The 56057-nt window shown below is 66.1% G+C and carries 50 protein-coding genes and 1 riboswitch (1 of these 51 running past the window's edge); of the genes, 25 read left to right on the top strand and 25 right to left on the bottom strand.

Annotated features, from left to right (window positions below):
- Both N5D45_RS16270 and bioA read right to left on the bottom strand, forming a co-directional pair.
- Positions 1–701: the 5' portion of a 16S rRNA (uracil(1498)-N(3))-methyltransferase gene (locus N5D45_RS16270; RefSeq protein WP_057503470.1), read on the bottom strand. Its footprint begins 37 nt before the window's first position; 701 of the gene's 738 nt are visible here — the first part of the coding sequence; its start codon is at positions 699–701; the stop codon falls past the left edge of the window.
- A complete protein-coding gene (bioA, locus tag N5D45_RS16265) occupies positions 692–2083 on the bottom strand; it encodes an adenosylmethionine--8-amino-7-oxononanoate transaminase (protein WP_049481818.1) in 1392 nt (463 codons plus the stop codon). Before bioA ends, N5D45_RS16270 begins: the two co-directional genes overlap by 10 nt.
- Positions 2084–2160: 77 nt before the next feature.
- On the opposite strand from bioA, the gene nudE reads away from it, so the two are divergent.
- The 9 genes from nudE (at position 2161) to gcvH (ending at position 8383) form a co-directional block, all read left to right on the top strand.
- Positions 2161–2724 carry an ADP compounds hydrolase NudE gene (gene nudE, locus N5D45_RS16260; protein WP_010482713.1) on the top strand — a complete coding sequence of 188 codons (564 nt, stop codon included), beginning with the start codon at positions 2161–2163 and terminating at the stop codon, positions 2722–2724.
- Positions 2721–3524, top strand: a complete 804-nt coding sequence (cysQ, locus tag N5D45_RS16255) for a 3'(2'),5'-bisphosphate nucleotidase CysQ (protein ID WP_057503472.1) — start codon at positions 2721–2723, stop codon at positions 3522–3524. The genes nudE and cysQ overlap by 4 nt, the downstream gene beginning before the upstream one ends.
- A 13-nt stretch (positions 3525–3537) precedes the next feature.
- Positions 3538–4377 (top strand): nucleoside triphosphate pyrophosphohydrolase, encoded by an 840-nt coding sequence (mazG, locus tag N5D45_RS16250; protein ID WP_049410658.1) that lies wholly within the window; start codon positions 3538–3540, stop codon positions 4375–4377.
- Positions 4374–4703 (top strand): YnfA family protein, encoded by a 330-nt coding sequence (locus tag N5D45_RS16245; protein ID WP_010482716.1) that lies wholly within the window; start codon positions 4374–4376, stop codon positions 4701–4703. The genes mazG and N5D45_RS16245 overlap by 4 nt, the downstream gene beginning before the upstream one ends.
- A gap of 160 nt (positions 4704–4863) precedes the next feature.
- The gene (locus tag N5D45_RS16240; protein WP_010482717.1) at positions 4864–5166 is read left to right on the top strand and encodes a DUF962 domain-containing protein; all 303 of its coding nucleotides are present in this window, start codon (positions 4864–4866) and stop codon (positions 5164–5166) included.
- A 66-nt stretch (positions 5167–5232) separates the two neighbouring features.
- Positions 5233–6192, top strand: coding sequence for an SPFH domain-containing protein (locus N5D45_RS16235; protein WP_005410704.1), 960 nt, complete (start codon positions 5233–5235; stop codon positions 6190–6192).
- Between the two features lies 1 nt (position 6193).
- Complete coding sequence (locus N5D45_RS16230) at positions 6194–6637, top strand: NfeD family protein (RefSeq protein ID WP_010482721.1); 444 nt, start codon at positions 6194–6196, stop codon at positions 6635–6637.
- Between the two features lie 144 nt (positions 6638–6781).
- Entirely contained in the window at positions 6782–7894 is a 1113-nt protein-coding gene (gcvT, locus tag N5D45_RS16225; RefSeq protein WP_010482722.1) for a glycine cleavage system aminomethyltransferase GcvT, read from the top strand.
- Between the two features lie 93 nt (positions 7895–7987).
- On the top strand, positions 7988–8383 hold the full coding sequence (gene gcvH / locus N5D45_RS16220; RefSeq protein WP_010482723.1) for a glycine cleavage system protein GcvH: 396 nt from the start codon (positions 7988–7990) through the stop codon (positions 8381–8383).
- A gap of 292 nt (positions 8384–8675) precedes the next feature.
- Here gcvH and N5D45_RS16215 read toward each other — a convergent pair whose 3' ends face one another.
- Entirely contained in the window at positions 8676–8975 is a 300-nt protein-coding gene (locus N5D45_RS16215) for a hypothetical protein (protein WP_125438507.1), read from the bottom strand.
- A gap of 183 nt (positions 8976–9158) precedes the next feature.
- Here N5D45_RS16215 and N5D45_RS16210 point away from each other — a divergent pair, with 183 nt between their 5' ends.
- Positions 9159–9665 carry a hypothetical protein gene (locus tag N5D45_RS16210; RefSeq protein WP_279939279.1) on the top strand — a complete coding sequence of 169 codons (507 nt, stop codon included), beginning with the start codon at positions 9159–9161 and terminating at the stop codon, positions 9663–9665.
- 120 nt (positions 9666–9785) lie between these two features.
- Here the strand turns inward: N5D45_RS16210 and N5D45_RS16205 are convergent, their stop codons facing one another.
- The gene (locus N5D45_RS16205; RefSeq protein WP_057503474.1) at positions 9786–10679 is read right to left on the bottom strand and encodes a LysR family transcriptional regulator; all 894 of its coding nucleotides are present in this window, start codon (positions 10677–10679) and stop codon (positions 9786–9788) included.
- A gap of 114 nt (positions 10680–10793) precedes the next feature.
- Here N5D45_RS16205 and N5D45_RS16200 point away from each other — a divergent pair, with 114 nt between their 5' ends.
- Entirely contained in the window at positions 10794–11552 is a 759-nt protein-coding gene (locus N5D45_RS16200; protein ID WP_057503475.1) for an SDR family oxidoreductase, read from the top strand.
- Positions 11553–11693: 141 nt separating this feature from the next.
- Here the strand turns inward: N5D45_RS16200 and N5D45_RS16195 are convergent, their stop codons facing one another.
- The gene (locus N5D45_RS16195) at positions 11694–13091 is read right to left on the bottom strand and encodes a serine hydrolase domain-containing protein (protein WP_057503476.1); all 1398 of its coding nucleotides are present in this window, start codon (positions 13089–13091) and stop codon (positions 11694–11696) included.
- 286 nt (positions 13092–13377) lie between these two features.
- Between N5D45_RS16195 and N5D45_RS16190 the strand changes: the two genes are divergently transcribed.
- Positions 13378–14706 (top strand): MFS transporter, encoded by a 1329-nt coding sequence (locus tag N5D45_RS16190; protein WP_057503477.1) that lies wholly within the window; start codon positions 13378–13380, stop codon positions 14704–14706.
- 30 nt (positions 14707–14736) lie between these two features.
- Positions 14737–15084: a DUF1304 domain-containing protein gene (locus tag N5D45_RS16185; RefSeq protein WP_057503478.1), complete on the top strand. Its 348-nt coding sequence runs from the start codon at positions 14737–14739 to the stop codon at positions 15082–15084.
- A gap of 29 nt (positions 15085–15113) precedes the next feature.
- Here the strand turns inward: N5D45_RS16185 and N5D45_RS16180 are convergent, their stop codons facing one another.
- The 4 genes from N5D45_RS16180 to N5D45_RS16165 form a co-directional block, all read right to left on the bottom strand.
- A complete protein-coding gene (locus tag N5D45_RS16180) occupies positions 15114–15488 on the bottom strand; it encodes a hypothetical protein (RefSeq protein WP_279939278.1) in 375 nt (124 codons plus the stop codon).
- Between the two features lie 27 nt (positions 15489–15515).
- The gene (locus N5D45_RS16175) at positions 15516–15995 is read right to left on the bottom strand and encodes a hotdog fold domain-containing protein (RefSeq protein WP_057503480.1); all 480 of its coding nucleotides are present in this window, start codon (positions 15993–15995) and stop codon (positions 15516–15518) included.
- A 75-nt stretch (positions 15996–16070) separates the two neighbouring features.
- Entirely contained in the window at positions 16071–18548 is a 2478-nt protein-coding gene (locus tag N5D45_RS16170) for an acyl-CoA dehydrogenase (protein ID WP_043399155.1), read from the bottom strand.
- Complete coding sequence (locus tag N5D45_RS16165; RefSeq protein ID WP_043399152.1) at positions 18545–19462, bottom strand: alpha/beta hydrolase; 918 nt, start codon at positions 19460–19462, stop codon at positions 18545–18547. The genes N5D45_RS16170 and N5D45_RS16165 overlap by 4 nt, the downstream gene beginning before the upstream one ends.
- 141 nt (positions 19463–19603) lie before the next feature.
- On the opposite strand from N5D45_RS16165, the gene N5D45_RS16160 reads away from it, so the two are divergent.
- The 3 genes from N5D45_RS16160 to N5D45_RS16150 all read left to right on the top strand — a co-directional run bounded on the left by N5D45_RS16160 (position 19604) and on the right by N5D45_RS16150 (position 22302).
- Positions 19604–20206, top strand: coding sequence for a TetR/AcrR family transcriptional regulator (locus tag N5D45_RS16160; RefSeq protein ID WP_006464233.1), 603 nt, complete (start codon positions 19604–19606; stop codon positions 20204–20206).
- A gap of 103 nt (positions 20207–20309) precedes the next feature.
- Positions 20310–21629 (top strand): hypothetical protein, encoded by a 1320-nt coding sequence (locus tag N5D45_RS16155; RefSeq protein ID WP_057503482.1) that lies wholly within the window; start codon positions 20310–20312, stop codon positions 21627–21629.
- 34 nt (positions 21630–21663) lie between these two features.
- Positions 21664–22302: a 2OG-Fe(II) oxygenase gene (locus N5D45_RS16150; protein ID WP_049481843.1), complete on the top strand. Its 639-nt coding sequence runs from the start codon at positions 21664–21666 to the stop codon at positions 22300–22302.
- A gap of 37 nt (positions 22303–22339) precedes the next feature.
- Here N5D45_RS16150 and N5D45_RS16145 read toward each other — a convergent pair whose 3' ends face one another.
- From N5D45_RS16145 to N5D45_RS16115, 7 genes are all read right to left on the bottom strand, one after another.
- The gene (locus N5D45_RS16145; protein ID WP_053092030.1) at positions 22340–22879 is read right to left on the bottom strand and encodes a GNAT family N-acetyltransferase; all 540 of its coding nucleotides are present in this window, start codon (positions 22877–22879) and stop codon (positions 22340–22342) included.
- Positions 22880–22911: 32 nt separating this feature from the next.
- Positions 22912–24201, bottom strand: a complete 1290-nt coding sequence (locus tag N5D45_RS16140) for a putative 2OG-Fe(II) oxygenase (RefSeq protein ID WP_082587868.1) — start codon at positions 24199–24201, stop codon at positions 22912–22914.
- Between the two features lie 6 nt (positions 24202–24207).
- Positions 24208–26109 (bottom strand): glycosyltransferase family 41 protein, encoded by a 1902-nt coding sequence (locus N5D45_RS16135; protein WP_279939276.1) that lies wholly within the window; start codon positions 26107–26109, stop codon positions 24208–24210.
- Entirely contained in the window at positions 26102–27076 is a 975-nt protein-coding gene (locus N5D45_RS16130; RefSeq protein ID WP_057503485.1) for a class I SAM-dependent methyltransferase, read from the bottom strand. The genes N5D45_RS16135 and N5D45_RS16130 overlap by 8 nt, the downstream gene beginning before the upstream one ends.
- 139 nt (positions 27077–27215) lie before the next feature.
- Positions 27216–29867, bottom strand: coding sequence for a TonB-dependent receptor (locus N5D45_RS16125; RefSeq protein WP_049481850.1), 2652 nt, complete (start codon positions 29865–29867; stop codon positions 27216–27218).
- A 282-nt stretch (positions 29868–30149) separates the two neighbouring features.
- Positions 30150–30998: a hypothetical protein gene (locus N5D45_RS16120; RefSeq protein ID WP_010482736.1), complete on the bottom strand. Its 849-nt coding sequence runs from the start codon at positions 30996–30998 to the stop codon at positions 30150–30152.
- Between the two features lie 116 nt (positions 30999–31114).
- The gene (locus N5D45_RS16115; protein WP_049410630.1) at positions 31115–32008 is read right to left on the bottom strand and encodes an Hsp33 family molecular chaperone HslO; all 894 of its coding nucleotides are present in this window, start codon (positions 32006–32008) and stop codon (positions 31115–31117) included.
- Between the two features lie 77 nt (positions 32009–32085).
- Between N5D45_RS16115 and mtgA the strand changes: the two genes are divergently transcribed.
- From mtgA to N5D45_RS16100, 3 genes are all read left to right on the top strand, one after another.
- Positions 32086–32835 (top strand): monofunctional biosynthetic peptidoglycan transglycosylase, encoded by a 750-nt coding sequence (gene mtgA, locus N5D45_RS16110; RefSeq protein WP_043399149.1) that lies wholly within the window; start codon positions 32086–32088, stop codon positions 32833–32835.
- 64 nt (positions 32836–32899) lie between these two features.
- Positions 32900–33919 carry a glycosyltransferase family 2 protein gene (locus N5D45_RS16105; RefSeq protein ID WP_010482740.1) on the top strand — a complete coding sequence of 340 codons (1020 nt, stop codon included), beginning with the start codon at positions 32900–32902 and terminating at the stop codon, positions 33917–33919.
- Positions 33879–34310 carry a CBS domain-containing protein gene (locus tag N5D45_RS16100; RefSeq protein WP_019336409.1) on the top strand — a complete coding sequence of 144 codons (432 nt, stop codon included), beginning with the start codon at positions 33879–33881 and terminating at the stop codon, positions 34308–34310. The genes N5D45_RS16105 and N5D45_RS16100 overlap by 41 nt, the downstream gene beginning before the upstream one ends.
- 380 nt (positions 34311–34690) lie before the next feature.
- On the opposite strand, the gene N5D45_RS16095 is transcribed toward N5D45_RS16100, so the two are convergent.
- The 4 genes from N5D45_RS16095 to N5D45_RS16080 form a co-directional block, all read right to left on the bottom strand.
- The gene (locus tag N5D45_RS16095) at positions 34691–36664 is read right to left on the bottom strand and encodes an AsmA family protein (protein ID WP_197657415.1); all 1974 of its coding nucleotides are present in this window, start codon (positions 36662–36664) and stop codon (positions 34691–34693) included.
- 73 nt (positions 36665–36737) lie between these two features.
- Positions 36738–37376: a hemolysin III family protein gene (locus N5D45_RS16090; RefSeq protein ID WP_010482744.1), complete on the bottom strand. Its 639-nt coding sequence runs from the start codon at positions 37374–37376 to the stop codon at positions 36738–36740.
- Positions 37377–37580: 204 nt separating this feature from the next.
- Positions 37581–39185 (bottom strand): peptide chain release factor 3, encoded by a 1605-nt coding sequence (locus N5D45_RS16085; RefSeq protein ID WP_014038155.1) that lies wholly within the window; start codon positions 39183–39185, stop codon positions 37581–37583.
- A 66-nt stretch (positions 39186–39251) separates the two neighbouring features.
- Positions 39252–40136 (bottom strand): M23 family metallopeptidase, encoded by an 885-nt coding sequence (locus N5D45_RS16080; RefSeq protein ID WP_019338788.1) that lies wholly within the window; start codon positions 40134–40136, stop codon positions 39252–39254.
- A gap of 149 nt (positions 40137–40285) precedes the next feature.
- Positions 40286–40404, top strand: a riboswitch (SAM riboswitch).
- A gap of 77 nt (positions 40405–40481) precedes the next feature.
- Here N5D45_RS16080 and N5D45_RS16075 point away from each other — a divergent pair.
- From N5D45_RS16075 to N5D45_RS16065, 3 genes are read left to right on the top strand one after another with little or no spacing between them, the layout of a single operon-like run.
- A complete protein-coding gene (locus N5D45_RS16075; protein WP_164194284.1) occupies positions 40482–41513 on the top strand; it encodes a homoserine O-succinyltransferase in 1032 nt (343 codons plus the stop codon).
- On the top strand, positions 41510–42745 hold the full coding sequence (locus N5D45_RS16070; protein ID WP_010482748.1) for an O-succinylhomoserine (thiol)-lyase: 1236 nt from the start codon (positions 41510–41512) through the stop codon (positions 42743–42745). The genes N5D45_RS16075 and N5D45_RS16070 overlap by 4 nt, the downstream gene beginning before the upstream one ends.
- Complete coding sequence (locus N5D45_RS16065; protein WP_279939274.1) at positions 42742–43809, top strand: homoserine dehydrogenase; 1068 nt, start codon at positions 42742–42744, stop codon at positions 43807–43809. Before N5D45_RS16070 ends, N5D45_RS16065 begins: the two co-directional genes overlap by 4 nt.
- 58 nt (positions 43810–43867) lie before the next feature.
- On the opposite strand, the gene N5D45_RS16060 is transcribed toward N5D45_RS16065, so the two are convergent.
- Positions 43868–44863: an alpha/beta hydrolase gene (locus N5D45_RS16060; RefSeq protein WP_279939273.1), complete on the bottom strand. Its 996-nt coding sequence runs from the start codon at positions 44861–44863 to the stop codon at positions 43868–43870.
- 70 nt (positions 44864–44933) lie between these two features.
- Positions 44934–46316 carry an L-serine ammonia-lyase gene (locus tag N5D45_RS16055; protein ID WP_019338791.1) on the bottom strand — a complete coding sequence of 461 codons (1383 nt, stop codon included), beginning with the start codon at positions 46314–46316 and terminating at the stop codon, positions 44934–44936.
- A gap of 100 nt (positions 46317–46416) precedes the next feature.
- Here N5D45_RS16055 and N5D45_RS16050 point away from each other — a divergent pair, with 100 nt between their 5' ends.
- The gene (locus N5D45_RS16050) at positions 46417–46650 is read left to right on the top strand and encodes a glutaredoxin family protein (RefSeq protein WP_019338792.1); all 234 of its coding nucleotides are present in this window, start codon (positions 46417–46419) and stop codon (positions 46648–46650) included.
- A gap of 102 nt (positions 46651–46752) precedes the next feature.
- On the opposite strand, the gene N5D45_RS16045 is transcribed toward N5D45_RS16050, so the two are convergent.
- The 3 genes from N5D45_RS16045 to N5D45_RS16035 are packed head-to-tail and all read right to left on the bottom strand — an operon-like array spanning position 46753 to position 48544.
- Positions 46753–47325 (bottom strand): YceI family protein, encoded by a 573-nt coding sequence (locus tag N5D45_RS16045; protein ID WP_279939272.1) that lies wholly within the window; start codon positions 47323–47325, stop codon positions 46753–46755.
- A gap of 3 nt (positions 47326–47328) precedes the next feature.
- The gene (locus N5D45_RS16040; protein ID WP_010482755.1) at positions 47329–47901 is read right to left on the bottom strand and encodes a cytochrome b; all 573 of its coding nucleotides are present in this window, start codon (positions 47899–47901) and stop codon (positions 47329–47331) included.
- A gap of 10 nt (positions 47902–47911) precedes the next feature.
- Entirely contained in the window at positions 47912–48544 is a 633-nt protein-coding gene (locus tag N5D45_RS16035) for a YceI family protein (RefSeq protein WP_010482756.1), read from the bottom strand.
- Positions 48545–48710: 166 nt separating this feature from the next.
- On the opposite strand from N5D45_RS16035, the gene N5D45_RS16030 reads away from it, so the two are divergent.
- Both N5D45_RS16030 and N5D45_RS16025 read left to right on the top strand, forming a co-directional pair.
- Positions 48711–52256, top strand: a complete 3546-nt coding sequence (locus N5D45_RS16030) for an ATP-binding protein (protein ID WP_029379839.1) — start codon at positions 48711–48713, stop codon at positions 52254–52256.
- A 96-nt stretch (positions 52257–52352) separates the two neighbouring features.
- Positions 52353–55880 carry a hybrid sensor histidine kinase/response regulator gene (locus tag N5D45_RS16025; RefSeq protein ID WP_057503490.1) on the top strand — a complete coding sequence of 1176 codons (3528 nt, stop codon included), beginning with the start codon at positions 52353–52355 and terminating at the stop codon, positions 55878–55880.
- Positions 55881–56057 lie beyond the last annotated feature (177 nt).

Below are 56057 nucleotides of genomic sequence, written 5' to 3'. Positions count from 1 at the left end.
ATCGCGGCCAGCCCCGCGGTTTCCGTGCGCAGGATGCGCGGGCCCAGCTGCAGCCCCTGGAAGCCTGCCGCCGCCAGTTGATCGCGGTCGCGCGGCGACCAGCCGCCTTCCGGGCCGATCGCGATCACGATGCCGCCTGCCGGAGCGGCCGCCAGCGTCGACAGGCGATGGGCACCCAGCGGGTCCAGCGTCAGCCGCAGCGTATCGGCCGGCAGCGTTGCCGCAGCCTGCGCCAGTGACAGTGGCGAGCCCACCTGCGGAATGCGCGCGCGCCCGGATTGGCCGCAGGCCGAGGTCACCACGTTGTTCCAGTGCGCCACGCGCTTCTCCGCTCGAGCTGCATCAAGCTTCACCTCAGTGCGCTCGGCGTTGACCGGAATGATCGCCGCCACGCCCAGTTCGGTGGCCTTCTGCAGGATCAGGTCCATCTTCTCGCCGCGCGCGATGCCCTGCAGCAGGGTGATCGCCAGTGGCGATTCATTCTTGATGGCCTGCACGGCGTCGATGCGTACCTGCACCTCGCGTTTGCCGGCCACCGTCAGCGTCGCGCTGTAGTCGTGGCCATCGCCGTTGAACAGGACGCAGGTATCGCCTTCGCGCAGGCGCATCACCCGCACCAGGTGGTTGGCCGTCTCTTCCGGCAGGGTCACGGTCTGGCCGCTGTGCAGCGCCAGGTCGATGGGGCAGCGGGTCACGCGCATGCAATCGCCTCGTCAATCGCCGCCAGTGTGGTATGTGCCAGCAGCTCCAGTTGTTCGTCGTCCACGCAGTAGGGTGGCATCCAGTACAGCACGTCGCCTAGCGGGCGCAGCACCACGCCGCGCTTCAAGGCGGCCTTGTAGGCGTGCAGGCCCAGCCGCATGGCCGGGTCGAACGGCGTGCGCTTGTTACCGTCGCGCGACAGCTCGAAGGCCACCACCATGCCGGCCTGGCGCACGTCGGCCACGTGCGGATGGTCGTTGAACGGTGCCGCCAGCGTACCCATCACGGAAGCGATGCTGCGGTTGCGGGCGATCACATCGTCGTCGCGGAAGATGTCCAGCGTCGCCAGCGCGGCCGCGCAGGCCAGCGGGTTGCCGGTGTAGCTGTGCGAGTGCAGGAACGCGCGCTCGCGCGAGTCGTCAAGGAAGGCGTCGTACAGCGCCTGCGTGGCCAGCACCGCGGCCAGCGGCAGGAAGCCGCCGGTCAGGCCCTTGGACAGGCACATCAGGTCCGGCATCACCCCGGCCTGTTCGCAGGCGAACAGGGTGCCGGTGCGGCCGAAGCCGGTGGCGATCTCGTCGGCGATCATGAACGCGCCATGCGCATCACACAGTTCGCGCACGCGCTGCAGGTACACCGGATCGTGCATGCGCATGCCGCCGGCACACTGCAGGCGCGGTTCCAGGATCACCGCGCAGATCTCGCCCGGATGCTGGTCGAACAGGGTGGCCAGGCCGTCGGCAGCCTGCCGCGCGCGGTCGGCCGCGCTCTGGCCGGGTTCGGCCAGGTAGGCATCGGGCGACGGCGCGAACAGCGCTTCGGCCAGCAGCGGCGCATAGACGCGGCGATACAGCGGGATGTCACCCAGCGCCAGCGCGCCCAGGGTCTCGCCGTGGTAGCCGTTCTCCAGTGCGATGAAACGCGTACGCCGCGATTCCCCACGGTTCTGGAAATACTGGAAGGCCATCTTCAGGGCCACTTCCACGCCGGCCGAGCCGTTGTCGGCGTAGAACACCTTGGCCAACGGCTCGCGGCCGGGCTGGCGTGGCGCCAGCGCCAGCAGGCGTTCGGCCAGGGTAATGGCCGGCTCATGGCCGAAGCCGGCCAGCATCACCTGTTCCAGCTGCGTCGCCTGGGCGGCGATGGCGCCACCGATGCGCGGTTCGGCATGGCCGAACAGGTTGGTCCACCAGCTGCTGACCGCATCCAGATAGCGGTTGCCATCGTGGTCGATCAGCCAGGCACCTTCGCCACGGGCGATCGGCACCAGCGGCAGGGTGTCCGGATGCTCGCGCATCTGCGTGCAGGGGTGCCACAGTACCTGCAGGTCGCGCTGCCGCCAATGGTGGGCCAGCGGGGAGGGGGTTGGGTCTGCTAGCATTTCGGGCTCATGAACATGTTGCTGCCTGCACATTCTATCGGCCCCGGCGCAGGCGCCGGCCGCCGCGGAGATTCCGCATGAACGATGACCGCGCCGGCCGTCGCTTGCCGATCATCCATCGGATCACCGATGAGGAGAACGGTCCCTTCCAGCGCCAGCACCTGGACCTGGAGTTCTCCAACGGCGAACGCCGCCGCTTCGAGCGCCTGGTCAGCCGTGGCCATGGTGCGGTGGTGGTGGTGCCGATGCTCGACGACGAGACCGTGCTGCTGGTACGTGAATACGCCGCAGGCATGCACCGCTACGAACTGGGCCTGGTCAAGGGCCGGATCGATGCCGGCGAGACTCCCGAGCAGGCTGCGGACCGCGAACTGAAGGAAGAGGCCGGTTACGGTGCGCGCCGGGTCGACGTGCTGCGCGCAATGACCCTTGCCCCGACCTATATGAGCCACCAGTCGTGGCTGGTGGTGGCGCGCGACCTGTACCCGGAAAAGCTGGCCGGCGACGAGCCGGAAGAACTGGAAGTTGTCCCGTGGAAGCTGGCCGAGCTGGACCAGCTGATGCTGCGTGAGGACTTCTCCGAGGGACGCTCGCTGGCGGCGCTGTTCATCGCCCGCCAGTGGCTGCAGGGATTGCGATGATCAAACTGACCACGGACCTGCGCGAGACCGCCATCGCCATCGCCCAGGAAGCCGGACAGGCCATCATGCAGGTCTATGCCGATGGCTTCGAGGTGCAGATCAAGGACGACAACAGCCCGGTCACCAGTGCCGACCTGGCGGCCAACCAGGTCATTGAACAGGGCCTGCAGCAGCTGACCCCGGACCTGCCGATCCTGTCCGAGGAATCGGCGCAGGTGGGCTGGGAGCAGCGCCGCCACTGGGGGGCCTACTGGCTGGTCGACCCGCTCGACGGCACCCGCGAGTTCGTCAAGCGCAACGGCGAGTTCAGCGTCAACATCGCGTTGATCTACCAGGGCGCACCGGCTTTCGGCGTGGTGCTGGCCCCGGTCACCGGCATCGTCTGGCATGCCATGCGCGGCGAGTTGGCCTATCGCCGGCAGGGCCTGCACGACACCGTGCTGCGCACCCGTACACCGGCCACCGCACCGTTGCGGGTTGCCGCCAGCCGTTCGCACCGCTCACCGGAGACCGAGGCGCTGCTGGCGAGGATGGGCCGCATCGAGACCATCGCGCAGGGCTCGTCGCTGAAATTCTGCCGGATCGCCGAAGGTGGCCTGGATGTCTATCCGCGGCTGGGTTCGACCTCCGAATGGGATACCGCTGCCGGCCAGTGCGTGCTGCACGCCGCCGGTGGTGCGGTACTGTCGGCCGCGACCGGCAAGCCGTTCCGCTACAACCGCCGCGAGACCCTGTTGAACGGCGATTTCATTGCCCTTGGTGATACCAGCCTGCCATGGCGTGACTGGTTGTCCGATTGACCCTGGAGGCCGCATGAGCGCGCACGACACCCCCACCACCGGCAGCGCCGCAAGCAACGAACTGGAGCGCCTGCTGGCGATCATGGCGCGCCTGCGCGATCCGCAGGGCGGCTGCCCGTGGGACCTGGAGCAGAACTTCGCGACCATCGCGCCGTACACCATCGAGGAAGCCTACGAGGTGGCCGATGCGATCGACCGCGGCGACCTCGACGACCTGTGCGACGAGCTGGGCGACCTGTTGCTGCAGGTGGTGTTCCATGCGCGCATGGCCGAAGAGCAGGGCAGCTTCGCCTTCGCAGACGTGGCCCGCGCGATCAGCGACAAGATGCAGCGCCGCCACCCGCACGTGTTCGCCGAGGTCAGTGTCGATGATGCCGACGGGGTAATGCGTAACTGGGAGGCGATCAAACGGGCCGAGCGCGCCGCCAAGGGCGAGCAGGACACCTCCGCGCTGGCCGGCATCTCGCGCGGCCTGCCGGAATGGCAGCGGGCAGTGAAGCTGCAGTCGCGCGCGGCCAAGGTCGGCTTCGACTGGCCGGGCCCGATGCCGGTGCTGGACAAGGCGGCCGAGGAACTGCAGGAGCTGCGCGAGGAGTTCGAGCGCGGCGATATCGCCGGCAACAAGGCGCGCCTGCAGGAAGAACTGGGCGACCTGCTGTTCGTCTGCGCCAACCTGGCGCGCCACGCCGATATCGATCTGGGTGCAGCGCTGCGCGGGGCCAACCACAAGTTCGAACGTCGCTTTCGTGCGATGGAAGCGCAGGCCGATGCGCAGGGTGGGGCGCTGGCTGCGATGGACCTGGAGGCGCAGGAAGCGCTCTGGCAGCACGCCAAGGCGGCGGAGAAGGCGTGAAGACACTCGGCCTGTTTCTGCTGACCGCGCTGGCCGAGATCGTCGGCTGCTACCTGCCGTGGCTTTGGCTGCGCAAGGGCGGCAGCATCTGGCTGCTGCTGCCGGCGGCCGCCAGCCTGGCCCTGTTTGCCTGGCTGTTGACCCTGCATCCGACCGCCAGTGGTCGGGTCTATGCCGCCTACGGTGGCGTCTACATCGGCACCGCGCTGTTCTGGCTGTGGCTGGTCGATGGCATCCGTCCCAGCCGCTGGGACCTGTTCGGCGCCGCGCTGTGCCTGGCCGGCATGGCGGTGATCATGTTCGGGCCGCGCACCTCATCGGTGTAGGTCCGGGCAAGGCGGTTCTGTAGAGCCGAGCCCACGCTCGGCTGCTCTTCTTTCCGACCGCGCTGGCACGCGCAAGCCGAGCATGGTTCGGTGCTGCAAGGCAGCGCAGCGCCCCCCGAAAGGCGCATGATGGGCCTGACCATGGCTCCGGAGCATGCGCATGTCCCGCTTCGCCAGCTTCCGCGAGTTCTATCCGTTCTACCTCAGCGAGCACCGCCATCCGGTGTCGCGCCGGCTGCACTTCGTCGGTAGCTGCGGGGTGCTGCTGCTGGTTGCGGCGGCGATCCTGCGCGGCCAACCCATCCTTGTGCTGGCCGCCCTGTTCTGCGGTTACAGCTTCGCCTGGGTCGGCCATTTCTTTTTCGAGAAGAACCGCCCGGCCACCTTCCAGCACCCGCTGTACTCGTTCATGGGCGACTGGGTGATGTTCGCCGACATCCTGCGCGGGCGCGTGCCCTGGTAGCTCCGCTGTGAATGCGGCCTTCACGCGCTATGCTGGGGCCTGGACGTCATCGATAAGGAAAGCAAGATGTTCCCGACCATGTTCTTTACCGTGGTACTGGCCTTCGTGGCCGTGGTGATCCTGTTCAAGGCGGTACGGATGGTGCCCCAGGGCTACGAATGGACCGTCGAGCGCTTCGGGCGCTACACGCATACCATGACCCCCGGCCTGCATTTCCTGATCCCGATCGTGTACGGGGTGGGGCGCAAGGTGAACATGATGGAGCAGGTGCTGGATGTGCCCAGCCAGGAAGTGATCACCAAGGACAACGCCGCCGTGCGCGTGGACGGCGTGGTGTTCTTCCAAGTACTGGATGCTGCCAAGGCCGCCTATGAGGTGGCCAACCTGGAAGTGGCGATGATCGCCCTGGTGCAGACCAACATCCGTACCGTGATCGGTTCGATGGACCTGGACGAATCGCTCAGCCAGCGCGAGGTGATCAATGCCCAGCTGCTGAGCGTGGTCGACCATGCCACCAATCCCTGGGGCGTGAAGGTCAACCGCATCGAGATCCGCGACATCCAGCCGCCGCGGGATCTGCTGGACGCGATGGCGCGGCAGATGAAGGCCGAGCGCGAAAAGCGCGCGCAGATCCTCGAGGCAGAGGGTTCACGCCAGTCGGAGATCCTGCGCGCCGATGGCGAAAAGCAGGCCACCGTGCTGGAGGCCGAAGGCCGCCGCGAAGCTGCGTTCCGTGATGCCGAGGCACGCGAGCGCCTGGCCGAGGCCGAAGCGATGGCGACTAAGGTGGTGTCGGCGGCGATTGCCGAGGGTGACGTGCAGGCGATCAACTACTTTGTTGCGCAGAAGTACGTGGAAGCGTTCAAGGAACTGGCCAGTTCGCCGAACCAGAAGCTGGTGCTGATGCCGATGGAGGCCAGTGGTGTGATCGGTTCGATCGCGGGCGTGGCCGAACTGGCGAAGCAGGCGCTGGCCAGCCAGGACAACAAGGCCGCCGGCAAGCGGCCGCCGCCGCTCGGAGGCTGACATGCGCTGGGAAGTCGTCGGTTGGGGCGCGTTGGCGCTGCTGCTGTTCGCGGCCGAAGCGCTGGCGCCGGGTGCGTTCATGCTGTGGATCGGCATTGGCGCGGCGGCGGTGTTCGTACTGGTTGCGGTGTTCAGTGACATTCCGCTGTTGTGGCAGGTGATCGCTTTCGTCCTGCTGAGTGTGGTCTCGATCCAGTGCTACCGGCGCTGGGGGCGGCCGCGGGCACGGCCCAGCGATGCGCCGTTGCTCAACCGCCGCGCCGAGCAGCTGGTCGGCCGGGAGGTGGTACTGCAGCAGGGCATCGTCGGTGGCCAGGGACGGGTCAGCATTGACGATGCGTCCTGGCAGGTGAGCGGTCCGGAGCTGCCTGCGGGCACGTGGGTGCGGGTGCGCAGCGTGCAGGGCACGGTGCTGGTGGTCGAGGACGCGGGCCGCCCCCTGTAGAGCCGAGTCCACGCTCGGCTCCCACACGAAGAGCAGCCGGGCATGGGCTCGGCTCTACAGCTCCGGCGCTGCGCTGCGGCACGCCTGCGGGCGACCGATCTGGGATAATGGGGATTCTTGTTTCCTCTGCTGCCGGACCCGGTCATGACCCAGAAGACGCTGCTCAACGATACCCACCGCGCCCTTGGCGCCAAGATGGTCGATTTCGGGGGTTGGGACATGCCCATCCACTACGGCTCGCAGCTGGACGAGCACCACCAGGTGCGTCGCGAGTCCGGTGTGTTCGACGTCAGCCACATGACGGTGGTCGACCTGCGCGGTGAGCAGGTCAAGCCGTTCCTGCGCCGCCTGCTGGCCAACTCGGTCGACAAGCTGAAGGTGACCGGCAAGGCGCTGTACTCGTGCATGCTGAACCCGCGCGGCGGCGTCATCGACGACCTGATCGTCTACTACCTGGGCGACGATTTCTTCCGCATGGTGGTCAATGCCTCCACCCGCGAGAAGGACCTGGCCTGGCTGCGCGAGCAGGCTGCGCCGTTCGGCGTCACCGTCGAGCAGCGCCCGGACCTGGCCATCCTGGCCGTGCAGGGACCGCAGGCGCGCGACATCGTGATCGGCCTGGCGCGTGATGCGGACCGTCAGGCGCTGACCAAGCTGGGCCGTTTCGCCGCCCTGCAGGTGCAGTCCGATGACGGCGTCGAACTGTTCGTCGCCCGTACCGGTTACACCGGCGAAGACGGTTTCGAGATCCTGCTGCCGCAGGACGCCGTGGTCGCGTTCTGGAACCGCCTGCTGGCGGCGGGCGTGAAGCCGGCCGGCCTCGGCGCACGCGACACGCTGCGCCTGGAAGCCGGCATGAACCTGTACGGCCAGGACATGGACGAAGAGATCAGCCCGTACGAAGCGGCGCTGGCCTGGACCGTGTCGCTGGACGAAGGCCGCGACTTCATCGGCCGCGACGTGCTGGAAGCGCAGAAGGCCGCCGGCACCGCACGCCAGATGATCGGCCTGGTGATGGACGAGAAGGGCGTGCTGCGCCACGGCCAGGCGGTGACCACCGCGGGCGGCCAGGGCGAGATCCTGTCCGGCACCTTCTCGCCGACCCTGGCCAAGGGCATCGCCTTCGCCCGCGTACCGGCCGGTGAACTCGGCGAGGTCACCGTCGACATCCGCGGCCGGCAGGTACCGGTACGCGTGGTCAAGTTCCCGTTCGTGCGCGAAGGCCAGGCCCAGCCCGGCGTGCTCGCCGACGCCTGATCCGAAACTGCCGATCGTCACTGACAGCAGTGGCGGCCGGTTGGTTACACTAGCCCCGTTTTTTCCACCCCTGCATATCTCTGGAGCAGTCCCATGAGCGAGATCCCCGGCGACCTCAAGTTCCTCAAGTCCCATGAGTGGGCCCGTGTCGAAGGCAATGGCCGTGTCACCGTCGGTATTTCCGACCACGCCCAAGGCCTGCTGGGTGACCTGGTCTACGTCGAACTGCCGGAAGTCGGTGCCGACGCCAAGGCTGGCGAGCAGATCGCCGTTGTCGAGTCGGTGAAGGCCGCCTCGGACGTCTACAGCCCGATCAGCGGCAAGGTCGTCGAGGTCAACTCGGCGCTGTCCGACAAGCCGGAAACCATCAATGAAGATGCCTACGGCGAAGGCTGGATGTTCGTGGTCGAACTGACCAACGCCGAAGAGCTCAACGAACTGCTGGATCCGGACGCGTATGCCGAAGCCCTGGAAAACGACGACCACTGAGTCGTCACTTCCGGGTTCTGGAACGGCCACCTTCGGGTGGCCGTTTTTGTTTTGGCGAGTGCGTCGGACTCATGACGGCGGGTTCGCTTTGCACCCTCGGCGTGGCATCAGCCGACAGACGAACGGTGCCGATCGGCGTGCGCAGTTTTGCGCAAATCCGCGTTTCCGCCCTGCGCCGAAGCGATCAGATGTGAAAACTTTTCGCCCCCCGTTGCGGCCCCGTTGTGCTGGCGTTGGCGACGGTGCCGGTGACCATCGGCGATGCACGTGCGCTGTTGTCCAGAACATGTGCCTATCTGCGCAGAGTGCTTATTTCAAGTGTTTTTTGTTCAGAGAGCGCATCGACGTCGTCGCATGCGACGCGCGTGCGCGCCGCTTCAATGGTCGTTGCAGGGCGCGCACGGCGGTGGCGCGGGCGGCGTCCGGGCTGGCGCGGATGTGAAAATTTTTCGCGGGGGTTGTTGACAGTAAAAAAAACCGTGATTAGGTTTCGCCTCAGCAGACCTTGCCTGCCCAACCGAGTGCGCAGAATCAATCGTCCGATGCGAAGCAGCCCCTTCAAGACCACCGCGACCCTGATGACGGTGGACATGGCCCCGCTTCCCCCGGAGAAATGCAAGGCAACTCCCGTTCCGATGTCCGCTCCGCCGATCGAGGCGGGCATTGCCGCATCCGTAACGGCGCGCCTGACGCGCCGGCGGTCCCCGCACGCAGCATCCGCGGGTTTGATCCAACTGGGCGTTTCAACTCCCTATCACTGACGAGGAGCCATCCCATGGCAACCAAGAAAGCTGCGAAGAAGAAGCCCGCCGCCAAGAAAGCGGTGAAGAAGGTCGCGAAGAAGGCTGCTGCCAAGAAGGCAGTGAAGAAGGTCGCGAAGAAGGCGACCGCCAAGAAGGCAGTGAAGAAGGCGGCGAAGAAGGTCGCCAAGAAGGCCACTGCGAAGAAGGCGGCGAAGAAGGTAGCCAAGAAGTCCACTGCCAAGAAGGCCGTCAAGAAGACCGCCAAGAAGGCCGTCAAGAAGGTAGCCAAGAAGGCCACCAAGAAGACTGCCAAGAAGGCAACGGCCCGCAAGCCGGCCAAGAAGGTCGCGAAGAAGGCGACTGCCAAGAAGGCCGTCAAGAAGACCGCCAAGAAGGCAGTAAAGAAGACCGCGAAGAAGGCCACCAAGAAGGCTGCCCCGAAGAAGGCAGCGAAGAAGGTTGCCAAGCGCAAGCCGGCCGCCCGCAAGAAGAAGGCCGCTCCGGTCGCTCTGCCGGCAACCCCGGCGCCGCTGATCTAAGTACTTCCCGATAGCCGTATCCTGAAACCCCCTTCCCTGGCTGCCCAGCGGGGAGGGGGTTTTTTTATGGAGCGGTTTGTAGCGTCGGGCCATGCCCGACGGCTTTTCTGACGGACGACGCTAGCGGTGCGGCGCCGGTGGAAAGCGCTCCGCCAGGAAGTCCAGGAAGCTGCGCAGGCGGGTCGAGTGGTAGCGATCGTGGGCGTAGACCACGTGCATCGGCCGACCGGTCTGGCCATGCTCCGGGAACAGCTGCACCAGGCGTCCGGCGTCGACGTCGGCAGCCAGCAGCAGTGCCGACTGCAGCACGATGCCCAGCCCATGCAGCGCCGCCGTGCGCAGTGCTTCGCCGTTGTTGATCTGCAGCCGGCCGTCGGGCACACGCTCAAGCCCGCCAGCATCGACCTGCAGCCACTGCGCCAGTGCGCTGGGTTCGAAGGACAGGCATTGGTGCCGGGCAAGCGCCTGCAGGTCGGAGGGCGTACCGTGCCGGGCGAGGTATCCGGGCGATGCGCACATCATCAAGCGATACGGTGCCAGCGCACGCGCCACCAGCATGCTGCTGTCGGCCAGCGTGCCGATGCGCAGCGCCGCTTCGAAACCCTCCTCGGCGAGGTCGACCACGCGGTCGGTCAGCGTGGCTTCGACCCGGACCTCCGGATGGCGCGCCATGTACTCGGCCAGTGCCGGTACCAGCGCATGCGTGCCGAAGATCACCGGCGCACTGATGCGCAGCGTACCCGCCGGTGCCAGCTGCTGGTGCTGCGCCTGCGCATCGGTTTCTTCCACCAGGCGCAGGATCTCCCGGCAGCGGGTGTAGTAGTCCTCGCCGAAGGGCGTCATATGCTGGCGCCGGGTGGTACGGCTCAACAACTGCATGCCCAACCGTGCCTCCAATGCGCGCAGATGCTTGCCGGCCATCGTCGCGGAGATATCCATCGCCGCCGCCGCTGCACTGAGGCTGCCCTTGTCCACGATCAGCACGTAGACCTGCATGCTTTCCAGCACGTTCATCTGACACTCCGGGTGTTGAATGCTGAAACCTGCGCGGAGTTTATCAATCAGGGGTGATCAAACAGCATGTCGTGCAAGGGCTGGATTGGCCGGCCACGTGGACAGGAGAACACCATGGACTTGAATCTTGCAGGCCGTACCGCATTGGTCACGGGGGCGGGCAGTGGCATCGGTGCCGCCGTCGCCAGGCATCTGGCGGCCCAGGGCGTGCGCGTCGCCATCACGTCGCGGCAGCGCGCGCCCCTGCAGGCGCTGGCGGCGCGGATCGAAGCCGAAGGCGGCGCGGCACCGGTCATCGTGGTCGGCGATGTCACCGTCGCCGACGACGTCCGGTCCATCGCGGAGGCATCCCGGGAGGCATTGCAGCGCGTGGACATCCTGGTCAATGCCGCAGGGGGCTCCCGGCCGACCACGGCGGATGCCGATGACGAGGTCTGGGAGGAAGCGATCGCCCTGAACTTCTCCGCCGCACGACGGCTGACCCAGGCGCTGTTGCCCGGCATGCAGGCGCAGGCATGGGGGCGGGTGATCAATTTCAGCGGTTCGATGGAGCCACGTTCGGTGAATGCCGCCACCGCGGCGAAGGCGGCGCTGCATCTGTGGAGCAAGGGGTTGTCGTCGGAGGTGGCCGGGCAGGGCATTACGGTGAATGCGATTGCACCGGGGCGCATCAACAGCCCGCAGATTCTTGATCGCCTGCATCCCACCGAGGAAAGCCGGCGCGAGTTCATTGCACGCAACATTCCGATCGGGCGCTTCGGCGAGCCGGACGAAGTGGCGCCGCTGGTGGCCTTCCTGGCTTCGCCGCTGGCCGGCTACATCACCGGTGTGGTGATTCCGGTGGATGGCGGCATGCACTACTTCGCGCACTAGCGCTGCGGAGCTGTAGAGCCGAGCCCATGCTCGGCTGCCTCGCGCCAGAATTCCGCTCAGCCGAGCACGGCTCGGCGCTACACAACAACAAAAAGGGCAGCCCTCAGGCCGCCCTTCATGTTTACGGTCGAGCCCGCCTGATCAGCGCGGGGACGCCACCGCGCGGTTGCTCGAGGCACCCTTGCCCTTGCGCTTGTCCTGCTGCGCCGGGCTTGCGCCCTCGGCCATCAGGTTGTCGCTGCCGAAGTCGGTGTCCACATCCAGCCAGCGCTGCGCAGGCAGGCCGAGCGCGGAATCGAGCACGGTCGGCAGCAGGCCGCTGGGCAGGCTGCTTTCGCCATTCCACATGATGGCGATGCCGAGATCGCGTTCCGGCACCAGCGCGACCAGGCCGCGATAGCCCTGCACGGCACCGGCATGGAACACCACGTCGTGGCCGGCGTAGTCGAAGGTGCGCCAGCCCAGGGCGTAGCCGGCCGAGTGCAGGCGCTCGCGGCGCCAGCCCGAACGCATCTCGCCGGGGGTGCTGATCAGGCTCGAATGCAGCGTGGCCAGCAGCGGTGCCGGCAGCACGTCCGGGCGGTGGCCGGTGTGGGCCAGCAGCCATTGCGCCATGTCGCTGGCGCTGGCGTTGACGCCGGCCGCCGGGGCGACGCGGTAGTAGGTCGGCTTCGGTGTCAGCGACACCCAGCCATTGCGGCTGCGCACGTGCGGACGCGCCCAGCGCGAGCTGGCCTGGATGCCAGCCAGGCCAAGGCTGGCATCGTTCATGCCCAGCGGCTTGAAGATGCGGCGCTCGACCGACTGCTCGTAGAAGCTGCCGGAGGCGGCATAGACGACGTCGCCGATCAGGCTGAAGGCCACGTTCTGGTAGGCGTAGCAGTCGCCCGGCAGGCACTTCAGGCTGGTGTTGGCCAGCTTCTGGGTCAGCGAGTAGTACTCGGCGTTGCCTTCGATGTCGCGGTCGTAGGCGTTGTAGGGCAGGCCGACGCGATGGCTGAGCACGTCGGCCACGGTCAGGCGATCGGTCGCTTCCGGCGAGTTCAGGCGGAAGCCCGGCACATAGTCGGTGACCTTGCTGTCCCAGCGCAGCGTGCCGTCGTTGACCAGCAGGCCGGCCATGGTGCCGGCGAAGGCCTTGGACAGCGAGGCCAGGCGGAACACGGTGTGGGCATCGACCGGCAGCGGGTTGTTGACGTCGGTAACGCCATAGCCGCGCGCGCTGAGGATGCGCCCGCCCTGCACGATGGCCACCGCCATGCCCGGCACGCGCTCGCCATAGGTAAGCTGCTGCGCCATCGATTCGATATTGGCCACGTTGAAGCCGGCCGCCGGCAGCTGCACCTGCGGCACCAGGCCGGTGCGGTAGGCGGCGGGCTGCGTGTGGGCGACGGCGGTGGCGGCGGATTCGATGTTGGCCGGCATCGGCGGCAATGGCGGCGGGGTCTGCGCGGTGGTGGACAAGGCAACGGGCATCAACATGCCCAGCAAACCGGTGGCCGCCGAACGGATCGGACGACGCAGGCTGTTCTTTTTCATCGTGGAGACCCGTGCGCGACTGCTGATGGCGATTCTAGCGCCGCTTTTCCCTTGTGCACAAACAAAGCGAAGATGAATGCGCATCTCGTTGAAAAAGTTGGAATTTTGACGCCCTGAAGGCATGTATCGGAACGTGTCGTATGGGTGGGGCCGTGACACTGCGTTGCAGCCTTCTGCGTGGCTGCTGCTGGCGATGTTGCAGTGCATTGGCTAACGTACGCGCTTCACCGCCCCCGGAGCCTGCCATGCCGCTGTCCAACCGCCGTCTTCTGGCGAGGGACGCCGCGTGAGCGCGGTGAAGGGCAAGGGGCCGCTGCGTGGGCTGACGGTGGCACTGCGTGAGTCGCCGGCGCTGTGGTGGTCGTTCCTGTACTTCTTCTGCCTGCTCAGTGGCTACTACGTGCTGCGCCCGGTGCGTGAGGCGATGGCTGCCTCGGCTGACCTGGAGACCGTGTTTCCGCCGATGCTGATCGCCTGGTTTGCCAGCCATGGCATCGCGCTGAAGGACTTCGTCCTGCAGTTCCTGTTCTCCTGCGTGTTCGTGATCATGCTGGTACTGCAGCCGGTGTACGGCTGGCTGGTCAGCCGCTTCCCGCGGCGGGTGTTCCTGCCGGCGGTGTATGGGTTCTTCATCGTCACTCTGCTGGGCTTCTACGTACTGTTCGATAGCGGTGTGCCAGGCCGCGGGATGGCGTTCTTTTTCTGGATCACCGTCTTCAACCTGTTCGCGGTGGCGGTGTTCTGGAGCTTCATGGCCGATGTGTTTTCCAACGCGCAGGCACGTGCCTTCTACGGTTACATCGGCGCGGCCGGCACCGTCGGTGCCTTCCTTGGTCCGGTCATCACCAGTGCGCTGGTGCAGCGCGTGGGCATTGCCAATCTGATGCTGGTCTCGGCAGGCTTTCTCGCCATCTGCCTGTTGAGCATCTGGCGGCTGCGGCACTGGGCGGTGCTGCGTGAGCAGGAGCAGCAGCTGGTATCCGGCGAGCAGCCGATGGGCGGCAGCGTGCTGGACGGCCTGAAACTGATCGTGCGTGAGCCGTTGCTGCGCTGGCTGGCGATCATGGTGGTTTTCGGTGTGGGCGTGGGCACCCTGCTGTACAACCAGCAGGCCAGTATCGTGCGTGCAGCGTTCAACGATGCAGGCGCTGCCACGGCCTTCTTCTCGCGTATCGATCTGGCGGTGAACGCACTGGCGCTGCTGATGCAGCTGGGCCTGACCCGCTGGCTGCTGTCGCGCCACGGCATCGCGCCGGCCCTGTTGATCCCTGGCTTTGCGATCCTGATCGGCTTCTCGGTGCTTGCCGCTTCACCCATGCCGTTGATGGTGGCCGTGGTGCAGGTGATGACCCGCGCCAGCGAGTTCGCATTGGCCAAGCCGGCACGTGAAACCATCTATACCCGCGTGGACCGGCAGTGGCGTTACAAGGCCGGCGCGGCCATCGATACGGTGGTGTACCGCGGCGCGGACCTGAGCTTTGCGTGGGTGCACAAGGGCTTGTCGCTGTTTGGTTCACATGTGGTGTTCATCGGTGGCGTGGTGGTTGCCGCGTGCATGACCGCCGCCGCGTTTGGTGTACTGCGCGAAGAAAAAAAGCTGCCGCGCGACCGCTGATCCCGTCCAGTCATTTCGAGGAGAGAAACCATGTCGCTGATCGCGCTGCTGCTGACCGTGCTGGTCGCGGTGCTGCACCTGTACTTCCTGGTGCTGGAGATGTTCCTGTGGACCCGTCCGCTGGGCTTGAAGACGTTCCGCAACACGCCGGAGAAGGCGGAGACCACGCGCGTGCTGGCGGCCAACCAGGGCCTGTACAACGGCTTCCTGGCGGCGGGCATCGTGGTGGGGCTGGTGATGGCGCAGCCGGTGCTGGTGACGTTCTCGTTGGGCTGCGTGGTAGTGGCGGGGGCCTATGGCGCATGGAGCGTAAGCCCGCGCATATTCATGATCCAGGCCGTACCGGCGATCCTGGCACTGGTGTTGCGAGTGCTCTGAAGTGGGCGCGTGCTGGCAAGCGCCATCGCTCAGCGGCTGATGGCGCGCATGAAGCCCAGCCACATTGGCACGGCATGCAGCGCCGCACCCAGCACGAACAGGCCTGTCAGCAGGTGTACGCGCCAGTCGTTGATACGCAGGAAGACGAATTGTTCAAGCGTGCGGCCCACCCAGAACACCGCCATGAAGCCCAGCAGGACCACCCCCAGACGAGTGTCGACCAGGTCCGGGGCAAAGATCAGCCCCATTCCCAGGAACACATAGATCACGCGCAGATTCAGGATCTGCATGATCGCGCGATTGGCCATGCCGAGCTGGGCGAGCTCGCGTTTCCAGCCGAACAGCCGCCAGAACGCCAGATGGAAGGCGGCAAACCCCAGGCTGTGAATGCCTGCCAGGCGCACCAGCAGTTCAGTGGTCGTCATGGTTGATCAGCCTGTGCGCGGAGGGCGTGGCGATACCCACATCGCGATGGTCGCATGGAACACCTCGGTCCCTGCCGCATCGGTCACGCTGACCTTCACCGGCAGGTCGTAGCCGTCCGCAGCACTGACGATGGACAACACTGGCGTCGCCACGGCCTTCAACGTGCCCAAGGCCTTGGCCTGGTATTTCACGTCCATGCCCTTGGGGATCCAGCGCATGTCTGCCGGCAGGCTGGCGTCCACCATCAGCCCGGCGGTCAGCTCGGCCAGGTTGCACATCGCGATCGCATGCACCGTGCCGATGTGGTTGCGCACCTTGCGGCGATCGGCCAGCGTGCCTTCGCAGCGGCCGTGTTCCAGGCGGGTGATGCGCGGTGCGATGCTGGCGAAGTAGGGCGCCTTGAAGCAGACCGCGCGCGAGAACAGCCAGTTGCCGGCGGGCCAGCGCTGCAGGCGGCGGTAGAGCGAAAGCAGGGGCGTGGACATGAGCGGTTTCCGGTCGGCGGATAGAACGACGGCGGGCCGAGGCCCGCCGTCGAAGGCAACGCGTGTCGCGGGCGATCAGGCCGCCTGCGAATGCGGATCCTTGTGCTGGCGGTCGTAGTAGCTGGCCGCGCGCAGCTCGTGGGTGTCGAAATCGTCCACGGTGATGGTGTCCAGGGTCAGCGTGCGCAGCTCTTCCAGCAGGCTGCGCTCGTCCTGGGTGATCACGCCCTCGGCCACGGCTTCGTCCAGCTGGGCCTTGAAGTCCAGCGCTTCGATGCCCTTGCTCTTCAGCGCCTTGAGGAACTTGCGCTCCACCGGCTCGGCCATGATCGCCTTGCTCAGGTAGCTGTTGATGCGGCCACCCGGGTTGTTCTCGCACGGGGTCAGGAACACGCCGCTGGCCAGACGATCACGCGCTTCGTTCGGCGCCATCAGCAGGGCGGCGACGCGGCGGCTCAGACGGTCGCCCGGAGCCTCGGCACGACGGCCCAGCGGGAAGATCAGCGCCCACATCAGCCAGCCGATCGGACGGATCGGGAAGTTGCGCAGCGCGGCCGACAGCGATTCCTCGATCTTGTGCACGCTGTCATGGAAGGCCCAGGCCAGCAGCGGCTGGTCGGCCTGCGGTGCGCCTTCGTCGTGGTAGCGCTTGAGCATGGCGCTGGTCATGTAGACGTGGCTCAGCACATCGCCCAGGCGGCCTGACAGCGATTCCTTGAACTTCAGCTTGCCGCCGAGGGTCATCATCGAGATGTCGGCCATCAGCGCCAGGTTGGCCGAGTAACGGTCCAGCTTGCGGAAGTAGCGGCGGGTATAGGCGTCGCCCGGGGCGGCGCCGAAGCGCGCGCCGGTCAGGCCGAACCAGAACGAACGCACGGCATTGGAGATACCGAAGCGGATGTGGCCGAACAGGCTGCGGTCGAACTCCTGCAGGCCGGCACGGGTGTCCGGATCCTGCGCGGCCTTCATTTCCTTCAGCACCCACGGGTGGCAGAGGATCGCACCCTGGCCGAAGATCAGCAGGCTGCGGGTCATGATGTTGGCGCCTTCCACGGTGATCGCGATCGGCGCGGCCTGCCAGCTGCGGCCGGCGAAGTTGCGCGGCCCCAGGATGATGCCCTTGCCGCCGATCACGTCCATCATGTCCGAGATCACCTCGCGGCTCATGTTGGTGCAGTGGTACTTGGCGATCGCCGACGGCACCGACGGCACGTCACCACGGTCGACCGCCGCGGCGGTGGCCTGCGACAGCGCGCTGATCTTGTAGGCCTTGCCGCCGATGCGGGCCAGCGCTTCTTCCACGCCCTCGAAGCGGCCGACCGACAGGCCGAACTGCTTGCGGATGCGTGCGTAGGCGCCGGTGACGGCGGCACCGGCCTTGGCACCGCCACTGGCGGTGGACGGCAGCGTGATCGAGCGGCCCACGGCCAGGCACTCGTTGAGCATGTTCCAGCCCTTGCCGGCCATGGCTGCGCCACCGATCAGCTGGGTCAGCGGAATGAACACGTCCTTGCCGCGGATCGGACCGTTCTGGAAGGTCGAGTTCAGCGGGAAGTGGCGACGGCCGATTTCAACACCAGCGGTGTCGCGCGGCAGCAGGCCCAGGGTGATGCCGATGTCGCGGGTATCGCCGATCAGGCCATCCGGGTCGTACATGCGGAAGGCCAGGCCGATCAGCGATGCGACCGGCGCCAGGGTGATGTAGCGCTTGTCGAAGGTCAGCTTGACGCCGAGCACCTGCTCGCCGTTCCACTCGCCCTTGCAGACGATGCCGTAGTCCGGAATGGAGGTGGCGTCGGAACCGGCGAACGGACCGGTCAGGCCGAAGCAGGGCACCTCGCGACCATCGGCCAGGCGCGGCAGGTACTGGTCCTTCTGTTCCTGGGTGCCGTAATGCACCAGCAGTTCACCCGGGCCCAGCGAGTTCGGCACGCCGACGGTGGAGCTGACCACCGAAGACACCGAGGCCAGCTTCTGGATCACCTTGTGGTGGGCCAGTGCGGAGAAGCCCAGGCCGCCGTATTCCTTCGGGATGATCATGCCGAAGAACTTGTTCTTCTTGATGAAGGCCCACAGCTCCGGCGGCAGGTCGGCATGGACGTGGGTGATTTCCCAGTCGTTGACCATGGTGCACAGCTCTTCCACCGGGCCATCAAGGAAGGCCTGTTCTTCGGCGGTCAGCTGCGGCTTGGGATAGTTGAGCAGGATGTTCCAGTCCGGATCACCGGTGAACAGCTCGCCCTCGAAGCCGACCGAGCCGGTTTCCAGCGCGATGCGCTCGGTCTGCGACAGCGGCGGCAGCACCTTGCGGAACACCTTCATCATCGGGCCGGTCAGCAGCGGCTTGCGGATGAACGGCAGCAGCAGCGGCACGGCGATGACGGCAAGCACGGCGGCCGCGACGATCGTGGCGGTCTGGTTGACGTAGGGAATGAACCAGCAGGCGGCCAGCAGGGCCACGCTGATCAGCGTCCAGGTAACCAGCCGCATGCGGTGGTAGGCGACGAACGCGCCTGCCAGCAGCAGGGCGAGGAAGGGAAGAACGATGCTCATGAGCGTGCTCCGGTGACGTGCTCGTTTGTGGCGGACGAAGCCGCAGCGTCTGCTGCGGGCAACACGTCCAGATAGTCCAACACAGTAGCGGTAAAGGCGTCGTTGTCATCGCCGGCGACCATGTGCGTGGCCTGCGGCAGCTGTACATGGCGCGCGTGCGGCGCCAACGCCAGGAATTCGGCCACGGTCTGCGGCGTGACCAGGTCGCTGCGGCCGCCGCTGACCAGCAGCAGCGGGCACTTCACCTGCCGCGCGGCCTCGGCCAGTGCATCCTGGTGCTGCTCGCTGTCGCGGGCCAGTTCGGCCACCAGTCGCGGATCCCAGTGCCAGCGCCAGCGGCCATGGCCGTCCTCGCGCAGCAGGGCGCGCAGCGACTGCTCGGATTTGCGCGGGCGGTGCGGCATGTAGGCCGAGATCACGTCGGCGGCCTGGGTGAGCGAGGCGAAGCCGTCGGGATGGGCGGTCATGAAGGCCAGGATGCGTTCAACACCGGCGGTATCCCAACGCGGGGTGATGTCGACCAGCACCATCGCCGAGAACAGGCCTGGCCAGCGCGATTCGGCCAGCAGGCCGAACAGGCCGCCCATCGAGGCTGCGACCAGCACCGGCGGGCGCGGCTGCTCGCCGGCCAGCACGATCAGGTCATCGGCGAACTGTTCGCCGTGGTAGGGCAGGTCGGCGGCATTCCAGTCCGAATCGCCGTGGCCGCGTGCGTCATAAGCCAGGGTCTGCAGGCCGGCTGCAGACAGGGCACGCGCGGTGGCATTCCAAGCATGACGGGTCTGGCCGAAGCCGTGCGCGAACAGCACCCGGCCACGGCGACCGTGGTCGCTGGCAGTGGCGGCGAGGCGGGCGCCATGGGCCGCCTCCAGGCGCAGGTCATGGAACGCAGCGGGAGTAGGGGACGTAACCATACTTGCTAGTATGGATCGCCTGTGAGGGAAGTCAATACTGCATCGTATGGTGCAGTGCGACAGGCCTGCAGGAGAGGCCTTTGACGGTTTCGACCGCAACGGCGTACTGCAACGAACCCCGGCGTATGGTTAAATCAGCCCATGAATCAACCTGACGCTTCCGCCGGCGAACCGCGCGCCGGCCGCAACAGCCGCCTGAGTGCCGAGGACTGGGCCCAGGCGGCCCTCGACCTGATTGCTGAACAAGGCGTAGGCGCCGTTGCGGTGGAACCGCTGGCGCGGCGACTCGGCGTGACCAAGGGCAGTTTCTATTGGCATTTCCCCTCGCGTGACGCCTTGTTGCAGGCCGCGCTGGAACGCTGGGAACTGTTCGAACAGGAACAGGTGTTCGGCAGCCTGGAAGACGTACCGGATCCGCGCGTGCGCCTGCGCCAGCTGTTCCAGATGGTGGCGCATGAAGTGCAGCCGCACATCATCTACAGCGAGCTGCTGAAGGCATTGGACCATCCGATGGTGCGGCCGGTGATCGACCGCGTGTCGCAGCGCCGCCTCGACTATCTGATCGCCTCGTTCCGCCAGGCAGGGCTCAGCTCGACCGATGCACGCCATCGCGCACGCCTGGCCTACGCCGCCTATGTCGGCTTCCTGCAGCTGTCCCTGCAGCTGCAGCAGCCCAAGCAGGCGCGCGAGGATTTCGAAGCCTATGTCGAGCATCTCATCGAGACGCTGATTCCGAACGGTTGAAGTTGAAAGCCTGCGGCCGATAGCCGGCTGCCCGTCGCTTGACAGCAAGTGCTGGATGATTGAATGTTCAGGATGCCTTCACGGATCTCGGGCGAGGACAGGGATGTTCCACGGAATCAATCAGCAGGCATTGCCGGCCTTCCAATCGTTGCCCGGCACCATGGCATACGCAGAGATACAGCGACGCCTCGAGGCCTTCCGGATCGCCTTGAATGCACCTCGGATGCGCTTTTCCGCGCATCCGTTGTTGTTTGATCGCAACGACTACGAGCAACTGGTTGACGGCTTGCAGCTGGTTGCATCCGGCCTGCAGCGCGTGGTCGACGAAGCATTGCGCCGGCATGCGCGTAGTGACCTTCTTCAGCTAATGGGGGTCGACCCTGCATGGGCACCCTTGGTGGACTGGGAGCAGCTTCGCAGCGGCCAACATCGCGTGATGCGTGCCGATCTGTTGCCTTGCGCCGATGGCATGCGGATATGCGAGCTCAATTTCTCCGCAGCGGTGGGTGGCTTCGAATTGTTCGAACACTATCGAGCGTTCGCCGACGTGCTTGGCTGGGACGCAGAGGGTAGTCAGGCGGTACCGGTAAACAATCTTGCCAGCATGTACGCGCGAAGCATCGTGCGTGAGGGCTACCTTAGCCTCCATCTGCTCGACTGGAGCACGCACTCGGCAATGGGTTATCCCAGTGGCGATCTCAGCCAGCAGTGGTTGCGGCGTTCTCTGCCTGGACTGGACATTTCGGTGCATGATGAACGTAGTTGGCGCCATGCGCGGCGCTCGGGCATGGATATGAGCAGGACACTGGTCCATCGTCGCTTTACCTATGACGACGTGCTTTCTGATCACGATGTGTACCTGGACATCCTCGACAGCGGTGCGAGGTTCTCCAATGGCCTTGAAGCCGAACTGCTGATGAGCAAGGCATGGCTGGCATTGCTGTGGGATGAGGGCTACCGGCAGGTACTGACGCCGATGGAATGGGGGGCAGTACAGCGCTGGGTGGTGCCCACGCATTTCGTCACTGTCGACGATGTAGCCGCATTGAACGAATCCGACAGCAACATCGTGTTCAAGAAAAAGTACGGCTACGGCGGGCAGGATGTCGTTCCCTCCGGTAGCGCCGCCGCTGCCCTGTTGGCGCGCCGGTTGAGCACATCTGGAGCTGGCGACTGGGTCCAGCAGCCGATGCTCGATGTTCCGGAACTGGTCCATCTGGACGATCGCGACCTTGGCTTGGCGCCTCACCGTACAGTGGTGGGCGTGTACTTGCATGAGGGCGCGGCCAGCGGTTGCGTCGTGCGATCAGCGGTTGGCAATCGGGTTGTCAATGCCAGCAGCGGCGCCAGCATCGGCTGGGCACCGGTACTGAACCCCGATGAGCGCGGCGCATTCCTGGAGAAATTTTCTGCCTTGGCTTGATTGATTGCTTTCCCAAACGAAAGGAGGACGCTGCATGAGTATGGTATTGGAAGCCTCGCAACTTTCCCGCTACGCGGATGAGTTGAAAACGACCGGCAGTACGTTGATCCCGATGGGCGTTGTGTTTGACGCCTCGACATTGAAAGAGCTTGAAAGGCTCCAGTCGTTGCTGCCTGAAGAGGCCGTCACGCAGGGCGACGCAGGCGACACGCACGACATCTACGTGCGTCGCATCATGGTTGATCGGCAAGGCGAGGTTCCGCAGGTGGTCAATCGCCCGCACGCAGACCAGATCCTGGGGATCCTCAACCGGGAGGAGTGCCGGAACGCGATTGCAGAACTGTTCCAGTCACAGGATGCCTTCCATATCCGTCGGGCACAGATGAACCGCATGACGGCGGGTTCCTTCATCGGCCTGCATCTGGATGCTGCCAGCAATCCGGACTATGACTACTCGATGATCATCCAGTTGGGGCACGATTTCGCAGGCGGTGATTTTGTCGTCCACGACGATGCCGGTGCGCGCCATGCCTATGCGGCGACCTACGGCACGGTGCTGCTTACGACCTGCAAGTTGCGGCACGAGGTCGCACGGGTGACGGCCGGCGAGCGCAATGCGCTGGTCTATTTCTATTCGCGGCACGATGGCGCCAATCGTCGCCACGACGCCTGACGTTGCCCGTCATCCGGCGTCTGTTGCCGGAACTACATCATGAAGTGAGCGTCGTGAGGCTGGAGGTGCGTGTGAGCACTGCGAATGGATTGCCTTCAAAATCCATTTCCTCGACGATGCTATAGCCGACGGCGTTGGCCAACGCCAGCGCCGATCGGTTGCGGAGATCGGTAATCGCTGAAGTGGCTTCGATCCGAGCAACGCGATCCATCCATTCCAGCACGCCGGCAGTGGCCTCCTGGGCGATGCCGCGTCCCCAGCCACGACGCGACAACGTGCAGCCGAATTCAGGCAGGCCGGCGGCCTCTCCAGGCAGGTCACGCAGGGTAAGGGCAAAGCCGAGCTCTCCGTAGAATCTTCCATCGTTGCGATGGCGGATGGTCCAGTAGCCGTATCCAAGCATTGCCCAATGGCCTGCATATCGCAGTATGCGAAGCCAGGTCTCGTGCCGGCTGAAAGGGTGGTCGCGGATCATGCGCAGGACCGCCGGGTCTGACCACATGCTGGTGCAGTCATCGAGGTCATCCCGGCAGTGGGGCTGCAGAATGAGGCGTTCCGTAACTATTCGACGTTCCATGTGAAATGCCTCAGCGGATGAAAGGGACTTGTTCACAGCGACGCTGGCAGCAGGTCGAATGCCAGACTGATGCGCGGTCGCGTTCCGTGGTACGGCGTTGTGTGATGGAGGAACCAGGAGGGGAAGAGAAGCATGTCGCCGCTGCGGGCCACATGACGATGCGCGTGCGGTTCGCCCGCTGTGTCGATGTCCCTGGGGGCATGCCCAAACACGAGATCCCCGTCTCCCCTGGCAGAGTTGCCGGCATCGAGGTAAAGCACCCCACTGATGCGGCCGGCGGGATGCAGGTGTGGATCCTGATGTCCTCCATCGCCATGCAGCACCGTTGCCCAGGCCTGCAGCGTCCATCGTGAAGGCAGGCTCAGTCGCCAGGCGTCGAGAGGGGCGTCGAGCAGGCTTCCGCGCAGTTGCAGCAGATAATCGTGGAGTGCGTTGCTCACCTGCTGGCCGAATTCGTGGAATGGGCTTGCTGGCGCCAGGTCGAGCATCGCACTTTGAAGGCCGCCAAGAGTGGTTTTGCCCGCAGGCTCCCAGCGTAATGACGGCAACTGCAGCACCGCATCGATCAACGCTGTGGTGTCCAGATCGGTCCTGATCTGCCGCAGCAGGAGCGGGTAGTCCATCAAGCCGAGGGCATCCTGCAGTTTCAGAGCGCATGCGGACAGATAGCGCCCGGCCCAGCAGCGCTGGTCGTGGGGATGTTCTGAAAGAAGGGTCAGGAAACGTGCATGAGCCGACGCCGCATCACCGCCGCGCAGCAGGGCAATGGCCCAGTCTGCGGCCAGATCGGTGTTTCCGGGAGAGCCCTGTGCAAGCCGGTGGAACAGATCCAGTGCCAGAGCATGTTGACCCGCTCCGCTGAGAGCGTTGGCCAGGCTGTGCTGGATGCGAGCGTCAGCAGGCGACTGCGTTGCAGCTCGTTGCAGCCAAGGCAATGCGGCCGCGTGATTGCCACGCCGCAACAGGACAACACCGATGTTGGCGACAGCCGACGTTTCATCTGGCGCGACCTTCACGATGCGCTGGAAGTCCTCCTCTGCGGCGGTCAGGTCGTCATCATGGGCCAGCAGCGCTGCGCGACGTCGCAAGGCTGGCAGAAAGCGCGGCTCAAGGCTGAGTACCCGATCAAGCTGCTGCTTCGCGTGTTTCCAGTCGCCAATTTCGATCAGCAGCAGCGCCAATTGGAATGCCAGCCTGGGATGGGTTTGCGCAAGCTGCTCATCCTGCAGGCGAAGCAGCGCCCGGTCCTTCTCGCCGGCTAGAAACAACATGGCGATCTCGCGCTCCAGTTCCACATCAGGGATATGGTCCAGTGTTTCCATGGGTGTTCACTCCCCCAGCAGGTCTTGATAAAGCGCTTGAAGATCGGTAGCCGCACGTGCTGCCGAATGCAACGCACTGTCCTTGTTGCGGACGGTGACCCGCTGGCGGAGTTCTGAAAGCGCAGCCGGGTTACGGAGCAGTGTCACTGCGCGCCGCACATAATCATGGTGTCCGTTGCAGATCAGTTCGGGCATTCCCAGTTGCCTGTTCACACTGCTCCCCAGTCGCGAAAGCGGCAGCTCTCCGGGGCAGGTCAGTAGTGGCAACCCTGCCGATGCTGCATCAATCGCAGTCGCACCGGCCTGGTAATTGAATGCATCAAGGAACAGATCGCATGACGCCATGCATTCCAGGTATTGCTCGGCCGGCATCGGCGACAGCAGGCGAAGCCGGTCGCGGTCTCCCCCGAGCAGGTCCCACGATTGCAGGAATCCGCGGTGTGCCTGTGGTGCCAGGCAGACCAGCAAGAGTGCATCAGGCGCCTCGCGCAGGATCTGCGTCCAGCACTCCAGCAGCGATCTGCTCAGTTTATGGCTGCTATTGAAGCTGGCTGCTACCGGTGATGCATGGGGTAGCTTCCAGCGCGCACGGTCTCGTCCAGGCGGAGAGTGGGGCTCTGCTGCTGGAAACACGCTGCCAGCCAGGCGAAGTACCCGGTCGGAAAACGGCCATGAGGTGTCTGCCGGTGCCAGGCTGTGGTCGAGGATGATGCCATCAAGCCATGGCGATTGTTGTCCGGAGAGGTAGCCCAGCCATCCCAGTTGCATGCGCGCTGGTCGATATGCCAGAGCTCCAGGCCGACCTCCATACGTTGGGCCGTTGAGATCGATGAGAATATCCAGATCCGCTTCGTGCAGTCGCTTTGCCAGCTCAGCGTCGCTCAGCGCGCCAACGTGCTCGATGTGTTCTGCGCCGTTGATGGACGCCGGCTGCCGGCCGGAATCGTACACATGCACTTCGAACCGGCTCCGATCATGCGCTGCGAAGAATCCGTGCAACAGGGTGCCCACGGTGTGGTGGTGCAGGTCACTGGAAAGGTAGCCGATTCTTGGGCGGCCGTGCCGACGGGCAGCCGCCCGTGGCAACGGTTGCCGGCCGGCCTGGATCGATGCGGCCGCATGATCCAGCAGCTGCCTGTGCAGGTCGTTGCCCAATGGCAGCGTCGCGAAGGTGAATGGTTGCGGTACGTCGTCGGCTGTGGGCGTGGTCACGCGCAACTGTGCAATGAGCCGCGCCACGATCCGGTCCGTGGCATCGAACTCGCACAGCTGTGCATGGACATGCGCGAGCCAGCACATTACGTCCATACGTGCGGGCTGCAGCGTGTGAAGTTGCGCCAGTACGTCACGTGCGGATTCCCACCGGCCGAGGTGCTGAAGGCACTGAGCGATGTTGATGAGCTCCATGGGAAGTTGGGCGGCTACAACTTCATAGCTCTTGATCGCCTCCTCGTACCTGCCCGTTTCCTGCAGGGCGAGACCCAGCAGGTGGTGGGCCTCAAGAAGGGTGGGATCCAGCGCGAGCGCGCGTTGGAGGCTGTCGACAGCAGCCATTTGTTGGCCCGTGCGTTGCTGGAGGTCACCAAGCAGCATCCATTGCCATGCTTGCGGTTCTGCCGTCGTGATTGCCTGGCGTGCGGGTTCAAGCGCCTCTCCCGCACGATGGCTGTCACGCAGGCAGATCGCAAGAGGGGCGCGTGCCGGTTGCCAGGCGGTGGACGCGGGATGGATCTGCTGGAACAGTACTGCGGCTTCTTGTGCGTGGCCGAGTTGCATGATGCAAAGCGCTGCGTCGTAGCGAAGAACATCGTCAGACGGATCCAGCAGCAGTGCTCGCCTGTAGTGCGGGAGGGCATCATCCAGCCGAGCTGCATGGTGATAACGGCGAGCCTCAGCGGCCTCATTCACGTACTGCCTCCAACGCCCAGCCCATGTTTACCCCGCGATACATCAGAGGTTCAAATCCTGAATTCATGCCTTGGGCACCCAATGCGGCCGCCAGGCGCTTCATCTCGTCCTCGCTTCGGGTCGCCCGCATGAGCTCCTGCAGGCGAGCGGCTTCCTCTGCAAGCAGGGCACGACCACTCTGAAGTCGCCGCAGGGCGGTCGATGGATCCTGCGCGGCGGGGCCCAGCGCGTCCTGCAGAATGCCGACGCTCCGGCCCAGGACCGGCAGATCCCGCTCCGCCAGGGCACGGTCGACAAGCGCGCCTGCCGCCTCGTTGAAAGCCAGGCGGGATTGCTCCGCAGTTCTGCTCCCCGAAAGAAAGGAGGGGCCACTGGCCTTGGCCGCGTACAGTTCCTTGATCACTTGTTCAGCCCGATCAAAGATGCCGTCGCTCCGCAGTACATCGGCGATGGCTTGGGCTTGGCGCGATGAGATGCGCGAGATTTCGCTGTTCGTGCTGTGCAGGATCCACGCGATTCGCCCTCCAGGCCCGATCAGCCGGGAAAACTCCTGAAGTGCTGGGCCCTGAGCTGCATACTCGAATGCATACTGCGATGCCAGAAGGTCCACACTACCGTCTGCCAGCGGAATGGCGTGCATCGGCGTACGAGGCAGGAAGGTGATTCCGGAGAAAAGCTCTCTGCCATTGGCGACATTCGAGCGGGGGTCGACATCGGCCAGGTCGGTGCCCACCACTTGAAGATCGGGGCGGAACCGATGGATCAAGAGGGCGATGGCGCCGTTGCCGGTGCCAACGTCAAGCACACGCGCGCCTTGTGGCAGAACCGCGGCATTGCGCTCCCAGAAGAGACGCAGTTCGCCATCGTAGTTTCCTTCGATGCCGTGACTGCACGAATGAAGCACGCCGGTGCGCCAGAGCTGGGTCCAGTGCGCTGCCTGCGGGAAGGAGTGGGGATCTGCGCTCATTGCGGCGCTTCCGTCATGCATTGTGGCGGGGCCCGGTGCACAGGTTATGCACATCATGGGAAGTTGACGCAGCTGCAAGACTGCCCAAAAGCAGCGACCCGCACAAGCGGGTCGCTGCACTACTGCTGACAGGCGTGGATCAGAAGTTCTGTTCGTAACGCATGTACGGGGTACGGCCCCAGATGTTGTACAGGCTGTTGTCGTAGTACGGGAAGGAGTTCAGTGAATCGTTGAACGGCGGCAGCTTGTTGCCGACATTGCGGACGCCCAGAGTCACCTTGCCCTTCCACGGCGCATTCCAGGTCAACTGCAGATCATTGGTGATCCAGCTCGGCAGGCGCGTGTCTTCCGAACCGCTCTTGCCGATGTAGTTGGTGATCGCCGCAATGCTGACGTCGCCGTAGCTCCAGCCCAGGGTGAACTGCGCGCGATCCTTCGGATAGCCGCCGGTGCCCAGCAGTTCAACCTTGTCGTTGATGATCGAGGTTTCGGTGAATTCGATCTGGTGGGCCCAATTCAGCCTTGCCATCAGGTCGCCGTAGGTGCCCAGGCTCTGGCGGAAGTTCAACTCGGCGTCGATACCACGGACCTTCTTCGAAGCACCGTTGTCGATCGGCAGCTTGATCTGGAACGGGATACCCGGCAGTACTGCGCCATTCGGTGCAGTGATGTCCGGACCACGATCAACGCCATAGCCGGGCTGGCCTGCGTCACCGTAGCGCCATGCCAGCGGACGCGGCACCGAAGTGATCACGTTGTCGATCTGCACATCGTAGTAGTCGACTGCCATCGACAGTGCTTCGGTCGGGCTGAACACGAAGCCGACGTTCCAGTTCTTCGATTCCTCCGGCTTCAGATTGCGGTTCGAGGAAACCAGCCACTGGTACTGGCTGCTGGTGCTGCAGGGATCAACCGGGTACGGCTGGTAACCGGTATTGCCGGTCGAAGCGCGGACGGCGGACAAGGCCTTGCATGCGAGTTCGTCGCCGCCGTTGTGGCCGATCGCACTCAGCACCGGGCTGTTCAGGTTGGTCGTGGAGTTGGAGCCGTACATGTCATCCAGGGTCGGAGCACGGAAGCCCTTGCCCCAGGAGCCACGAACCAGCAGCGAGTCGATCGGACGGAACTCCAGCGATACGCGCGGCGAGAACTTGCTGCCCAGATCGTTGTAGCTGTCATAGCGGCCGGCCACAGTGGCGGTCAGGCTGCTGAACAGCGGGATCAGGGTTTCGAAGTAGCCTGCGTAGTAGGAGCGCTCACCACCCGTACCTGCACCTGCCGAGCCGAACACGTTGCCTGCGGCGCTCTGTGCGTCGTAGGCCATGGACAGGCGGTCATCGCGGTACTCGAAGCCGGTCACGAAGCTGACGGCGCCGGCGGGCATCTGGAACAGGTCGAAGGAGATGTTGCCGTCGGCCGAGACCGTGCGCTGTTCCGATTCCACGTACACGGTGTGTGCGATCTTCGGAGCCGCAGCGGCCACGCTCGGATGGGTGGGATCGAACGGGTTGTACTCGCCCGAATCAACCATGTCCTGCAGGATGCTGCCGATGCCGTAGTTGTAGTTCACCGAGCTCTGGCGGACACGTCCATGGCCAACACCGACTTCCCAGTCGGCGCCGCCGAACAGGTCCAGCGTACCGCGCAGGCCGAAGTTGAAATCGCGATAGGTATCGCGACGGACGGCATCACGCGTACCCAGCGGGGTGAACCGGTAGGACAGCACGCCGTCCTCGCCAAACGGATTGAATGGATTGTTGGCTGCGATGGTCAGCGGACGGCCGCCGCCGGCGTTGTCGACCGGGGCCGACGCATAAACGCCAACGCTCTTGGTATCCGACGCAATTGCACGGAAGAAGAACGAGGTGTTGTCGGTCAGCTGGTAGTTGCCGTTCAGCAGCAGCGAGTCACGCGACATCGAGGCTTCGTTGGCCGAGGTCGCGCCGTGGTCGAAGCCGCAGCGGGTCGGGCTGATGCGGACGCTGTTCTCGAAGGTGTCGCAGTTGGCGACGCTGGCGCTGCCGGTGCGGGCGCCGGAGAAGGTCGCGCTCGAGTTGTACGGGCTGAGGCCCCAGGTCAGCCCTGCATCAGTGACGTATTTCTTGATATCACGGTTGTACATCAACTCGCGTTCCTGATGGTCGATCACGAACGTCAGGTTGCCACGGTCGGAGCTGATGCCACCGGACAGGCTGCCGGTGCGACCGGCCGGGCCGATTTCAGGATTTTCATAGCCGACGCTGAAGCCCAGGCCTTCATAATCCTTACGCAGGATCACGTTGACCACGCCGCCGATGGCATCCGAACCGTACACTGCACCTGCGCCTTCGCGCAGGATTTCAATGCGCTCGACGGCGGCCGTCGGAATCAGGTTGATGTTCTGCGCACCGCCACCGAGGGTCGGCGAGGACGTCATGCGACGGCCGTCCAGCAGGACCAGCGTGTACTCAGAGCCGAGGCCGCGCAGACTGATGGTGGCTGCGGAACCGGTTGCCGAGCCCGACGACTCACGGGTGGAACCGAACGAGTTGTAGATGTTGTTGCGGAGGAAGTCCGCGACCGAGATTTCGCCGGAGGTTTCGATGTCCTGGCGGGAAATCACGCTGACCGGGCTGGGGCCTTCAACATCCGTGCGCTTGATGCGCGAACCGGTTACTTCAATACGGTCGAGCTGGGTCGTACCCGCCTGCCCTGACTTCCCTTCCTGGGCACTGGCGGTAGCCGCCGTACCGGCACTTGCGATCAGCGCGAGGACAACTGCATCGCGCAGCTTGCTGGTCTTGCTGTTCATTGGCTCTCTCTCCAAGGATTCTTGGTGGTGCTGCTGAGTGCTTCACGCGGGAGGCGAAAGGCGCCACCAAAACACGTGAAGCTGAGCCGATACTAACTGCCCTTTTCCAATAATTAAAGGGCTGTTAATGACTTGTGTGAAATAGATGAAGGCAGGCCTCGGACTGGCCTCGTGCCGCAGCCGCAATGCCTGGTGTGACGGGCGTTCAGCGCGTTGACCCAACGACTCGCAGCCGTTGGGCCTGGCGACCATGCGGGGCCGTATGCTGCGCCGCGGCTGGAGTTACAGGTCCTGTTCGTAACGCACGTACGGCACGGTGCCGTCGTCGTTGCTTTCATTGCGTGGGGAGAACGGATTCTTGCCGCGGCTGATCACGTTCTCGGCGCCAACGGTAAGCTGGCCGGACCACGGGGTACGCCAGGTCAGGCCGATGCCCAGGCCTTCCCACTTGCCGGGCTTGCCCGGTACGTCGATCACGCGGCCGATGATGCTGCCGGTGAAGTTGCCATAGCCGGCGCCGATGCTCAGGCTCTTGCTGTCCCAGCGGTCGACGATGGACGGCGCGGCGTCGGCCAGCGGTACCAGGCGGGCCTTGGCGTAGGTACCGGCAATCGAGACAAAACCCTCGCGGCCGATGTTCTTCTGCGCGAATACGGTCAGGTCGTTCTGCTCGGCGCGCAGCGAGGGTGTCTTGTTCGGGCCTGACAGCCACGCCGGCAGCGTTTCACGGCCGGTGCCCGCGGTGATGCCGAGGCGGCTGTTGCCGCGGTTCAGCGCGGCGGTGCCGGTGAAGCGGCGGCTGTTGAGGTCGTCGTCGTCACCCAGGCTGGCCAGCATGCAGTGACTGGCCAGGCCGCTCATGCTGGTCCCGCTGCTGCTGTTGCAGAGCAGGCCCAGTGAATCGCCGGAGGACAGGCCGAAGGCCGCATCCAGCGAGTTGCGGCCGAAGTGCCAGCGGGCGCCGGCGGCCTGTTCACCCGTGGGCTCCAGGTACAGCAGGGCCTCGACCTTGCCGCTGCCCTTGTTCCACACCGGCAGCACGGTCCGGGTGTCCTTGCTCTGCGCGTGCACGCCCGTGATCGCGCCAAGGGCGATCAGCAGGGCCAGCGGTAGACGCAGGAAGGTACGCATCGGACCAGTTCAGACAGGGACGGACAACGGAAGTTCCCGCAGAGACGGGAACTTGATCCTAGGGTGTTTATGAATTCTTAACAAGCCTTGATCCCCCCAGATGCAAGACAAGCCGTTTACTGAAGCCGTTCAGGCGCCGGTACAGTCCCCTCGGCACCGTGGAACAGTATGCCGAACTCCGTCAAAGGAAAGTGATACTCCCGCCCGCAGAATTCGCAACGGACCTCGACGGCGCCGGTGTCCGCGGCCGCGGCACGGGCCTCGTCTTCGCCCAGCGACTGCAGCATCGATGCGACCCGCTCGCGGGAACAGGAGCAGGCGAAGGACAGCGGCTTGTCGCCCATCAGTTCCGGCTTCTCTTCGTGGAACAGGCGGTGCAGCAGCTGCTCGGCCGGGGTCGCCAGCAGCTCGGCCTTGCCCAGGGTCTCGAACAGGGCGCTGGCACGCGCCCAGCCGTCCTCGTCACCCTCGTCGCCCGGCAGCTTCTGCAGCAGCAGGCCGGCGGCGCCTTTGCGGTCGGCCGCCAGCAGCAGGCGGGTCGGCAGCTGTTCGGACTGGCGGAAGTAGTCCTCGAAGGCCTCGTCCAGCTCCGGCGCGGTCAGCGCGACCAGGCTCTGGTAGCGCTGCGGCTCGCGTGGGTCCAGGCCCGGGTTCTCGATGGTGATCGCGAGGAGGGCGTCATCACCCAGGCGGGACAGGTCGCGCGGCGCATCGGCGCCCTCGCTGAGCTGGGCGATGCCGCGCAGGGTACCGGCGGCGGTGCACTCGGCGAACAGGGTGCGCAGGGCGGTGCTGCTGCGCAGCTGGATCGAGAGGCGGCCATCGATCTTGGTGTGGCCGGTGAACAGCGCCGAGGCCACGCAGGCCTCGCCGAGCAGTTCGGCGGCGGTATCCGGGTACTCGGCGTGGGACAGAATCTCCTGCCAGGTGGCCTGCAGGCGCACGTGGACGCCACGGACGCCAGCATCGGGAAGCAGGAAGCGGATCAGGGAATCGGGGTTGGCGGTCATCGGCTCACATCGCGCGTAAACGAGGGCGGTTGCCGGATAATGCGCCGACAACCAGATAGAAGAAGGATGCACCAGTAATGGGGGCAGGGGGAGAGCAGCACAAGGTGGAGGCCATCGCGGAAGTCCCGCGCCGCAGGCGCTGGCGCTGGAAACGGCTGCTCTGGCTGCCGCTGCTGCTGGCCGCTTTCAGCTGCCTGCAGGTGCTGGTGCTGCGGTTCATCGACCCGCCGGTATCCACGGTCATGCTGTGGCGCTATGGCGAGGCCTTGGGCGAGGCCGACTGGTCCTATCGCCTGCACTACCAGTGGCGCGACCTGGACCAGATGGCAGCGAGCCTGCCGATCTCGCTGGTGGCCGCAGAGGACCAGCGCTTTCCCGACCACAACGGCTTTGACCTGCAGGCCATCGAGAAGGCCCGCGACCACAACGCCAAGGGCGGGCGCCTGCGGGGGGCCAGCACGATCAGCCAGCAGGTCGCCAAGAACCTGTTCCTCTGGCAGGGCCGCAGCTGGGTGCGCAAGGGCCTGGAAGTCTGGTACACGGTGCTGATCGAAGCACTGTGGCCGAAGGAACGCATCCTGGAGATGTACGCCAACATCGCCGAGTTCGGCGATGGCGTATATGGCGCGCAGGCAGCGGCACAGACGTTCTGGGGCAAGGACGCGGCCCGGTTGAGTCCGGCCGAGAGTGCGCGGCTGGCGGCGGTGTTGCCGGCACCGCGACGCTACAACGCGGCCAAGCCAGGGCCGTACGTGCAGCGGCGCGCGGCATGGATCCAGCGCCAGGCACGACAGCTGGGCGGCGCGTCCTATCTGTCGGAGGACTGAGGCGGGCGCGCTGCGATCGGCAGGCGGCGGGTCGTGTGCGCGCCGGCAACGTACAATTCCGGACATGAACCGCGAACGGCTCACTTTTGTCATCGCCGCCTACAACGAGGCCCTGGCACTGCCGCTGCTGCATCCACGGCTGTGCGCGGTGCTCGATGGTATGCCCGACGTCGATGGTCACATCCTGTATGTGGACGACGGCAGCCACGACGGGACCTGGCAGGTGATCGCAGGATTGGCGCAGGGCGACGCGCGCGTATCGGCGTTGAAGCTGTCGCGCAATTTCGGCAAGGAGGCCGCGCTGACTGCCGGCCTGGATCTGGTGCGCGAAGGCGCAGCGATGATCCTGGACGCCGATGGCCAGGACCCGCCGGAACTGGTGCCGCAGTTCGTTGCGCGCTGGCGCGAAGGGCATGACAACATCTATGGCACGCGCATGGCCCGCGACGGCGAGGCCTGGATCAAGCGCGCCACGGCGGCGGCGTTCTACCGGGTGATCGGTCGCCTCTCACGCACGCCGATCCCTGCCGATACCGGTGACTTCCGCCTGCTGTCGCCGCGCGCGCTGAGCGCGCTGCGCGAGATGCGTGAACGCCATCGCTTCATGAAGGGTCTTTTCAGCTGGGTCGGATTCAAGCGGATTGCCGTGCCCTACCACCGCCACGCGCGCGTGGCCGGCTCCAGCAAGTTCAGCCTTTGGCGGCTGTGGAACTTCGCGCTGGAAGGTATCACCGGGTTCTCGACCGTTCCCCTGCGGGCGGCGACCTACATGGGCCTGGCCACGGCGGCGGTTGCTTTCGTATTCGGTGTATGGGTGATCGCCAAGGCGGCCCTGTACGGTGACCGGGTGGCGGGTTGGCCGACGATGATGGCGGTGATCCTGTTCCTGGGCGGGGTGCAGTTGATCGCCCTGGGCCTGATCGGTGAGTACCTGGGACGGCTGTACGAGGAATCCAAGCAGCGCCCGTTGTACCTGGTTGACGCGTGGCTAGCATCCACCGTGGCAGACTCGGCCCTGCAACCCACCCTCGGAGGGCAGGCAGATGACCACGGTACGGCAACTGTTGGACGGCAAGTCTCCTGAAGTACATGCGGTCGCGCCGGATGCGGCGGTGATCGATGCGATCCGGTTGATGGCGGAAAAGGGCATTGGCGCGGTGCTGGTGATGGACGGGCCGCGGCTGGTCGGGATCCTTTCGGAGCGCGATTACGCGCGCAAGATCGTGCTGCGTGATCGTTCGTCGCGTGATACGGCGGTGGCCGAGATCATGACGGCGAAGGTGGTGACGGTCTCGCCGGGCGAACAGGTAGAGCACTGCCTGCAGCTGGTGACCGATTACCGCATCCGCCACCTGCCGGTGGTGGAGGGGGCGCAGGTGCTGGGGGTGATTTCCATCGGCGACCTGGTGAAATCGGTGATCGACGCGCAGCGGCGCGAGCTGGATCAGCTGCAGCAGTACATCGTCGCCGGGTGAGGGTGTCGCTGGCGGGCCTGCGGCCCGCCGGCCCGCTTTTCGAAGCCAGAGCCACAGCCAAAGCCACAGCCGCACCCTCCGCCTCTGGACACATTTCTGCGAGCGCGGTGCGTACATGCGCGGTGCCTCGCCCTTGGTAGCTGCCAACCTTGGTTGGCAACAGCTTTTGACTTTGCTTTTTTCTTTTGACTTTGAATTTCCGCTCTCGTTCCGCGCGCGCAGGAAACTGTCGGAAGGGGGACGGGTGACGCAGGCAGGACCGTTGGCGCCATGGATGGCGCCATCGAGCCTACAGGGACGTACTTGCGGCGTGTCCTGCCTGCGTCACCCGTCCCCCTCAGGCCGCGATCAATGCAGGCGCCGCGAACAACGCTGTAAACCTACTTCGCATACTGCCCCCCGCAGTGGGCATCCTTCCCCGGCCCCAGTTCGATCGTCGCCAGCAACGCCGCCGGCGGCGCGATGCTGCCCAGCGCCAGGGCCACGGCGCCACGAATACCCAGCGCCTTGAAGTCCGGGCGGAACGACGGGTCCTTGAACGTGCCACTGATACGCAGCGGAGAGCGCAGAACCAGGATGCTCTTGTCCTTCGGGCGAGGCTTCAGCAGCAGGTCCAGGCTCTCGTCGTGCAGGCTGACCGTGCCTTCGCCGATGAGGATCGTGTCGGTGGTATCCACCGCCAGTGCCTGGCTGGTCATCAGGCCGTCGCGCACGCCGAAGTCGGCGAAGGCGCAGCGCAGGGGGATCTGCTTGTCGCCGGTCACCAGGAATTTCAGCGATTCGGTAATGTCCAGCCCCGCCAGTTCCATTACCAGGTTACCGACATGGCCGCGGCCCATCGCCAGGCCGACCTTGCCATCGCTGCTGCCCAGCATGGCGGCGATCGAGTTGCCACGGCCGCTCAGGTCCACTTCGCCGCCGATGCCGCCCTTGGCCTGCTCGGCCAGCTTCGCGTCCGGGAGCAGCTGGCCCAGCTGCACGCCGCGCACGCTGGCCTTCAGCGCGGTGCGGATCTGCGGCTGACGTGCATCCATGCGGATCGTGCTGCGGATATCGCCGCCGGCCACGCCGAAGTTCAGCGGGTCCAGCCGTAGCACGCCGTCATCCAGCAGCAGGTGCGCATCCATGTCGTCCAGCGGCAACGAAGGGGCGTTGATGCGGTGGGCCTTCCAGCGCACGTCGGCATCCATCGCGCGCAGCTTGCCGAGGTTGTAGGGCGTGTCGGGCAGCACGCGTGCACGGGCAGCAACGCGTGCGGCCTCGGCCTTCTGTTCTGCGTTGGCGGTTTCGCCGCCGCCGGTCTTCGGTGGCGCGCCGACGAAGCCGGCCAGGTCATCGAAGTCCAGGCGCCTGGATTCCAGCGTCGCGGTCAGTCGTGGACGGTCGCGTCCCACCTCGAACTGCAGGTTGCCCCCCAGGTCGCTGTCGCCGACCTTGCCGGTGAAGCCGTCGTAACGCCAGACGTTGTGGTCGCGCTTCAGGCGTCCGTCCAACGCATAGGGCGGTGAGGGCGGGATGGCGATGCCGAGCAGCGGGTAGAGATCGGCCAGATCCTGGCCACTGAGCGCGAACTGCAGGTCGAACACGCGCAGCTGGAAGGGGTTGGTGAGCGTGCCGCGGGCCACTGCGTGGGTGGCACCGGCGCGGCCGTCGAGGTGGATGCGGAACGGGTGGTCGCTGTCGGTCAGTTCCAGCGGTGATTCGGTACCGCCCTGCAGGGTGAACGGGTTGCCCTGCCAGCGGCCCTTGCCCCGCACCAGCAGCGGCGGCGAGGCATCGGCCTGTTTCGGTTGGCCGCTGCGCACGCCCACGCGGATGTCGGTGCGGCCCAGTGCGTCGAGGAACTGCAGCCGGCCGTCGTCGATGCGCAGGCGCTTGAGTTGCGGGCTTGTCCCGCCTCTGCTGTCACCCAGGAAATCCCAGTTGCCCGGCTCGCCCTTGCGCGGGGCGGTTTCCAGCAGCACGTCCGGTCGGGTCAGGCGCACCTCCGGCAGCTGCACGCTGCCGCGCAGCAGGGGCCATACCCGCACGTCGATCTCGACGCGGTCGGCCGTGGCCATGTTCGGCTGTTTCGCCCAGGCGGCATTGGCGAAGGTGATCGCATCGGCACGGATGGTGCTGGTTCGGCCGAGGTCGACATCCAGGTGGCCGATGTGCAGTGCACGACCGGTGCGTGCCTGCACCGCGCGCTCGACCGGACCCTTGAACCAGTTCCAGTCCCACAGCGCGATCACCACCAGGATCACTGCCAGCAGGAAGACCAGGACCGTGAGCCAGCGCCGGCCGCGCGGGCCAGGTCTGCGGAGGCGCCAGCGGGAAGCGCGCGTTGCGGCAGGGGAGGCGGCAGCATTCACGCTGCCATGGTTGCCCCTTCATCGTGGACGGGGCGCGAAGCGTCCATGTGCGTGGTGTGCACAACCCGCGCCGTTACAGCACCTGCATGGTCACCGCGACGAAGTGGCAGACGCTGCCGCCGATCACGAACAGGTGCCAGATCGCGTGCGAATAGGGGATCGATTCGCGGTGATAGAAATAGGTGCCCAGCGTGTACGACAGGCCGCCGGCCAGCAGCCAGCCCAGCGTCCAGCCGTCGATCGAGGCCAGCATCGGCTTGATCGCCACGATCACCAGCCAGCCCATGGCGATGTAGATGCCGGTGGAAAGCGCCTTGAAGCGGCCGGTGTAGAACAGCTTGAACACCACCCCGGCCAGGGCCAGGGTCCAGATCGCGGCGAACAGGCCCCAGCCCCACGGGCCACGCAGGCCGATCAGGGTGAACGGGGTATAGGTGCCGGCGATCAATACGTAGATTGCGCAGTGGTCGAACACCTTCAGGCGGCCCTTGGCGACCGGGTGCTGGATGGCGTGGTACAGCGTGGAGGCGGTGTACAGCAGCAGAAGCGCAATGCCGAATACGATCGCGCCGGCCAGCTGCCAGCCATCGCTGTAGATGGCGGCCAGGGTGATCAGTACCGCACCGGCGCCCAGAGCGAGCACGGCACCGAGGCCGTGGGTCAGGGCGCTGGCGATTTCTTCGCGGATCGAAGCAACGGAAGTCGTGGACATGGCGTAGGCATCGTTCGCGGGGAGGGGGACCCGCACCCCCCTATCATCGCCGCGATGGGCGGCGTCTGCACGCCCGTCACCGTATGGTCGATGAATTGCCGGCCTGCGCCGGGTCCATGGTAGATCCACGCCATGCGTGGATGAACGCCCGGCACTGCAGGAGTCAGAGCCCTTTCCTGCGGAAAGGGATCCGACCGCGTGGCATCAGCCCACCGAAACCGTATGCGCCGCTTCGCGGGTGGCCGAGAAGCGCACGTCCGGCGAGCGTTCCTGCGCCAGCTGAAGGTTGACCCGGGTCGGTGCCAGGTAGACCAGGTGGCCGGCCGCATCCAGTGCCAGGTTCAGTGCGTTCTTCTCGCGGAACTCTTCCAGCTTCTTTTCGTTGCTGCAGTGGACCCAACGCGCAGTGGTCACGCTGACCGGCTCGAAGGTGGCTTCCACGCCGTACTCGTCCTTCAGGCGGTACGCGGCCACGTCGAACTGCAGCACACCGACCGCACCCAGGATCAGGTCGTTGCTGGTCAGCGGGCGGAAGAACTGGGTCGCACCTTCCTCGGACAGCTGGGCCAGGCCCTTCTGCAGCTGCTTGAGCTTGAGCGGATCACGCAGGCGTGCGCGACGGAACAGCTCCGGGGCGAAGTTCGGAATACCGGTGAAGGTGACCGCTTCGCCTTCGGTGAAGGTATCGCCGATGGAAATGGTGCCGTGGTTGTGGATGCCGATCACATCGCCCGGCCACGCTTCGGCGGCGATTTCACGATCGCTGGCCATGAAGGTCAGGGCGTTGGCCAGCTTCATTTCCTTGCCGGTGCGCACGTGGAAGGTCTTCATGCCGGCGCTGAAACGGCCCGAGCAGACGCGCATGAACGCCACGCGGTCACGGTGCTGCGGGTCCATGTTGGCCTGGATCTTGAACACGAAGCCGGTCAGCTTGTTCTCTTCCGGGGCAATCTCGCGGCCGGTGGTGGAGCGTGCCTGCGGCGACGGCGCATGCTCGACGAAGAAGTCCAGCAGCGGCTGCACGCCGAAGTTGTTCACGCCCGAGCCGAAGAACACCGGGGTCTGCTTGCCGGCGCGATAAGCGTCCAGGTCGAACGGGTGGCTGGCGCCCTGCACCAGTTCCAGTTCGTCGCGCAGGTCGGCCAGCATCTGTGCACCGATCTTCTCGGCCAGGCCGGGGGCATCGATGGACGGGAAGATGGTCGAGTCCTGGCGGGTGAAGTTGCGGCCCGGTTCGTACAGGTGCACTTCGCCGGTGAGCAGATGCACCACGCCCTTCAGGCGCTGGCCCATGCCGATCGGCCAGGTGACCGGGGCGCACTGGATGCCCAGCACGGTTTCCACTTCATCCAGCAGCTCGATCGGGTCCTTGCCCTCGCGGTCGAGCTTGTTGATGAAGGTCATGATCGGCGTATCGCGCAGGCGGCACACTTCCATCAGCTTGATGGTGCGCTCTTCCACGCCCTTGGCCACGTCGATCACCATCAGCGCCGAGTCCACCGCGGTCAGCACGCGGTAGGTGTCCTCGCCGAAGTCGGCGTGGCCGGGGGTGTCGAGCAGGTTGACGATCTTGCCTTCATACGGGAACTGCATCACCGAGGAGGTGACGGAGATGCCGCGCTCCTTTTCCAGCGCCATCCAGTCGGAGGTGGCATGGCGGGCAGCCTTGCGGCCCTTCACCGAACCGGCCATCTGGATCGCGCCTCCGAACAGCAGCAGCTTTTCGGTCAGCGTGGTCTTGCCGGCGTCAGGGTGGGAAATGATGGCGAACGTGCGGCGACGCGACGCTTCGTTGGCGACTTCGGACATGGCAGTGGCGCCCGCCCGGGGCGCTTTTCAAAGAGATAAGCGCCCGATTATACCGGCCGGGGCCGGTCAGCGCCCGATCCCGCCGTCGGCCTCGCCGTGGCGGGCGAACTGCAGCTGGCCCTGCTCGGCGAAGATGCGTGCCGGCACCGAGCGCAGGCCCATGCCGCGGTTGACCTGTACCACGAAGTGCAGGTGTGGGGCGCTGCTGTAGCCACTGTTGCCGGACAGGCCGATCGGCTGCCCGGCTCCCACCGCCTGGCCGCGACGCACGCGCATGCCGCCGGCCTGCAGGTGGCCGTACAGGGCCATGCTGCCGTCGCTGTGCAGCACGCGGATGAAGTTGGCGCGGCCACCATCGCGTTCGCGGTCCTGGCCGTTGCCACGGAAGCCATCCTGGATCTGCATCACCGTGCCCTCGCGTGCGGCCAGCACCAACGTGCCTTCAGGCAGCGCGAAGTCGACCGCATCGCGGTTTTCCTCGTCGTCGTGGCTGAACCGGCCCTGCGGCGCCTGGTCCACGCGTGGACGGGCCGCATCGAACGGCAGGCGATAGGCCACATCCTCGGCCTGTGCGGCCGGATTGCCTGGTACCGACTGCAGGCGCAGGTCCAGCGTGCGGCCGTCGTGCGGGGCAGGCAGGTGGCCGACCACCAGGCTGCTGTCGCCCTGGATCAGCGATTGCACCGGCAGCCCTTCGACCGGGTGTCCGGGTGCAGCGCGCAGCTCGATCTGCAGCGGTCCGGCCAGGGTGTTGTCGATGCGGGCCTGCCATTGCGTGCCGACCGGTTGCAGGCGCAGCTGGGCCATCGGTGCGGCAGCCTCGGCATCGCCTGCGCGGGCGGCAGAAGCGGGAGGAGGCACCAGTCCCCAGCCCTGGCGCCAGTCGCCGGCGCTGGCCGTCGCACTCGCCAGCAGGGGCAGCAGCAGCCAGGTCAGGGGCAGGCGTGGCATCGGGGGGTTCCAGCGGCAGGGACCGCCGGGACTGTACCGGATCCTGAACGGGACAACCGCGACGCCCCTCGCATACCTGGGACGAAAATATTCATCGCTTTATCCGCATGAAGGGATTGACAGTGCGCGGAACGGCTGGCATCGTGGCCTCACCATCGAGACCGGCAGAGGGACAGGCCCTTTGAAGCCGGGGCAGCCCGCAGGCGCGCAAGCGTCCGCGTAGGTGCCAAATCCTGCGGGGACCGTGGCGTCCACCGAAAGATGGTTCGAACCATGCACCACACGTGCATCTCGAACGCGGGCCCCGCGAAGGCTCGATGGCCGATTCCCCAACCGGATCCCGCCATGAGCTTCGCCACCAGTACCGCCGTTCACCCCGAACCCTTTGTCCCCGTCAGCGTGCCGGTCGAAGACCGTGTGCATGCCGAGCGCGGTGAGTTCGCCGCGGTGCTGTCGATGCGTCATGCCGGCCCCAGCCCGGTGCGCCTGCGCTACGAGTGGGTCGGCCCGGCCAACGCGCCGGTGGTGGTACTGGCCGGCGGCATCTCCGCGCATCGCCATGTGGCCTCCAACGCACAGTTCAGCGAGAAGGGCTGGGCCGAAGAGCTGGTCGGCAGGGGGCGCACGCTGGATCCGCAGCAGCTGCGCGTATTGGCGTTCGATTTCATCGGCGCCGACGGTGCGCTGGACGTGCCGATCGATACCGCCGATCAGGCCGACGCATTGGCGCTGGTGCTGGATCATCTCGGCATCCGCGCGCTGAAAGCCTTCGTCGGCTATTCGTATGGCGCGCTGGTCGGCCAGCAGTTCGCGATCCGTCATCGTGCCCGCGTGCGCCAGCTGGTGCTGGCCAGCGGTGCGCATCGCCCGCACCCGTATGCCGCCGCCTGGCGCGCGTTGCAGCGCCGCGCCGTCGCGCTGGGCCAGCTGCAGTGCGGCGAAGATCATGGCCTGGCGCTGGCCCGGCAGTTCGCCATGCTCAGCTACCGCACCCCGGAAGAATTCGGCGAGCGCTTCGATGCCGCGCCGGAAGTGATCAACGGCCGCGTGCGCGTGGCCGCCGAAGACTATCTCGACGCCGCCGGCGCGCAGTACGTCGCGCGCACACCGGTGACCGCCTACCTGCGCCTGTCCGAATCGATCGACCTGCACCGCGTCGACCCCGCCGCGATCCTGCCGCCGACCGTGGTGGTGGCCGTGGAGGGCGACCGCCTGGTGCCGCTGGCCGACCTCGTCGGCCTGGTCGAAGGGCTGGGCCCGCGCGGCAGCCTGCGCGTGCTGCGCTCGCCCTACGGCCACGACGCCTTCCTCAAAGAAACCGATCGCATCGACGCGATCCTCGCCACTGCCTTCCGCACCTCTGGAGAGTCCGCATGAGCCTGCACGCCAACGAGCCGTCCTGTAGTCGCACCACCGCCGCCGTCCGTGCCGGCATCGATCGCGATACCGCCCATGGCGCGGTCACCCCGCCGATCGTGCTGTCGTCGAACTTCAGCTTTGAAGGCTTCGGCAACAAGCGCCAGTACGACTACACGCGCAGTGGCAACCCCACCCGCGACCTGCTGGGTGAGGCGCTGGCCGAACTGGAAGGCGGTGCCGGCGGCGTGATCACCGCCACCGGCATGGGGGCGATCAACCTGGTGCTGAATGCACTGCTGCAGCCGGGAGATACCCTGGTGGTGCCGCACGATGCGTACGGTGGCAGCTGGCGCCTGTTCAATGCGCTGGCGAAGAAGGGCCACTTCGAACTGGTCACCGCCGACCTGACCGATCCGCGTGCACTGGCACAGGCGCTGGCCACCCAGCCGAAGCTGGTGCTGGTGGAAACCCCGTCCAACCCGCTGCTGCGCATCACCGACCTGCGCTTCGTCATCGATGCCGCGCACAAGGCCGGTGCACTCGTGGTGGTCGACAACACCTTCCTGTCGCCGGCGCTGCAGCAACCGCTGGCCTTCGGCGCAGATCTGGTGCTGCATTCCACCACCAAGTACATCAATGGCCACAGCGATGTGGTGGGTGGTGCGGTGGTCGCGCGCGATCAGGCACTGCACGAGCAGCTGGTGTGGTGGGGCAACGCGCTGGGCCTGACCGGTTCGCCGTTCGATGCGTTCCTGACCCTGCGCGGCCTGCGCACGCTGGATGCGCGCCTGCGCGTGCACCAGGAGAACACCGCGTCGATCGTTGCCCTGCTGGACCAGCATCCGGCAGTCGGTAGGGTCTACTACCCGGGCCTGGCCGATCACCCCGGGCATGCCATCGCCGCACGCCAGCAAAGTGGCTTTGGCGCGATGTTGTCGTTCGAACTGGCCGACTGCGAAGGCGATGATCCGCATGCCGCAGTGCGTGCCTTCGTCGATGGCCTGCGCTGTTTCACCCTGGCCGAATCGCTGGGCGGCGTCGAAAGCCTGATCGCGCATCCGGCCACCATGACCCATGCGGCGATGACCGCCGAAGCGCGTGCCGCCGCCGGCATCAGCGAAGGGCTGCTGCGCCTGTCGGTTGGGATCGAGGCCGAGCGTGACCTGCTGGCTGATCTGGGCGCCGCGCTGCAGCGCGCCGAAGCGGTGATTGATGCGGCTGCGCGCCGCAAACAGGTGGTGGATGCATGAGCGCGCTCGCCGCTGACATTCCTGCGCTGGGCGTGGGACGCCTGGCGCTGCTGGGCACTGGCACGGTCGGCTCGGCCTTCGTGCAGCGTTACCAGGCATTGCGGGCGCGTGGGCTGGAACTGCCCAGCGTGCAGTGGCTGGCCAATTCACGCACTGCGCTGGAGATCGATCGTGACCTGGTGTTGCCGCTGGAGCTGGCACGGCGTGCACCGCGCGATGGCCAGAGTTCGCCGCCGTGGGCCAGCGCCGAAGGACTGGAACGTGGCGACGTGGTGGTCGATGCCACCGCCAGCGAAGACGTGGCCGCACGCCACGTGCAGTGGCTGGCACGCGGCGTGCACGTGGTGACCGCCAACAAGCTGGGCCGTGGTGCGCAGCTCGCACGCGCGCAGGCGATTGCCGAAAGCTGCGCCGACAGTGGTGCGCGCTATGGCGACAGCGCCACCGTCGGCGCGGGCCTGCCGCTGCTGAGCAGCCTGCGCGCGCTGGTGGCCGGTGGCGATCACATCCATGCCATCGAGGGTGTGCTGTCCGGTTCGCTGGCGTGGCTGTTCCATCGTTACGACGGCCAGTCGCCGTTCTCGGCGGCGGTGCGCGACGCGTTGGCGGCCGGCTATACCGAGCCCGATCCGCGCCTGGACCTGTCCGGCGAAGACGTGCGGCGCAAGCTGCTGATCCTGGCCCGCAGCAGCGGGCTGGCGCTGGATGCTTCGCAGGTGCAGGTGGATTCATTGGTGCCTCAAACGCTGGCAGCGTTGCCGCTGGAGGATGCACTGGCGGCACTGGAGCAGCTGGATGCGCCGTTGCAGGTGCGTTGGCAGCAGGCGCGCGACAACGGCCACGTGCTGCGTTTCGTTGGCCGTGTCGATGGCGCGGGTGCGAAGGTGGGCCTGCGCGAGCTGCCGGCCGATCACCCGTTGGCGCAGGGCGCGGGCACCGACAACCGCGTAGCCATCCACAGTGACCGTTATCAGCGCCAGCCGTTGTTGATCCAGGGCCCGGGCGCTGGCGCGGAAGTCACCGCCGCCGCGCTGCTGGATGATGTGTTGCGGATCGTGGGTTGATCGCACCGCTTCTGTAGAGCCGAGCCCACGCACGGCTCTACAGGGGCACGCCTGCCGGTCAGCGAGACGTCAACGCCTTCAACAGTGCGCTGTTGAACTGCTTCGGGTCCTGCACCTGCGGCGAATGCCCCAGTTCGGCGAACTCGACCAGGTTCGAGCCGGAAATCGCTGAGGCCGCGGCTTTGCCGAGCACCGGGTAATTGCCCAGCGTCGCCTTTACTGCAGGTGGTGCCAGGTCACGGCCGATCGCGGTGCGGTCCTTCTGGCCGATGAACAACGTGGTCGGCACCTGCAGGTTCTTCAGTTCGTAGACCACCGGCTGGTTGAACACCATGTCCGAGGCCAGCGCCTGGCTCCATGCAACGGCCTGCTTGCCCGGGCCTTCGTACATGCCCGACTGCATCCGCGCCCACGGTTCATATGCCGGTTTCCATTTGCCGTCGTAGTACACCTCCAGCTGGTAGCGGCGGATGCTGTCATAGCTGATGTTCATTTCGCCGGCGTACCACGCGTCCACGCTGCGCCACGGCACGCCCAACGCCTTCCAGTCTTCCAGCCCGATCGGGTTGACCAGCGACAGGCTGCGCAGGTCCTGCGGGAACATCAGCGCGTAGCGCACCGCCAGCATGCCACCCATCGAATGTCCGACCAGGTGCACCGGCACATCGCCCAGTTGCAGTTGTTGCAGCAGGGCATGGGTGTTGGCGGCCAGCTGCGCGAACGAATACTGGTAACGTTCGGGCTTGCTGGATTTGCAGAAGCCGACCTGGTCCGGGGCGATCACCCGGTAGCCGGCGGCAACCAGCGGCTTGATCGATTCCTTCCAGGTGGCGGCGCAGAAGTTCTTGCCGTGCAGCAGCACCACCACACCGATGGGCGCCTTCTTCGGCGCGATGTCCAGGTAGGCCATTTCCAGCGGCTGCCGCTGCGATTCCAGTGCGAAGGTCTTCACCGGATAGCCGTAGTCGAAGCCTTCCAGGCGTGGCCCATAGGTCGGCGCAGCCAGGGCAGGCAGCGGCAGGCAGGCAAGCAGGGCGGCAGCGATCACGCGCATGGGGCGGTCCGGGGGCAGGGAGCCCCGAGCCTAACCGGAATGCGGTGACGGTGTCGTCCGGCGCTACAACTCAGCACTCGATGACGTTCACCGCCAGCCCACCGCGGCTGGTTTCCTTGTACTTGTCCTGCATGTCGCGGCCGGTATCGCGCATGGTCTTGATCACCTTGTCCAGCGACACCTTGTGCTTGCCGTCGCCACGCATCGCCATGCGCGAGGCATTGATTGCCTTCACCGCGCCCATCGCGTTGCGTTCGATGCAGGGGATCTGCACCAGGCCGCCGATCGGGTCACAGGTCAGGCCGAGGTTGTGTTCCATGCCGATTTCCGCGGCATTCTCGATCTGGCTGGGGTTGCCACCCAGCGCCGCGACCAGGCCACCGGCCGCCATCGAGCAGGCCACGCCCACTTCGCCCTGGCAACCCACTTCGGCGCCGGAAATCGAGGCGTTTTCCTTGTAGAGGATGCCGATCGCCGCCGAGGTCAGCAGGAAGTCGAACACGCGCTGCTCGTTGGCGCCGGGGCAGAAGCGGTCGAAGTAGTGCAATACCGCCGGCAGCACACCCGCGGCACCGTTGGTCGGCGCGGTCACCACGCGGCCTCCAGCCGCGTTTTCCTCGTTCACCGCCAGTGCGTACAGGTTGACCCAGTCCAGCGTGGTCAGCGGATCGCGCATCGCCGCTTCCGGCTTCGACGACAGTTCGCGGTACAGCGCCGGTGCACGACGGCCCACCTTCAGGCCACCCGGCAGCACGCCTTCCTCACGGATGCCGCGCGTCACGCACGACTGCATCGCACTCCAGATCTCGCGCAGCTGCGCGCGGATCTCGTCCTCGCTGCGCCAGCACTTCTCGTTCTCGAACATCAGCTGGGCAATGCTCAGGCCGCTGCGCGCGGTCTGCGCCAGCAGCTCGTCGCCGCTCTTGAACGGGTAGGGCAGCGGGGTCTCGTCGGGCACGATGCGGTCATCGGCCGCGTCGTCCTGGTTGACCACGAAGCCACCGCCGACGGAGTAGTAATCGCGGGTGGCGATCACTTCGTCCTCGGCGTTGTACGCGGTGAAACGCATGCCGTTGGTGTGGTACGGCAGCTTCTGGCGCTTGTTCATGCCGAGATCGCGCTTTTCGTCGAAGGCGATCTCGTGCTGGCCCATCAGCTGGATGCGCTTGCTGCTGCGGATGCGCTCCAGGGTGGCCGGAATGATGTCCGGGTCGATCAGGTTTGGCCGCTGCCCTTCCAGGCCCAGCAGGATCGCCTTGTCGGTGCCGTGGCCGCGGCCGGTCAGCGCCAGCGAGCCGTAGACATCGGCGCGGATGCGCGCGACTTCGTGCAGGCGGCCCGGATCGAGCAGCCAGCGGTGGATGAATCGCTCGGCGGCCTTCATTGGCCCGACGGTGTGCGAGGAGCTCGGGCCAATGCCGATCTTGAAAACGTCGAACGTGCTGACAGCCATGGTTGCCGTACTGCGGGTACCGGAAGAGACCGCTATTCTAGCGGTTCATGCCGCACTTCCATGGCTGCGGCGCAGCATTTCCGCCAAGGGGTCCCATCCGGTGTTGACTCTGTTCCAGCGTGACGACTGCCACCTGTGCGACATGGCCCTGGCCGAGCTGGCCAAGGCCAGGGCGCCGGAGTTCGAATCGGTGTTCCTGGATGACCAGCCGGCGCTGGAGCCGCGCTACGGCGCGCGGGTGCCGGTGCTGCGCGACGAGCGCGGTGACCGTGAGCTGGACTGGCCGTTCGACGCGGCCACGGTTAAGGCTTGGCTGGCTGAAAGCTCATTGTAGAGCCGAGCCATGCTCGGCTGACGCGCGCAGCGCGACCTGGACGGCAGCCGAGCATGGCTCGGCTCTACAGGATGCGGCCGGGGCCGTGCCCCGGCCCATCGCTCATTTCGCGTCGAACTTCACGATCGTGCTGATCGCGGTTTCGTCCGGGATGGTCTTGGTGTCGGCCCAGTCACCGCTGCCGACGCCGAAGTCCAGGCGCTTGACGGTGGCCTTGCCGGTCAGCACCGGCTGGGTGCCCGGCTTCCAGGTGAAGGTCAGCGTGACTGGCTTGCTGACCCCGCGCAGTTCCAGGGTGCCGTCGGCGGCGAACTGGTCGTTGCCCACCGCTCGGAAGCCCTTGGCGGTGTAGCGCGCGGTGGCGAACTTGCCGACGTTGAAGAAGTCGGCGGTCTGCAGGGTCGAGTCGCGGTCGCTGTTGCCGCTCCTGGCGCCGGCCAGCGGGATCACCACGTCCAGCGAACCGGCGGCCGGGTTGGCCGGGTCGAAGCTGAGCTTGGTGGCAAAGCCCGGGAAGCTGCCGGTGAACACTTCGCCGTCGTACTTGGTCGCGAACACCAGGATCGAACCGGCACCGGGGGCCTGCGCGTAGTCGGCGGCGAGCACCGGGGCGGTGGCCAGCATGCCGGCCAGGGCGGCGGCCACGGCGGCCGGAGTGGTCAGTTTCAGGTTCATCGGTCAGTCCTTCTGAGGGGAGGTGAGCCAGCCACGCGGCAACATGCGGGACAAGGTCGCATCGCGCTGGAACAGGTGGTGGTAGAAGGCAGCGCCGGCATGGGCCAGCACCACCGCGATCAACAGCCAGAAGCCGTATTCGTGGATGGCATGGGACACCGCAACGACCTGCGGGTCCGGGCCGCTCAGCTTGGGCACGTCAACCAGGCCGAACCAGCGGAACGGGCGCAGGCCGCTGGCCGAGTCGTACAGCCAGCCCGATAGCGGGATGGCAAACATCAGCACATACAGCAGCACATGGGTGGCACTGGCGATGCGTTCCTGCCAGCTGGGCACGCCCGGCACCGGCTTGGGGGCACCGGCATACAGGCGCCAGCCGAGGCGGAAGAGTACGAGCGCCAGCACGGTGATGCCGATCGACTTGTGCGCGGTATAGACCCAGAAATACTTGGGGGTCTTGGGCAGTTCGCCCATGGTCAGGCCGACCACGCCGAGGGCGAGGATCAGCAATGCGATCAACCAATGCAGGATCTGGCTGACACTCCCCCAGGCGGCGGGGGTGTTCTTGGCGGTCATGAAGGGTCCTCTAGGGGGCCGTCTTAGGGTCGGAGTGTGGAACGGGAGCGGGAGTTCCCGGGGCGTCGCTGCGGTCGAGTGTGGCTTCAGCCTCGATCCTCAGCTGTACTGCATCACCGATGACGCCCGGCCAGGCGGTGATGCCGAACGCGCGCCGGCTCAGCGTGGTGCTGGCGGAAAAACCGGCGGTGCGTCGGAACGGGGGCAGGGGATAGCGCTTGATGGCGTTGAGGGTCACGTCCAGCGTGATCTCCTGGCTGACCCCGCGCAGGGTCAGGGTGCCGATCACGTGGGCGCGCCTGGCATCGATCGGTTCGACCCGGCTGGAGACGAAATGTGCCTTCGGGAAACGCTCGCCATCCAGAAGGCTGCGGGCCAGCGTGGCCTGGTTCCACTTGGCATCACCCAGGTCCAGTCGCGACACGGGGACCTCGACATCCAGTGTGGCCTCGCGCCAGTTGTCGGGATCGAACTGCAGGCGGCCCTCACTGCCGGAGACCGTGCCCATCGCCTGCGAGTAACCCGCGTGGTCGATGGTGAACAGCACACGCGTATGCACCGGATCGAGGCGATAGGTATCTGCATCCGCCCAGGCGGGGGCGGTGGCGAGCAGCATCGGCAGCAGGGCCAGGCAGGGACGCATCGATGGCGGGCTCCGGAAAGGGGGACGTTGCGATCATACGCACAGCCCCCTGCCAACGTTGCGTGCATGGCTGCAACAGTTCGTGGTGGGTCCACCGGTGGAAACAGGCTGTTGCAGCCATGAAGCCGGCCCTGTGTGACAATCGGGACAGGACAGGGGGTTCAGGATGACGAGCGGTTGGCGCCGGTGGTGCCGAGGCATCGCGGGAATGGGGCTGCTGCTGATGGCGTTCGCCACGGCGGCCACGGCCCTGGACATGGCGGAAACACCGCGCCTGCGCCGTTTCGGTGCCGCCGAAGGCATGCCCTCGCGCATGGTGCTGGCGTTGGCCGAGGACCGCCAGGGCCATATCTGGGCTGCCACCGATGGTGGCCTGGTGCGCTATGACGGCGGCAGCCTGCGGGTCTGGGAACATGATCCGGAGCAGCCGGGATCGCTGCCCGGCAACGAGATCGAGACCCTGCTGGTCGATCCCCTGGACCGCGTCTGGGTCGGCATCAATGGCAAGGGCGTGGCCCGGCTGGATGCTGACCGCGAGCACTTCAAGACCTTCGATGCGGTCAACGGCCCCTGCATGAGCCAGTTCTGGACGTTGGCCTACGCCGAGGATGCACTGTGGATCGGCACCAGTGGCCATGGCGTCTGCCGTTTCGGTGAAGACGGCAGCCTGCGCTTCTTCGAGCATGATCCGGCCCGTCCTGGCGGGTTGCCCAGCAATACCATCTACAGCAGCCTGGTCGATGCGCAGGGGCGCCTGTGGATCGGCACCGAGGCGGGCATTGCGCGCTGGAACGGAACTGGATTCGAGGCTGTCGCGCCGCGCGAACTGGGGGCGCTGAGTGTGTTGCGCCTGAGCCGCGACCCCGATGGCTCGATCTGGGCCGGCAGCCAGAACGACGGCCTCTACCGTATCGACGCGCAGGACCGGGTCAGTCGTCCGCGCTGGACCGACAGTGCACGCCTGCGTTCGGCACTGGTGCTGGCCGATCGCCAGGGGGGGTACTGGGCGGGCACCTCCGATGGCCTGTTGCGCGGAGATGCCAGCATGCTGCGGCGGCTCGACGGCGACCGTGGCAGTGGTTTCCTCACTGCCCAGAGCGGTGTGCTTGATCTGATGCAGGACCATGAGGGCGGATTGTGGGTGGCGCTGCTGACCCAGGGCCTGGCCTACCTGCCGCCGGACTGGCGCCGGTTTTCGATCTGGAACCAGCTTGACGGCAAGCCGCTGGACAGCCAGTACCTGTTGAGTGCAGCCAGTGATGGCCGGAATTACTACGTCGGCTCAGCGCATGGCGTGTACCAGCTGGACGCGCAGGGAGTGCTGAAGTTGTTGGCCAGCGATCGCGAGATCGGCAGCGGGGCGGTGTGGTCGGTGCTGCCGCGGCCGGACGGGCGCCTGTGGCTGGGGCGTGCCGGCCGCATCAGCGTGTACGACCCGGCCACCCGCGCGCTGCACGATTGGCATATCGATGGAGGGGCCGATCTGCGCCAGCGCATCGATCTGATGCGGCAGGCCCCCGATGGCACGGTCTGGCTGTCGGTGATGAACCTGGGCCTGCAGCAGCGCAGCGCCGATGGCCGCGTGCTGCGTAGTTTCCCGCTGGAGGATCTCCGCAAGACGGCTGATTCACCGGTTGAGCAGATCCGCTTTGATGCCCAGGGCAAGGCCTGGGTGATGGGCGACATGGGGATCTGGCGTGAACAGGCCGGGCGTTTCGAAGCGGTGCCGGGCGTTTCGCGTGGGCTGATCTACGATCTGGTGTGGGTGGATCCACAGCAGCTGTGGCTGGCCCGCCAGGGCGCGCTCGAGCGCTACCAGTGGGATGGCATGAGCCTGCGCCTGATCCAGCGCATCGATGGCAGTGCGGGCGTGCCGTCGGTGAGCATGGGGGGACTGGCGTTGGCCGAAGATGGCCGCCTGTGGGCGACCACGCCACGTGGCCTGCTGCGGTGGGACCCGAAGGCGCGCCGCCTGCAGCAGTTCAACGAACGCGATGGCCTGCCCGACGCCGAGTTCACCAGCCGGCCGCCAGCGGTGAATGCCGATGGTCGCGTGCTTGCGGTGGCCCAGACCGGCCTGGTGGTGTTCGATGTGAATGCTGCCGATGCCGTGTTGCCGCCGTCGTCGCTGGTGATCGCCGAGGTCCGCGTGCGGCGCGATGATGCCCGTGGCTGGCAACCACTGCCGACCACCGGCACGCTGTTGCTGGGGCCCGACGATCGTGATCTGCAGATCGACGCGCGACTGCTTTCCTATGCCAATCCGCAGGGCAATCGTTACCGCTTCCGGGTGCAGGGCTACGACCAGAACTGGGTGGAGCAGGGCGGTGACGGCCAGCGCACGTTGTCGCGGCTGCCGACCGGCAGCTACGTCATTGAAGTCCAGGCAGCCACGGCCAGTGGCGCGTGGACGCCTTCGCAGCAGTTGCAGGTGAAGGTGCTGCCACCCTGGTGGCGCAGCGGCATGGCGATCTTCGGCTACCTGCTGATCGGCTCGCTGCTGCTGCTTATCCTGGTGTGGTCGATCCGTGCGCGCCTGCGCCGCCGCCAGCAATGGCAGTTGACCGTGCACAAGCAGCAGCTGGCAGAGCAGGCCTCACAGGCCAAGAGCCGGTTCCTGGCCACGCTGGGCCATGAGGTGCGCACGCCGATGACCGGCGTGCTCGGCATGAGCGAACTGCTGCTGGCCACCCCGCTGGATGCGGTGCAGCGCAGCTATGCAGGCTCGATCCAGCAGGCTGGCAGCCACCTGTTGCGGCTGGTCAACGACGCGCTGGATCTGGCCCGCATCGAGGCCGGCCGGCTGGAGCTGGACCTGCGCCCGTTCGATCTGGCCGGCCTGCTCGACCAGGTGCAGGCGTTGATGCAGCCGATGGCGAAGCAGCGCAACCTGGAGTTCCAGCGTGGAAGCGATCCGCCGGGGCCGGTCAGCGTCAGCGGCGACGAGATGCGCGTGCGGCAGATCCTGCTGAATCTTCTGGGCAACGCAATCAAGTTCACCGAGCGTGGGCACGTCGGCCTGGCCGTGCGACTGGAGGAGAATGGCGGCGGCCTCTGCTTCGAAGTGCATGACACCGGCCCGGGCATCAACGCCGAGCAGCAGGACCGCCTGTTCCATCGCTTCGAACAGGCGGACGGCCCGCGCACTGCGTCGCGCTATGGCGGCAGCGGGCTGGGCCTGGCGATCTGCCAGGAGCTGGCCGTGGCCATGAACGGACGCATCGAAGTGGACAGCCAGCCGGGCAAGGGCGCGCGTTTCCGGGTGTGGCTGCCGCTGCCCTGGATCCGGCAGGCCACCAATGCGCCGGGCGAATCGCCGGTGCTGCCGATGCTGCCGCCACTGCGCATCCTGCTGGTGGAGGATGACGCGACCGTGGCGGAGGTCATCGCCGGCCTGCTGCGTGGCCGTGGGCACGATGTGGTGCACGTGCTGCATGGCCTGGGCGCGCTTTCGGAGATCGCCACCGATGGCTTTGACGTGGGCCTGCTGGATCTCGATCTGCCGGCGCTGGACGGCACCGCCATCGCCCGCCAGCTGCGCACCATGGGCTATGAACTACCCCTGGTGGCGGTCACCGCACGCTCCGATGCCTACGCTGAGACCCAGGTCCTGGCGGCCGGGTTCGATGGCTTCCTGCGCAAGCCGGTGACCGGTGACATGCTGGTGGCTGCCATTGCCCAGGCGCGCGCAAAACGACAGACCACCCTTTGAATGCGCCAGTGCCGGGCGTGAACGGCGCGACTTTCGGTTTACCATGCCGACGCCCGTAGTGCGGGAATCATCAGAAGCAGCGTGAGGAGGCAATCGGTGGTGTATCTGCGGGCGGCGATGCTGCTGCTGGTCCTCCTGTGCTGCCTGTCGCCCGCTGCGGCGCAGCCGGTGCCACCGAGCCCGCGCCAGGTGACGGTGTTCGACGGCTTGCCGTCCAATACCGTGAACCGCATGGCCGAGGACCGTTACGGTTACCTGTGGATCGCCACCAACGACGGCCTGGCCCGCTACGACGGGCGCAACTACCGGATCTGGCGTTCGGAAGACGGCCTGCGCGACAACCGCATCTGGACGGTGCTGGTCGATGCCCGCAACCAGCTCTGGATCGGCACCGAGAACGCCGGTCTTGTACGGATGTCGGCCGATCGCCGCCAGCTGCATTTCTACGACCGCAGCAGCCAGCCGTTGATGGGCACCAACACGGTCTGGAGCCTGGCCACCACGCCGGATGGTTCGGTCTGGTTCGGCACCCACGAAGGTGGTCTGTACCGCCTGGACAACCAGGACCGGCTGCAGCGCTTCCTGCCCGAAGCGAACAACCCACGCAGCCTGCCGGCCGCATCGGTGCCGTACCTGGCAACCCTGGCCGATGGCAGCCTGTGGATCGGCACCAAGCATGGCGTCGCGCGCTGGACCGGCACGGACTTTGAACGGGTCGGTGCCAGCATCGTTCCCAGCCAGTTGATCAATGGCCTGACGGCCGAGCCCGATGGCAGCCTCTGGATCAGCACGATGGCCGGTGCCGTCGTGCGTCGCCCCGACGGTCGTTTCGAGGCGCCGTCCTGGAAGCTGCCCGAAGGCGAACAGGTGCTGGGCATGATGCTGCGCGACGAGCAGGGCGGGCACTGGCTGGACACCCGCACCGGCCTTGGCCGGGCGGTCGATGGCCAGTACCAGGCCGTGCCCCTGTACAGCGCCGTGGCGCGTGGTCCGGTGCGCCCGAACTGGACCGGCGCCTACGAGGATCGCGAGGGTGGTATCTGGCTGGCCAGCACCAACGCCGGCCTCTGGCACCTGCTGCCGCGTTGGTGGCAGTTCTCGGTGCTGTCGCGGCTGGAGGACGACCCCCGCTCGCTGCGCAACGCTTTCGTGCTGGGTACCAGCCCGTCCAGCAACGGCGGCATCTGGACGGTCGGCAGCCACGGCGCGCTGGACCGCTTCGATCCGAAGACCGGCAGCATCGAACAGCATCGCACCTGGGTCAACGGCATGCACTGGCTGACCTCGGTGCGCGAGGATCGCCGCGGCCAGGTCTGGATCGGTTCCAACGACGCACTGCTGCGCTATGACCCGAAGCGGCGTGATCTGCGCCGCTGGGGCCGGGATGCCGGCGCCGACGCGACCATGGAAGGTGTCATCGAATCGATGATGACCTGTGATGGTGACAGTCTCTGGCTGATGCTGTCGGCGGGTCTTCAGCAGCGCGATCTGGATGGGCGCCTGCGGCGCCAGCTGGACAATGGCCAGCGCGGATTGCAGCAGGGCCAGCTCAATCTCGACGTGGAATGCGGGCCTCAGGACCATATCTGGCTGGCCAGCAGCCGTGGCCTGCTGCAGTGGCTGCCGGAAAGCGAGCGTTTCCAGCCGGTACCGGGTGCACCGGCGACCGCGATCCATGCTCTGCACGTGGGAAGCGATGGCCAGGTCTGGCTGTCCGAGGATGGCCGCCTGTCGCGCTACCGCTGGAGCCAGGGCCGGCTGGAGCGGCAGGCCGTGATTGGTGCCGAGCAGGGCTACCCGGCGATCTCCGCCTCGGGACTGGTGGTCGATGCCCAGGGGGTAGCGTGGGCAACCAGTGCGCGTGGCCTGGTGCGCATCGGTGCCGATGGCCAGAGCGTGCGCCTGTATGGCGTGCACGACGGCCTGCCGAGCCAGGAATTCCGTGAGCACACGCTGGTGATGTCAGGAGACGGCCATCTGGTGGCGGGTACGCCGGCCGGTGTGGTGGTGTTCGACCCGGAGCAGGTGCGGCCCTCGATGCGGCGTGCGCCGCTGGTGATCGAGCGGGTGGAGGTGCGCCGCAACGAGCAGGTGCTGGACCTCACCCACGACACGCCGTTGCAGATCGCCGATGGCGACCGCGATCTGCGCATCGTCGCGCGCCTGCTGTCATTCGCCGATTCGGCGTCCAATACCTATCGTTACCGGTTAGCCGGCTACGACCCGGACTGGGTGGAAGTGGGACCGGCCGGTGAGCGCCTGTTCTCGCGGCTGGCACCGGGCAGCTATCGGCTGGAAGTGCAGGCGCGGTCGGCCGACCATGTCTGGTCACGGGTGCAGAGCCTGGAATTCCGCGTGCAGCCACCGTGGTGGCGCAGCTTGTCCGGCCTGCTGGTGCTGGCCTCGTTCGCGCTGCTGCTGACCAGCTGGTTCGCTTGGCTGTACCGTCGTCGCCTGCAGCGCCGCCACGCCTATCAGCTGGCGCTGCACAAGCAGGAGCTGGCCGAACAGGCATCGGCCGCCAAGACCCGCTTCCTGGCCAACCTTGGCCATGAGATCCGCACGCCGATGACCGGTGTGCTGGGCATGAGCGAGCTGCTGCTGTCCTCGCCTCTGGATCCGCAGCAGCGCGGCTATACGCAATCGATCCGCCATGCCGGCGAGCACCTGCTGCACCTGGTCAACGATGCGCTGGACCTTGCGCGGATCGAATCAGGTCGTCTGGAATTGCAGCACAAGCCGTTCGCACTGAGCAGCCTGCTGCAGGACCTGGCCGCGCTGATGGGGCCGTTGGCGGCGCAGAAGGGCCTGCGTTTCACCCTCGACAACCAGCTGCCCCCCGGCCTGCAGGCCACCGGCGATGCAATGCGGGTCCGTCAGATTCTGCTGAATCTGCTCTCGAATGCGGTCAAGTTCACCAGCCGCGGCACCATCACCCTGCACGCGCGCGGCGACGCCGAGCTGCGATCGCTGCATTTCGAGGTGCGCGACACCGGCCCCGGCATCAGCCAGGAGCAGCAGCAACGCCTGTTCCGCCGCTTCGAGCAGGCCGATGGTGCACGTACCGCCGCCCAGTACGGTGGCAGTGGCCTGGGCCTGGCGATCTGCCGCGAACTGGCGCATGCGATGCAGGGGCGCATCCAGGTGGAGAGCCAACTCGGTCGCGGCACCTGCTTCGGCGTGACGTTGCCGTTGCCGATGGTGGTCGATGCCAATGCCGAAGCAGATGGTGAAACGCACCGCGAGGACGCGGCGAACATGCCGCCATTGCGGGTACTGCTGGTGGAGGACGATGCGACCGTGGCCGACGTGGTGCGCGGGTTGCTGAGTGCGCGCGGGCACGAGGTCGTGCATGCGGGGCATGCGCTGGCGGCACTGCGCGAGATCAGCGCCGGTGATTTCGACGTCGGCCTGCTGGATCTTGACCTGCCGGGCCTGAGCGGCTTCGAGCTGGCCCAGCACCTGCGCAACCAGGGCTACATGCTGCCGCTGCTTGCCGTGACCGCGCGGACCGATCCGGACCTGCAGCAGCAGGTGGAAGCGGCCGGCATCGGCGGTTTCCTGCGCAAGCCGGTGACCGGTGAGCTGCTGGTGGAAGCGATTGCCAGGGTCATGGGGCGGTAGGGGGTTCGGCAGGGCCTGCGGCCCTGCACCTGCGGCAAGCCGGAGCAACAGCAACCGCCGAAGCAAAAGCTGGCTTCCTGTGGGATGGCGGGGTGGGTCCGGTTACGGGGGACGCTGCAAGTACGTCCATGTAAGCTCGGTCGCCGCATCCATGCGCCCAGGTCGAGCAGGCGGGTG

It is taken from the genome of Stenotrophomonas sp. GD03819, assembly GCF_029841665.1.
GTDB classification, from domain to species: Bacteria; Pseudomonadota; Gammaproteobacteria; order Xanthomonadales; family Xanthomonadaceae; genus Stenotrophomonas; species Stenotrophomonas geniculata.
Note: the sequence above shows the minus strand (reverse complement) of the source record. Positions and strands in the feature narration are given on the sequence as shown.

Bases quoted from the DNA above. Each gene is read 5' to 3' on its own strand.
- N5D45_RS16165 (WP_043399152.1), bottom strand. From the start codon at position 19,462: ATGGTTACGTCCCCTACTCCCGCTGCGTTCCATGACCTGCGCCTGGAG.
- N5D45_RS16070 (WP_010482748.1), top strand. From the start codon at position 41,510: ATGAGCCTGCACGCCAACGAGCCGTCCTGTAGTCGCACCACCGCCGCC.
- N5D45_RS16080 (WP_019338788.1), bottom strand. From the start codon at position 40,136: ATGCCACGCCTGCCCCTGACCTGGCTGCTGCTGCCCCTGCTGGCGAGT.
- N5D45_RS16085 (WP_014038155.1), bottom strand. From the start codon at position 39,185: ATGTCCGAAGTCGCCAACGAAGCGTCGCGTCGCCGCACGTTCGCCATC.
- N5D45_RS16100 (WP_019336409.1), top strand. From the start codon at position 33,879: ATGACCACGGTACGGCAACTGTTGGACGGCAAGTCTCCTGAAGTACAT.
- N5D45_RS16240 (WP_010482717.1), top strand. From the start codon at position 4,864: ATGTCCCGCTTCGCCAGCTTCCGCGAGTTCTATCCGTTCTACCTCAGC.
- N5D45_RS16075 (WP_164194284.1), top strand. From the start codon at position 40,482: ATGAGCTTCGCCACCAGTACCGCCGTTCACCCCGAACCCTTTGTCCCC.
- N5D45_RS16030 (WP_029379839.1), top strand. From the start codon at position 48,711: ATGACGAGCGGTTGGCGCCGGTGGTGCCGAGGCATCGCGGGAATGGGG.
- N5D45_RS16185 (WP_057503478.1), top strand. From the start codon at position 14,737: ATGTCGCTGATCGCGCTGCTGCTGACCGTGCTGGTCGCGGTGCTGCAC.
- nudE (WP_010482713.1), top strand. From the start codon at position 2,161: ATGAACGATGACCGCGCCGGCCGTCGCTTGCCGATCATCCATCGGATC.
- N5D45_RS16175 (WP_057503480.1), bottom strand. From the start codon at position 15,995: ATGTCCACGCCCCTGCTTTCGCTCTACCGCCGCCTGCAGCGCTGGCCC.
- N5D45_RS16215 (WP_125438507.1), bottom strand. From the start codon at position 8,975: ATGTCCACCGTCATCAGGGTCGCGGTGGTCTTGAAGGGGCTGCTTCGC.
- N5D45_RS16105 (WP_010482740.1), top strand. From the start codon at position 32,900: ATGAACCGCGAACGGCTCACTTTTGTCATCGCCGCCTACAACGAGGCC.
- mtgA (WP_043399149.1), top strand. From the start codon at position 32,086: ATGGGGGCAGGGGGAGAGCAGCACAAGGTGGAGGCCATCGCGGAAGTC.
- gcvH (WP_010482723.1), top strand. From the start codon at position 7,988: ATGAGCGAGATCCCCGGCGACCTCAAGTTCCTCAAGTCCCATGAGTGG.
- N5D45_RS16090 (WP_010482744.1), bottom strand. From the start codon at position 37,376: ATGTCCACGACTTCCGTTGCTTCGATCCGCGAAGAAATCGCCAGCGCC.
- N5D45_RS16205 (WP_057503474.1), bottom strand. From the start codon at position 10,679: ATGAACGTGCTGGAAAGCATGCAGGTCTACGTGCTGATCGTGGACAAG.
- N5D45_RS16130 (WP_057503485.1), bottom strand. From the start codon at position 27,076: ATGAGCGCAGATCCCCACTCCTTCCCGCAGGCAGCGCACTGGACCCAG.
- N5D45_RS16170 (WP_043399155.1), bottom strand. From the start codon at position 18,548: ATGAGCATCGTTCTTCCCTTCCTCGCCCTGCTGCTGGCAGGCGCGTTC.
- N5D45_RS16150 (WP_049481843.1), top strand. From the start codon at position 21,664: ATGAGTATGGTATTGGAAGCCTCGCAACTTTCCCGCTACGCGGATGAG.
- N5D45_RS16200 (WP_057503475.1), top strand. From the start codon at position 10,794: ATGGACTTGAATCTTGCAGGCCGTACCGCATTGGTCACGGGGGCGGGC.
- N5D45_RS16125 (WP_049481850.1), bottom strand. From the start codon at position 29,867: ATGAACAGCAAGACCAGCAAGCTGCGCGATGCAGTTGTCCTCGCGCTG.
- N5D45_RS16040 (WP_010482755.1), bottom strand. From the start codon at position 47,901: ATGACCGCCAAGAACACCCCCGCCGCCTGGGGGAGTGTCAGCCAGATC.
- gcvT (WP_010482722.1), top strand. From the start codon at position 6,782: ATGACCCAGAAGACGCTGCTCAACGATACCCACCGCGCCCTTGGCGCC.
- N5D45_RS16160 (WP_006464233.1), top strand. From the start codon at position 19,604: ATGAATCAACCTGACGCTTCCGCCGGCGAACCGCGCGCCGGCCGCAAC.
- N5D45_RS16065 (WP_279939274.1), top strand. From the start codon at position 42,742: ATGAGCGCGCTCGCCGCTGACATTCCTGCGCTGGGCGTGGGACGCCTG.
- N5D45_RS16155 (WP_057503482.1), top strand. From the start codon at position 20,310: ATGTTCCACGGAATCAATCAGCAGGCATTGCCGGCCTTCCAATCGTTG.
- N5D45_RS16210 (WP_279939279.1), top strand. From the start codon at position 9,159: ATGGCAACCAAGAAAGCTGCGAAGAAGAAGCCCGCCGCCAAGAAAGCG.
- N5D45_RS16235 (WP_005410704.1), top strand. From the start codon at position 5,233: ATGTTCCCGACCATGTTCTTTACCGTGGTACTGGCCTTCGTGGCCGTG.
- bioA (WP_049481818.1), bottom strand. From the start codon at position 2,083: ATGCTAGCAGACCCAACCCCCTCCCCGCTGGCCCACCATTGGCGGCAG.
- N5D45_RS16140 (WP_082587868.1), bottom strand. From the start codon at position 24,201: ATGGAAACACTGGACCATATCCCTGATGTGGAACTGGAGCGCGAGATC.
- mazG (WP_049410658.1), top strand. From the start codon at position 3,538: ATGAGCGCGCACGACACCCCCACCACCGGCAGCGCCGCAAGCAACGAA.
- N5D45_RS16230 (WP_010482721.1), top strand. From the start codon at position 6,194: ATGCGCTGGGAAGTCGTCGGTTGGGGCGCGTTGGCGCTGCTGCTGTTC.
- cysQ (WP_057503472.1), top strand. From the start codon at position 2,721: ATGATCAAACTGACCACGGACCTGCGCGAGACCGCCATCGCCATCGCC.
- N5D45_RS16195 (WP_057503476.1), bottom strand. From the start codon at position 13,091: ATGAAAAAGAACAGCCTGCGTCGTCCGATCCGTTCGGCGGCCACCGGT.
- N5D45_RS16145 (WP_053092030.1), bottom strand. From the start codon at position 22,879: ATGGAACGTCGAATAGTTACGGAACGCCTCATTCTGCAGCCCCACTGC.
- N5D45_RS16120 (WP_010482736.1), bottom strand. From the start codon at position 30,998: ATGCGTACCTTCCTGCGTCTACCGCTGGCCCTGCTGATCGCCCTTGGC.
- N5D45_RS16055 (WP_019338791.1), bottom strand. From the start codon at position 46,316: ATGGCTGTCAGCACGTTCGACGTTTTCAAGATCGGCATTGGCCCGAGC.
- N5D45_RS16035 (WP_010482756.1), bottom strand. From the start codon at position 48,544: ATGCGTCCCTGCCTGGCCCTGCTGCCGATGCTGCTCGCCACCGCCCCC.
- N5D45_RS16115 (WP_049410630.1), bottom strand. From the start codon at position 32,008: ATGACCGCCAACCCCGATTCCCTGATCCGCTTCCTGCTTCCCGATGCT.
- N5D45_RS16045 (WP_279939272.1), bottom strand. From the start codon at position 47,325: ATGAACCTGAAACTGACCACTCCGGCCGCCGTGGCCGCCGCCCTGGCC.
- N5D45_RS16060 (WP_279939273.1), bottom strand. From the start codon at position 44,863: ATGCGCGTGATCGCTGCCGCCCTGCTTGCCTGCCTGCCGCTGCCTGCC.